Consider the following 57,671-nt stretch of genomic DNA (forward strand, 5'->3'; position numbering starts at 1 on the left):
TTATAAGTTCCGCCTTCTAATATCTGGCGGGACACTTTTTCATATTCCATCATGCCCTCTTCCAACTGTTTATTAATATCTTTACTGCGAATTACAAGCATCAGTTCCGTATCCAGATATGCACTTCTCATGTCCATATTAAAGGAACCGATTACAGACAGATCATCGTCAATCAGAATACTTTTTCCGTGGTATGAATAACCGCCTTCATATTCCCAGATATTAATTCCTGTACTTAAAATTCTATTTCTGTTTTTCGCATAATCGGCAGCCCCAAATGGATTCCCATTATTCGCAACTGAATTTGTCATGATAGAAAAATCTGAAACGTTCTCTGCAATCTCCTCCCATGTATTATACATCATATCATTACAGATAATATATGGCGTGTGGATCTTCACACGATTTTTTGCATTTTTCATCAATTCTCCCAACTGATACCACACTACTGGTTCTTTGGAACCTGTGTGAATAGGATTTGACACTAATGTAATCTTTTCTGTCTCAAAAGTTTCGTCCGTATAATTGGTCTCGCAGATTCTTTCCTTATTCTCTTCAAAATATTTCTGATAGCTGTTCTGCAGCTCTAAAACTGCGTTCTTTACAGATTTTCTATTTGCCAGTTTTTTATTGTTATGAAAATAACCACTGTCTTCCTGATTCCATATGGTTTCAAAATACTCTGACAACTGGTTAACTGAATTTTCTTTCTCAGGTTCATCGCAAACCACTAACACGTCTCTGTCATAGTTCTTATGTCCCGGAAAATCACCCAGAAAATAATTGTATGTATTTCTTCCCCCAAGAATATATCTCTTTCCATCTGCAATCAAATATTTATCATGCATTCTACCCATCATTTTCCACGGTTTCAACGGATTGGCCTTATTATACAGTTTAATTTCAACATTCTCATGGGAAGATAATCCATAGAAATACGGATTTCCTTCCATATCAATCCAGCTCTCCATTCCATCTACTAACAGACGAATATGTACACCTCTGTCTGCCGCATCATGCAGTGCTCCTAAAATCAATTTTCCACTTTCATCGGATTGAAATGCAAAAGTAGAAAGAATAATTTCCTTTTTTGCATTCTTGATCAAACGCACTCTTTGTAAAAGCGCTTCTGGATTCTTTTCTATGATTACTGCCCGTTCTGTATTTTCACTGCATTCGTTCCATGACCCATTTTTTGTTTCTTTTTTGGTTGTATTGGACACTTCCGGCTGCTTTTTATATGCAACGCAGATTCCGAGCAATTCATAAAAAGCCACACATAAAAAAATTGCCAGTATAACAAGAAGGATTTTACATATTTTATGCTTTTTCATTGTACATCACCTGATTCCTTTTTATTTCATACTTATACAATACAAAGTCAATCTCAATTTAACCTCAACAAGGTTTGTTTTTTTCATCCATGCAAAATCTTCTTTGTACAACAGACTGTTAGATATAGCAAAAACGGCCTTTCAAAAACAGTTAACTTCTAAATCAACTGTTTTTTGAAAGGTCGTTTCATCAGATTCTTATAGCAATCCAGCAAATAATCTCATAAATAATTGTCCCAGTCGCAAATATGCACTTCGTCCGGTTTGATATTGGTCTGTCACATCACGACATTCTCCCATCGTTCTTATCAGATCATTTTTTATTTCCACAACTGCCTGACAATCTGCCATAAAACAGCCGTTTTCAAAATGGTGATATAAACTTCGATAATCCAGATTAATTGTTCCACAAGTTGCCATACAGTCATCTGCCACACTCATTTTTGCATGACAGAAACCAGGAGTCCACTCATAAACACGAACACCATGTTTAACTAATCCATGATAAAAAGAACGAGTTATATTATAAATGAATTTTTTATCAGGGATACCAGGTGTGATAATTCTTACGTCTACCCCGCGCTTAGCAGCCAGACATAACGCATGCGTCATTTCATCTGTTATGATTAGATATGGAGTCATAAACCAACAATATTTTTCAGCTTTATTTATCATACTGATATAAACTTCTTCTCCTACTTGCTCATTATCCATAGGGCTGTCTGCATAAGGTTGAATAAACCCAGTTTGCTGTGCCGCATAATCATAGTGGAAAAGGTATTTACTAAGATCAGAATCATTAGCATCCTTATCACTTACTGCATTCCACATTTCCAAAAATGTCACCGTAAGCGACTGAACAGCATCTCCTTCTAAACGAATACCTGTATCTTTCCACTGTCCATACGGGTGTGTGTAATTAAAATATTCGTTTGCTAGATTATATCCACCTGTAAATCCGACTTTTCCATCAATAACTGTTATTTTTCTATGATCACGATTGTTCAAAAACAGATTTAAACCTGGCATAAACGGATTGAATACACGGCAATGAATTCCTATTGCCTCCATCTTTTTCACAAAATCTGTGTTAATAAAGCCTATAGAACCCATATCATCGTAGAATACTCTAACTTCCACACCTGCTTTTACTCGCTCTTCCAGAACATCTTGAATCTTATGCCATGCTTCAGCGTCTTCTATCGCATGATATTCCATAAAGATAAACTTCTGTGCTTTCTCCAAATCCTTAAGCTGTGCCTCTAATCCTTTCACTGCTTCATCAAAATACACAATATCCGTATTCTGATAGATTGGATACTGCGAATTTCTTTGTATGTAACTTGCTATATTTCCTGCTTTCGGAATTGTTTCTTTTATTTTGCTCAAACACTCCTGACTGTCCGGAAGCATTGGTAACAATTTGCTATCAATTTCTGCATATCGCTCACGCATTTTATGTGTGCCACCATTCAAACCAATCAACAAATACAGGCCTACACCCATAATTGGGAAAATTAGAATTAAGATGACCCAAGGCATTTTCATAGAGGATGTCTTATTTGATGCGTACAATCCCAAAACCAAGATCCCACTCAAAATCCTTGTAAATAAATTTATGATTTCTGCATATTCATTCAAGCGTGTTACGATAGTAATAATAAAAATCACTTCCAGAAGAATGCAGATTATGGAAAAACACAGCCGTTTTACCCCATTTTTTGTTTTTGCTTTGCCCTCTAAAGTATCTTGTTTCATATATATTCCACCTTCCTACTTGCTCAGTTTTCTCCCTAAATTTCATGGAACATACCAATTTTGTCTTTTATTCTCTGCATTTCATTATCTGCTTCAATGATAGCTCTTGCAGAATGAAGTAATTCTTCACTTATCTCATCATAGCCAGGCATTTCTTCAATTCCTTTTTTATAGCGAAGTTGATGTTCCAATGTTGCCCAGAAATCCATACCATTGGTTCGAATCTGTAATTCTACACGCATAGGTGTTTTACCCTTAGCAAAAAATACTGGTATTTCGACAATCATATGATAGCTTCGATAACCATTCGATTTTGGATTTTTTATATAATCTTTTATTTCAATAACTTTAATATCATCCTGTTGGGTAATCAAATCTGATATCATATAAATATCGTCAATAAACGCACAAACTATTCGAACGCCTGCTACATCATTGAGATATGTCTGTATATTTTCTGTTGTAAATTCATATCCCATCTTCTGCAGTTTATCGTAAATACTATTGGGCTTCTTAATTCTTGTTTTTATAAAAGAAATAGGATTTCGATTGTTCTCAACTGAAAATTCATCATCCAAAACCTCAAGTTTAGTTTGTATCTCCCGAATAGCACAACGATACATCATCATTAAATTATAAAATTTTGTAGCATTATTTAAAAACTGTAGTGATTCCGGACTGTTCATCCTGAGTTTTTTTACTTCATCTTTTGTCATGGAACTTTCCTTTCTACCTCATCCCTGATTTCAAAACATTATTTATTTTGATAGTTGATTCGTTCTCCTTGAATTACTGGATAACAAATCATTTTATCACTATCCAGATTTTCTACATGCATATCTACTGCACTGATCTGATGGTTTTCATAAGTATTGTAATAATAAATACCTTTTGTAACATTACAACACGACGTATACAATGTGATTTCATATTTTCCATCCGCTACTTCGCAACATCCTCGTTGCTGATCCACAGATCCGAGAATGTGGAAGAATTGGCTAACGCTTTCTTCCTCTGATTCACCTGAAATTGCATTTACCTTTGTAAAAGCTACACGTACAAAGCGTGAGGAAGATGAGAGATCTCCCGGAAGACCTAATCCTCCCATACCTCTACTATATGCATCAAGAGCCAAATTTTCGCAGAAAGTATTTCTGGGCTGTTTAGGAGATAAATACATATAATTATTTAGTTGAAACATCTGCTGTGGAAATGGCGGATTATTCGTAAGCACTCCTACTGGATTGTCATAAATATGCAAACCATCTGACATAGATTCTACCGTAATTGACTCATTCTCATCAGAAATGATCCAGTGCAATTGTGCTAATGGTAATTGTTCGCTGAAAGGAGTATTAACAATATTAATTCGTTCAAGAAGCTCGCGAACTTCAACTAAAGAAGAACACTGACTTAAAATCCACGGAATAAATTCAAACTGTGCAATATTTTCCACATCTGGCTTAATCGCAGCATAAACAGCATTTCCGACAAAATTCAGTCCTGCCATTGCCACTCCTTTTTCATTCATAGCATCATAATACAAAGGATAATCCTCTGCAACATGAGCCATTCCAATAATTGCATAATGATTTTTCATATCGCCAACATGGCGAAAATTAAACGCATAATTACGTGGTGTAATTACTATCTGATCACCATAAGAGAATTCATAATCGAGGGTTCGTCCAAAGTAAAAATCTTTTGTTTTATAAGTTGCTGCTGTACACATGATCGTTTATCCTCCTAAATAGATTGAAATATGTCAATGAGTTTTTTTCTTGAACAATATTATAGCACAATTCTTTTATTTTGTTCCAACTTCATACATGATCATAACATGTAAACTTTAAACTATTTTCCTAGATTATTTCTCCATCAGTTTTTCAAACCAGGTATCCATAGCTAGGATGAATTGACCTACGTCTGGCAATTCTTGCAGCATTTCGTTTAGGGTTTTGTGCTTCACATATTTCTGCACATACACCCAACAGGCAACGCTACTGGCTTCTGATACAATGTCAGCTATGGTTTTGCGCATAAGCTCTTCAAATTCAGCAATTTCTTCTTTCGGAACAACATCATATGTGGTGACAGTATGGAGCCTCTCTATCTGGATGGACAGATCATCTGGATTCATAAACAAGAAACTCTTGAAGAAGGAGAAATCGGTGTCTTCTTCCTTGATGGTGATGCTTATGTAAAGAAATATCATCAATCCGATTCCGGTATTCAGCTTATTTCTCTAAATAAAAAATATGCCCCTATCCAAGTCACTTCCGGCTCCACCTTAAAAACTTTTGGAAAAGTAGTTGGCTAATTTTAAAAGGCTGATGCATTAACAGCTCACTTCTGCTATGCACCAGCCTTCTATTTTATATTTCTTCGTACCAAAAAATTTCTTCCACAGGTTTTTCAAAGAATTCTGCAATATCATATAACAACTGATATGTTGGGTTTTTAAATTTATTTCTCTCCAGTCTACTTATATTGTCCTTACAATTTCCAACCATCTCGGCAAGTTCTGCTTGTGTAAATCCAGCTTCCATGAGAAGTTTCTTTAATCTTGTCCTTAGTTCTTTCATTGGCAAAAATTTCCATCTATTTCTGCGCCATATATCCATTTCATAAACATCCTGCAATGCTTCATCTTTGGAAATAAACTGTTTGTCTAAATTTGATGTATCTCCCGGAAGTGTATAATGAACATTCCAATGATCATTTTCTGCCTGCACTGTATATAATCCCTCTTTTCCAAGAAGCAACAAATAATCTGCCTGCTCTTCCAAAAATACTACACCATTAATCATTTTTCTATTATATTGCATTTTTCTACTTTCCAAACCCTTTCTGCTGAATTTACTCTTTATAATAAACGTATCAAAATGAAAAAAATCACAGCAAATTTCAAATTATTTTATTTTTGTACAATATCACTATAACATGGAATGAAAGGAAAAGGACAGCACAAAAAAGGCGAAACTGCACTGCCTTTCCTGGCCAGATACAGTTCCACCTCTTTGCATTCTTTTTTTGTTATTTAATGTATTCTTTTATTAACATCTGATCTTTTAGACAATGCTTAAATACTTTGTTATAAAGGATTCAGATACCGTCATATTTTTCTCACTAACGATGCGATTTTCCTGATGCTCCGACACTTATCTGTCATTTTGTTTCTGCTTCAGTTCCTTTTCCAAACATGTATCGTCTTTAATGTATTTAGCGATTGTATCAGTTACTTCTTCCATGTTAATCGGCTTGGAAATATGATCATTCATGCCTGAATCCAGGGATTCCTGAATATCATCTATAAAAGCATTTGCAGACAAAGCTATAATTGGAATCGTAACTGCATCGGATCGCTCTATACCTAGGGCTCGAATGGCTTTCGTTGCTTGGTGTCCATCCATGTTTGGCATCATGATATCCATCAAAATAAGATCGTATGTGTCTCGTGGATGATTTTTAAACAAATTCACGACTTCTTTTCCATCTGATGCGCGTGTTACGGTCATACCGGCACCTTCCAGCATTATCGTAGCAAGTTCAGCATTTAGATCATTATCCTCTGCCATAAGAACATGAACACCTGTCAAATCTCTATGTAGAGGTTGTTTTTGTTCTGATTGAATAACCTGTTCTTGCAACTCCAGTGGGATCTCCACTGTGAATGTAGAACCTACACCTTTTTTGCTCTCAACAGCAATCGAACCGCCCATCATATCCACATATTTTTGTGTGATGGCCATGCCAAGACCGGTTCCCTTATATTTGGTTCTGGCATTAGCATTATCTTCTTGTGAAAACGGCTTGAATAATTCTTTCTGGAACTCTTCGCTCATGCCAATACCATTATCTTGAACAACATAACGAATTATGATATGTTTCTCATCCGTTCCGGGGTAAGTGCTGATATCCAAAGTAATCTTTCCACCGTCCTTTGTGAATTTCACAGCATTGCCAAGAAGATTCACCAGAACTTCTCGAATACGCGTAACATCCGCAAGGACATATGGGTTCTTTGGTCTTTCTCGATGTACTTCAAACTTAAGATCTCGGTTATAAAGAAGTCCATTCATAATCGCCTGGACATTATCTGTCAATTGAGTAATGTCCACTGGCTCGGGCGAAATAGTAACTTTTCCACTTTCAATGCGACTAAAATCCAGTACGTCATTCAACAAAGAGAGAAGATGATTCGAACTTTTTTGAACTTTCTCCAAGCTATCATGAATATCTGAAACCGTGTTCTGGTGAAGCGCAATGTTTGTAAATCCAATAATGGCATTCATCGGCGTTCTGATGTCATGGCTAATACTAAGCAAAAACGCAGATTTTGCTTTGTTGGCAGACTCTGCTTCCTCAGCGGCGTTCATTAATAATTGTTTTTGTTTTTGCTCTTCTGCCTTGCTTTTCTGGTAAACATAATAGGTATATAGACAAATTAAAAGCAATACAGCTCCTGCGACTATACCGCAGATGATGGAAATATGATTCGTCTTTTCAACCATTCCATAAGCTGATTGCATATCCATTTCAATGCAAAATGCGCCAATGATTTCTCCTGTCCCATCATGATTTGCGCTTACAGGATAGCAAGCCGTAAAAATCGGCCCCCATGTTGTATCAATGATATCCTGAGAGTACACATTCTCCCCAGAAATAGCCCTATCAATATACGGAACCATTTCTTCCTCAATATAATCTCCAGGGTGCCTTACATCATCCGCATCCGGATCCAAACCGTCTACCACGTAAACGAGTTTTCCTTCTTCATTTTTTTTAGCGGTGTAAATATATCGAGTAGAATTCAGTGTTCTGATTTCATTGAAATATGAAGAAATATCCTTATATATTTGCTTCTTTTCATCAGATTGATCTTTGATTTGATCAAAATCTTCTTTGCTGATTCTTCCATCCACACGACAAACGCATGAGTAAATAAATTGTGAACACACCCCTTTTCTAGTAAAATAAAAGAAAAAGGGGTGTTATTTATGCAGGAATTATTAGAGTGGATGGAATACATTGAAGATACTCGTCAGCAGACAAAGGTTCGTCATACGTTGAAGGATATTCTTGTCATTGTGTTGTTTGCAACTCTTGCGAATGCGGATGACTGGGTTGAGATGGCATTGTTTGCAGAAAGCTATCAGGATTATCTTCGAAAGTATATTGAACTAAAAAACGGAATCCCCTCTCATGATACGATCCGGCGTGTCATGGGGATGATATCGCCCGAAATTCTGCAGCAGCTCTATGGAAAATGGCAGGAGCGGCTGGATAAAAATGATGGAGAACTGTTGAAGAAGATCATCTGCATAGATGGAAAAACGATGTGTTCGAATAAACGTGGAGAAGAAAAAGCAAGTCACATTGTTTCTGCATGGAGTAAGGAAGATGGATTTTGTCTGGGACAGAAAGCAGTCAAAGAAAAAAGCAATGAAATAACAGCGATTCCAGAGCTGTTGGAAAAAATCCAGATAAAGGGTCAGATCATTACGATTGATGCAATGGGAACGCAGACAGCGATCGCAGGAAAAATCAGGCAGAAACGAGCGGATTATGTTCTGGCATTGAAGAAAAATCAATACACAATGTACGAAGATGTAAAAGAATACTTTTCGAATGAGGAGTTTCAAAAAGAAATGCGCGAAAAGGGGGCATATAAGAAGACCCGTGAGAAAGCCCATGGGCAAATTGAGATCCGAGAGTATTATCAGACGGAAGATATCCGGTGGCTGAGCCAAAAGAAGAATTGGAAAGGCCTGAGAAGCATTGTAATGGAGAAGAAACGAATAGAAAAAGCAGGAAAGATAACGTATGAATATCGATATTTTATAAGCAGTTTAAAAACGGATATCAACGAAGTCAGCCGAGCGGTGCGAGGTCATTGGAGTATAGAAAGTATGCATTGGCATTTGGATGTAACATTTCGGGAGGATGCAAATACGACAATCGATAAAATGGCGGCACAAAATTTGAACATTATAAGAAAATGGAGCCTGAGTATTTTGAAACCAGCAGAACTATCAAGACATAAGTTGTCAATGAGAAAGAAAAGGTTCGTAGTAAGTTTGCGTCCAATTAAGTATTTAGAAGAGCTTTTAGAAGCTTAAAAAGTAGAAAAAAATAGAATTTGCAGTTGCTAACCATTCATGCGTTTGTCGTGCTTCCATCCACAAGTTTGTGTACTGCATCTGCACTCGCTGTATCACGCGCAATTTCTGTATCAAGGGCGGTCTTAGTGTAAGAACTTTGCAGGATAAATGTGTACAGTGCTATTACAAAAATTATCAAAAGCCCCATAAGCACAAGGATACTACCTGTATTCTTCAGTCTAAGGAATTTCTTTTTCTTCAAATTAACTCCTTCTTTTGTTTTCTTCATGTCGTTCACTCATATCCTCTCTTCATTCTCTTCCAAATATTCCGAACATTTTATTATATCACAGCAACATATTGTTCCGCCATCATTTTTTTAAGACATGTGTCTATGACAAATACATTACTAAAAAATGGTACAATGCCAATAGCTGTCATCTCTCTTCTCTATTTTTTAGCTGCTTCAGCAATAATCCGCACATCCAAAATAAACATTTCTTTGATTTTTTGTATTTAATACCTGAGAGCTAAGAATAGCAGGGACAGGCGGTGTATATACACTGCCGGGCATTCGCCTCAAAAGCGGGACCCTCCCCACTTTTGGAATCTTCGCTTCGCTCGATTTTATAAAAACATAAAGGAGATTTTTATATGGCAAACAGAAAAAGTTTTCTTGCTTCACCAAGACAACATTCCACATCTTCAAGATATTTTTCTGGAAATTCAAAAAGAAGCTCAAATCCGATCAGTGTAGCCTACAGCTGTTTATATTTTCCTGCTGTCCAGAGGTTATCCAGAAATTTAATCAGTTTCTTTGAATCTTCTTTCGGATTATTGAAAACTGCTCGCAAAAATACTGCCAGCTCTTCTGCTGCTTCACAGGCATCATCATAGATGGCGTCTTCATCAATCTGTCCATCCTCATCAATATAGCCCCTCTGCTGCATATCAACGATCTTTCGCTTCTTAGGGCTGAGACTGTAATACGCCTCATCTTTATAACTGTCAAAATATTCTTTGGTTCTTTCTGACATCAATGGCTCTGCTGTAACATGACCTCCCAGATTAAGATCTTCCAGTATTTCTTCTATAGCCGTTTGGAAATTATTCCTGTCTTCTTTATTCATTTTCGCCATGTATTTAGGTGAAATTCCTGTAAAACATCTTGCATAGCCACACCCTGATGCTCTGCAAAAATTCTCTCCATTGCTTTCTTTCATTTTCTTCATTATGTCTTCCTCCATCTGTTTTTCATTGTCAGTGATATCCTTCACATAGAACTGGCAGAGCTTCCCTGGATAAGGTACTGCCACTTCTACCATTTGATCATGTTCTTCCAGTTCTGCAAGTGCCTGGTCAATCCGATATCTGGATATATTCAGATATTTCTTTATTTCCTGTTTTGGATAAATCACATAAGTGTCTCCATACTCATCTACCCACTCATTTCTGATGGCCATTTCCTTTCTGTCCAACAGCAGTGCATAGATAAGTTTTGCATCCATAGATAAATCCTCGTACTGCTTATCATAGAAAAGCACTTTCGGAACATTCAAACACTCTACCGGCATAAATTCTGAATTATTATTCACGATTTTCCTCCTCTTTCATAAGTTTTTTTAAGTTGATCAGATCATCCATTTCACTCAACCGCCCGATCAGCATTTTCAGATACGCAACAAAATAAGTGCTGTACATTCGCTGTGCTTCTTCCTGCAAAGATGCTGCATAGAATGTTTCCAGTTTCTCATGCGGTCTGCTGTTTCTGTAAAGCTGCTGAACATACAGGTGAATGTGCATATAATGCTGCTTCATGGATAATTCCTTCAGATATAAGGAAATTGTCTGAAGTTCTGACATATCCAGATTTTTCTCCAGCATTGCAGCCAGGAAAAAAACAGCCTCTTTCATGGCTGCCTTTTGGATTTCATATTCATCTGCTTTTTCATTTTCTGTCAGGATTCCTTTTTCCTGCATCAGTTCTTTATCTACCTGATTCATTTTGCCCTCCTTATCGAAACGGTAATTCTTCTCCATATCCATCCGGGATATGCTGAAACCCATCTGCATCTGCTTCTGGAAGAAGTAACTGCGGACAGCGGGTACTGTAGTGAAAAAAATCTGCTTTATTTAAAACGGAATGAAATATCCAGTTATATAAAACTGCAGGATCATGAAAAGCGAAAAACACGCGCTTATTCAGAAGATATCAGTAAATATTACAACATGAGGACAGGGATCTTTGAAGATGAACAGTTCTATATCTGCCATGACGGACGTGAACTGCGGCATCTCAGGACAGAGAGCAAAGAGCAGGATGGATATACACAGATCTTTGAGGTATATGGTTGTGCAGACTGCAGCGGATGTGAACATAAAGCGCGCTGTCTGTATAAGTATGATGCGGAGAAAGATGCCGAAAAGAACAAAGTCATGAAGATCAATGAACAATGGGAGGAACTGAAAGAAAGATCGCATGCCAATATCCAGAGTGAACGCGGGATCCTGAAACGCCAGACACATTCCATTCAGACGGAAGGACATTTTGGAGATATAAAGGAAAATGAGAACTTCCGGCGTTTTAATTACCGTTCGGCAGATAAGGTATATAAAGAATTCATGCTGTATGCTATTGGAAGAAATATAAATAAATATCCTCGTTTTTTATACGAAAAACTGAGAAAATTTGAAGGAAAAACTGCCTAGAAAAAAATGCGGCTGAAAAAATCCAAACAAGGATTTTTTGCGGCCAAAAACAGAAAGTATTTATCAAAATAAAAATATCCTGAACAAGTTGCAGAGCCAGAAAGCTCTGTAACTGTCAGGATATTTTTGTTTGGTGCTGTCAGCTCTAAAAAACGTTATTTACCGACAGCTCCCTGTTTTGTTTTAATGATATTTATGCATCCGTACATAATAGCTGATGCATAAGATCACAGTGGCTCCGCTCCATGCTGCAATCTCTGCAAAGAAAATACCGTCCTGTCCGATAAAATGAGGAAGGATCAGTGCAGCACTGATACGCATGACAAATTCAGCCATACCACTTACCATAGGCATTAAGGTATCTCCCAGCCCCTGAAGTGCAGATCTGTACACGTACAGAAAGTACAAAACCCAGAGCATGGCAGCCATAATAGAAAGGTATTTAAAAGCAATTGCCAGTACCTGCTGTGTCTGCTGCGGTTCACCTGAGATGAAAAGTGAGAGAATATTTTTTCCAAATAAAAACATGGCAGCAGAAATGATCAGTGAGGTAAGCAGGGAAAGCAGCATACTGCTGCGGACGCCTTTTCTGATCCTGTCAATCTTTTCGGCTCCCAGATTCTGACCCACATAGGTAACGATGGCATATCCATAGGAAATAGCAGCCATTTCCAGCAGACCATAAAGCTTGTTTGTAGCTGTAAATCCTGCCACAAAAAGGAAACCGTAGCCATTGATCACATACTGGACTACCAGACCGCCCACACCGATGATGATATTCTGGAATACAACAGGAATACCAAGTTTCATCAGGCGGGCATTCATGCCGGAGGCAGGCATAAAATCTGCTCTGGTCAGATGAACGATATCAATTCTGCGTAAAATCAGGAAACAGTAAACAGCGGAGAAGCTCTGTGCGATCACAGTTGCGATTGCTGCTCCTGCCACACCCCATCCGAAGCCTGCCACAAAAAGGATGTCCAGTGAGACATTCAGCACAGATGCGATGATCATTGCGGTCAGCGGTGTTTTACTGTTTCCCATAGCCCTTAGAGCAGAGGCAAACATATTATAGGCTGCTGTGGCGGGGATTCCACAGAAAATGATGCGCAGATATAACAGAGACATTCCGATAATATTGGAAGGTGTATGCAGCCCTGTTAATACCAGCGAAGCAAATGACTGGCTGAGAATCAATACTCCGGCTGCGATGAATGCGGTCAGCCGGTAACTGTGAGCCAGAGATTTACGCAGATTTTCGAAATCCTTTGCCCCATAATACTGGGAGAGTTGAATAGAAAATCCCTGAGTGAGTCCTGTGGATATTCCTGTGACAACCCACATCAGAAAGTCAACAGCACCCAGTGCGGCAAGAGCCTCCACACCTGCAACCTGGCCAACAACCATGGTATCCACCATTGTATAAAGCTGCTGACAGATATTTCCCAGCATCAGGGGAATTGCAAAAAGAATGATCAACCGTCCCGGTGAACCGGAGGTCATATCCTGAATCTTGGTTTTCATTAGTATAAAAGTTCCTTTCCGGAGCATATTTGAAAAAGTTTAGAAATGATTATTCGAATATGCCCTGATATTTACATTGATAATTTTACATCATTAACGTGAAAAATGAAATATAATATTTCATCAGAATGATATAAATTTATCAATACCTGCTATAAGCAGCATGTTGTTGAAATTATTATGCATAGCGCCTGAGAGGAGTTTTTGATTGCTATTTTTTAAAATACAGATATATAATAGAAGGCAAGTCTTTACGGAAGGAGACAAGAATTATGCTGAAAAGATTCAGTGAACTACTCGGCAACTGAGTTACCAGAGCATCTGAATTAAGGCGGGATACCGCCTTTTCAGGGTGCGTCCATGACACCACTACTGTTTGCTCTTTAGAGCTATACAGCTACTTTTATTATTTCTGGCGTTTTTAGTCCGGTTACGGACAGTTCCTTTCTCTCTCCGGATACGGAGAGATATTTTCTCAGGATGTTATATGCACCTACAGCATCTGCGTTATACTTCCGGTTTCTGTCCCTGTACAGTCCCCTTTGTTTTCGGTTGCATGGCTGTGCATATCTTTTTTCCACCTCTGGTGACAGCGGACTGCACTGGCTGGTATAGCTTTCTTCCTGTCTTACAAAACGGATCCCGTACATCTTAAGCTTATATTCCATCATGCTATAGAGCCTGTTATACGGCAGATTGTGGAACTTCTGGTTTGTTCTGTGTCCCAGGTCTTTTCCTTTCCGGATATTCCGGATATCCCCTGCCACAACACAGGTAATTCCCTGTTCACGGCAGTATTTTGCAAAGTATCTTGTGATCTTGTGTAGATAATCCGTTACCGAGTTCTGCTTTTTCTGATATAATCTGCGAATATGTTTTGATGTGACTGGATGTTTTATTCCCTTCACAGACTGCTGTCCATACCATTGTGCCTGCACCCTTGCAATCTCTTTATGAAAATATCTTTCCAATCTTTTACCTGAAACGGGTGCTCTTTGAACGGACGAAGACGCTCAATCTCAATTTCTATGATTCTTTCTTCGTTTTCTCCTGATTGTCTGTTTGGCTCAGCCATCTTGACTCCTTTCCTCCAGGATTCAGGACACTAAAAAATGCCTGCCTGGAACTTTTATAGATAGTAAAGTTCCAAACAAACATTGCTGTTTGACCATTAGCTGTAGCTAATAGAATTGAATACTGTTTCAGCTAATTTATGTTTGCAGGTTTGGGAGAGATTGTTTCTTTTCCCGCCTTTTCTCTGATTTACATTCCCAAATAAGGGGTGACAACAGAGCGGAACCCAAATGTTAGCTGGACTTCCTAAAACCCATGTTTGCAAACCGGTGATTTTGATTAGCTGTCAGCTAACAAAAATCGGATTGCGTTAGCTGGAAATTGATCATTTTGAATGGAATTTCATCTCACGAACGTGATTAGAAAATAACAAAAGCGTTCGTTGTCAGCTAATCCAGCTAACATTTTCGAACGCTTTGAAGCCCGTCGCCAAGAGGATTTGAACCTCCGACCCCTCGCTTAGGAGGCGAGTGCTCTATCCAGCTGAGCTATGACGACACATGCCGCAAACCCTTGATTTTACTGGGTTTCTAGGATTTCTCCCTTCGGCCATATATAAGATTATCAACTCTTTTTCGAGTTGTCAATCTACAGATTTTTTTGATTTGGTAACATTAGAACGTTCCCCAATTTGGGGAATGCTTTGTTGTCACCATTAGCATTTTTCAGAATAGATTCGAACTGAAAGTTGTTTTTCATTTTTTCCCTTTGGGGAATGCCTCGGCTTTCTCTTAGGAGGCGAGTGCTCTATCCAGCTGAGCTACGAGGACATATATGGTTGTGAAACATTTCGGATGCTTCCGGAAGTTTCACAACCATTATTTTACTATATTTATTTTGAAATTACAAGAATTAATTCCGTGTCTGGCAAACTCCTGTTACTTTGCCGGCAAAGCAGCGAAAGTAAAATATTCATCTCAGACCCCGAGATTTTTTTCAATAATGCAGCTGTCCCTGCAGCCAGATCGTTCCTTTAAAGCGGCGGCCAACTGCCGGCTCACCGAGAAGATCTTTGCTGTTGATGCAGACATCAAACTGCATATCGTTGCTCTCAATAGTCATCTGGCAGATTTCTTCGCCAGTCAGGATATTCTTAAATTTCATGATGTCCAGAATCTCGCCAAGTACATTGTACTGGTCACACTCAATTCCATATGGCATGAAATAGGAATCCACAATGGTTAAAATATCGTCAGTAACGATCCTCTGGGAGATCATGGAATACGTATCCATATCTTCCATTGTAAGGCTTTCCATTGCTTCCTCATCACCATTTCTTGCAGCCTCGATAAGATTCGTTCTGTTTTTGGCAAGCTCTCGCTCCACCTTTACAGCTTCTTTATCTTTCTGCACCGGAAAAAGGATCTTTCCTTCTGAAGCAAGACCGGAAACGGTTACAGGTCTGTTTCCGGGATCTTTCAGGCCTCTGCATTTTTCCTGCATATATTCTGCCGGATTCTGCAGATAAAAGATCATCGTCACACCAATACGAAGATCATCACATGCACCTGCATAAGATTCTTTCTCTGTATGACGTTCAACAGTTACTTTTTCCCTGGATGTGATTCCTGTTCCTCTGAAAAACGGGAAATAATATTCCACGTGAAACTCACCGTTCTCATCGTACTGACCACAAACGCTGATTCCACAGTCGCAGCCGTAATTCTTAGAAAACTGTACAAATACACCTTCCGGATGATTTTCCACGCAAACTTTTTCATCGTAGTTTGCGATCACATCACGGATGATCTCTTTTACTTCACTTCTTCTGGTAACCTGTGAAAAGCCAACGGCCTTTAAATAACTATGCACAAGAACACCTCCCTGAAAAAGCCTGCGTTTCTCTTACGCGCGTGTCTTTTTCTCAATCTTTGTCATACCGCCCATGTATGGCTGCAGAGCTTTTGGAATGCTTACAGAACCGTCTGCATTCAGGTTATTCTCCAGGAAAGCGATGAGCATTCTCGGAGGTGCTACTACTGTGTTATTTAATGTATGTGCAAGATATTTCTTACCATCTTTTCCGTTTACACGGATCTTCAGACGACGTGCCTGTGCATCACCAAGGTTGGAGCAGCTTCCTACCTCAAAGTATTTCTTCTGACGTGGGGACCATGCCTCAACATCAAGAGATTTCACCTTAAGGTCAGCGAGGTCACCGGAGCAGCACTCAAGTGTACGAACCGGAATATCAAGAGAACGGAACAGATCTACTGTATTCTGCCACAGTTTGTCGAACCACATTTTGCTCTCCTCTGGCTTGCAGACAACGATCATCTCCTGTTTCTCGAACTGATGGATACGGTAAACACCTCTCTCCTCAAGTCCGTGAGCACCTTTCTCTTTACGGAAGCATGGAGAATAGCTTGTAAGTGTTTTCGGAAGCTCTTCCTCCGGAATGATCTGGTCAATGAATTTACCGATCATGGAATGCTCACTTGTACCGATCAGGTAAAGATCCTCACCCTCGATTTTGTACATCATAGCGTCCATCTCAGCAAAGCTCATAACACCTGTAACAACGTTGCTTCTGATCATGAAAGGCGGTACACAGTAAGTAAATCCACGATTGATCATGAAATCTCTTGCGTAGGAAATTACTGCGGAATGAAGACGTGCGATGTCTCCCATCAGATAATAGAATCCGTTACCTGCAACACGTCTTGCGCTGTCAAGATCGATTCCGTCAAAGCTCTCCATGATATCTGTATGATATGGAACTTCGAAATCCGGAACAACCGGCTCACCGAATTTCTCGATCTCTACGTTCTGGCTGTCATCTTTACCGATCGGTACCGAAGGATCGATGATGTTCGGGATTACCATCATGTCTTTCAGAAGCTCTTCCTCAACCTCTTTCTCTCTCTGGGAAAGTTCCTCGATACGTGTTCCGGATGCAGCAACCTGTTTTTTAACCTCTTCTGCCTCTTCTCTTTTTCCCTGGCCCATAAGAGCACCGATCTGTTTGGAGATCTTGTTTCTCTCAGCACGGAGAGCCTCAACCTCCTGCTTAATCTCTCTGTTCTCTTTATCAAGTTCGAGAACCTTGTCAACCAGCTCCAGTTTGCTGTCCTGGAACTTGTTGCGGATATTCTGTTTTACAACCTCCGGATTCTCTCTCACAAACTTAATGTCTAACATGATATTCCTCCTGTATTAAAAATATTCTTATTTTTGTTCCTTCTCAATCTCACCAAGTCCGAAGTTTACAGCTTTTCTCAGAGCTTCCACTTCTTCCTGGCTGAGGACAACATAGGACTCACCTTTTACAATCTCCTTTAAATAAAGAAAACAGTTGTCACGGCTGTGAACCGCATTCAGGATCAGACCTGTGTTATTCTTATCAAGAAGCGCCAGCGCAAAACTGAGTTTTCCGCCTACATCATCAAAGGCATCATACTTCTCAACTCCATATTTGCTGAACATTACATTCAGATTTTTTTTGATAAAGCTGATGTCATGATCATGATCTTCCTTTGCCTCATACAGCCGGTCGATCTGTGCAAATTTTCTTACAAAAACTTTTTCCAGTGACTGTGCATCTCCGCCTCTCATAAACAGCTTATATTTCCGTTCCAGGCGGCTCAGACGCATATTGCTGCTCACCACATTAATCAGAAGAATGATGGTAAGGATCAGCAAAATAATGATCACAATCCCGGAATCAATTCCTATGCTTTCAAAAATCCCGCTCATTCTGCCTCCTATCTGATAGATTCGAACAGATCAATGATCCTCTCCAGTTCATCCCTGGAATAATATTCAATTTCAATTTTACCTTTGTTGTTTTTCTTTCGCTGAATGGATACCTTTGTTCCCATGATGCCTTTCATTTTTTCTTCCAGGCTTTCATAAATGGCATCTTCTGCGGTATTTCTCTCTGTTTTCTCTTTCTTTGCCGGGGAAACCAGATTTTTTACAAGTTTTTCCGTCTCACGGACACTGAGTTTCTCGTCAAAAACCTTCATGGCTGTATTTTCCTGAAGGGTTTCATCGGAAATTCCCAGAAGTGCTCTTGCATGGCCTGCAGAAATCATATCTGCAATCACCATTTCCTGCACTTTTGAAGTAAGCTTCAGAAGACGCATGGAATTGGTTACCGCTGTTCTGCTCTTGGCAACTCTGTCTGCGATTTCATCCTGTTTCAGGTGAAACTCTTCCATCAGACGTTTGTAGGCCATTGCTTCCTCTATAGGGTTCAGATCTTCCCGCTGAATATTCTCAATCAGAGAAATCTCCACGATCTCCTGGTCCGTAAACTCTTTTACCACAACCGGAACTTCCTTAAGACCAGCCATCTTGGCTGCTCTCCAGCGACGCTCTCCTGCTATGATCTCAAAATAATCCTTCTTATCTGATACCAGCAGCGGCTGAAGAACGCCATACTGTTTGATAGACTCAGAAAGTTCCATCAGTGCGTCCTCATCAAAATGCCTTCTCGGCTGATTCAGATTCGGTTCCACACTGGAAATTTTTACAAGACGTTCTGCCGCAGGTTTTTCCTGTGCTTCTGTTTTTTCTTTCTTAACTGTGGATCTTGTCCTTTTTGCGGTTTCCTTTGACGGTCCACCGGCTTTATTAGGAATCAGTGCATCCAGACCTCTTCCAAGACCTCCTGTTTTTCTCGCAGCCATTATTCGCCCTCCCTGCTGATAACTTCTTCTGCCAGAAGACGGTAGCTTTCTGCTCCTGTAGATCTTGAATCGTACAGGTTAATTGGTTTTCCATAGCTTGGAGCCTCTGCAAGTCGTACATTTCTCGGAATGATCGTTTTGTATATATTCTGATCCAGGTTTTCTTTTACATTCTCTACAACCTGGAGTGACAGATTTGTTCTGGCATCATACATGGTGAAGACCACGCCTTCGATTTTCAGACGTTTATTCAATCTGTCTCTCACCAGTTCGATGGTATGTATCAGCTGTGACAGACCTTCCAGTGCGTAATATTCACACTGAATCGGCACCAGAACAGAAGTTGCCGCCGTCAGGGCATTGATTGTCAGCATGCTCAGTGACGGCGGACAATCCATGATTATGTAATCATATTTCCGACGCAGTTTGTCAGTAATCTTTTTCAGGATATATTCCTTATCCTCAAGATCTACCAGCTCAATCTCAGCACCGGAAAGATTCATATTCGATGGTATCAGGTCAACATTATCTACTACGTTTTTTATAATGGTATCTTTGGTCTCTGCTTCTCCAAGCAGCAGCTCATAAAGGGTATTTTCTACTGCATTCTTGTCTGCACCAAGTCCACTTGTGGTATTTCCCTGCGGATCTATGTCAATGGCAAGAACCTTTTTCCCTTTTTCAGCAAGGCAGGCCGATAAATTAATCGCCGTTGTTGATTTTCCAACCCCGCCTTTCTGATTGGCAACTGCAATGATTCGTCCCATTTTACCCCTCCTTTTTTGTATTTTTTAAGGGATTTTTACTCATTGGATACCATTATAACACTTTTATTTTTAAACCGCCACATAATGTTTCACGTGAAACAATAGAAAATGGGTTTTGAATTATTTTATTTATTGTATAGTATACCCAAACCACAGTGCTCTTAAACTGCCCTTACAATACTCTGTTTTATTGCAAAACCACAGATGATTCTTCTCAGGGCAATGATTCCACTTCTCTCTTACAGTACTATAGCAGTTCCAGGAATGCCTCAAAAAGATCGGTCCCATACGTAATCTCCGTAATGATTCCACCTCCCTCCCACAGTATTTTTACTGTAATGCCACAGAACTGAACGCCAGCGTTTTTACCGGATTTTGCCTTACAATATGCTTGCTGTTCTTACTGCAAAACTGACCGCGCGTATTTCAGTACCTGCATGGCAGTTTTTTACATTTCTTACAATATGCAGCTCTTACTGCCTGGCACGTTCTGTTATGCATTTATGAATGCAATTATTTCATATTTTATTATCAGCAATTGCTGCTCTTTTTCAGCGTATATGCCCCCAAGTTTGTCACCATTTAACCAAATCAAGTAAGTCCCCTGCGGGGTTGCGAAAAACAATAAGCAGTGGGTGGGGGACTTGCTTGTATCAGGAGGAGTGCAAGCTCCTCCTGATAAACTGCGGAGCAGCTATTTGGTGTAGAGCTACGTAGCGAAGCGGATTGCGAATATCCGCTTGACCTGAATCAAGTAAGGCCCCACCCTCTGCTTATTTCTTTTCGCAATAGAATCAGGAGACTTACTTAATTCGATTGGATAGATAAAATCATTTACATTTGTCATGTAGTTATGTCTTGCTTCTATATATCAAATTACTCAAACGCCTCTCTATTTCCCTTCAGGATAAAAGCAAAAACAACTGATACTACGATGAAGAGCGAAATGTTGTAAAAGATTTTTTGGTATCATTTTAGAAAATATAATGGCATATTTTGATATATAGCAAAATGAAACAGCGATTTTTGGCGTATTTTAGGGATGTCTGATTTTTGCCATTTTTATCATTTTTATATAATATATAGAAACTACAAGTTACTAAAAACGCTTATTTTACAAGCGTTTTATCGCTAGTATAGTTGAATTTATATTGTACAGGAAAAGCGTATTATTTTTTCATTTTAACCAGCAAGTTTCATTTTGTGCTATTCCTTTTTCCTGGTTATACGCCGCGAAGCGGCGTATTTATATTTTTTATTTCCGAAATATCCCATTATGTATTATTTGTCTCCTGTCCTCGTCAAAACCAGCTCAAACATAGCAGAAACACAGCAAAATAACAGCTCTCAGGCGCCCTAAAACGCCTCTTTTTTTCTATATATGGGCCGTCAAGTGGATATTCGTAATCCGTTTCGCTGCCTGCCCATAGCCGAATAACTACTTCGTAGCTTATCAGGAGGCATGTAGGCCATCCAGATCATTGTTAAGCAGGCATTTGCAGCAAAAACAGCATTATTTTTTCTATTTTTTTCGTATCTTTCATCGTATTTTTAACCAAATCAAGTAAGTCCCCTGCTTCAATTGTGAAAAGCAATAAGCAGTGGGTGGGGATTTGCTTGTATCAGGAGGAGTGCAAGTTTCTCCTGATAAACTGCGGAGCAGTTATTTGGTTATGAGCAGGCAGCGAAGCGGATTGCGAATATCTGCTCGACTGCGTGCAGGTGCACATGACGGTGTTTGGGTGTTTTTGTGCATTTTTATATATGTACTATAAATCGTACACATATATTATTGCGGTACTATAAACCGTACTTTTATATCGTTTTTAGCGTTAAACCTTCGTATTTTGACGTATTTCTTTTTTCATTTCCCACCTTCGCAGAAAAGTCCGATATATTGGACATATGTTTTTTCTTTTCTCATTCCATACTACTATCCCTTTTGTCAAATATCATTTTTTCTTTTCAAAATCTTTATGAATTCCCCCCTTGTTCTTCTTCTCTTATTCTCAGCTTATCTCTTTACACTATCGCCATATAATTTATCGATAAAAATCTCCGACCCTACTCCATACCCCCGCAGATGCAGGCACGTTTGCGTTTAACTTAATCTTGCCGCTCTATTTCCTGAAATGCTATAATACAATCACGAACAATCTATCTATATCGAAAGGAATATTTCTATCATGAATCCAACCAACAAAGATCAGGCAAAGGCTCAATTAGATAAAACGCTTCAGGGAAATGACAAAATCGAAACTGCAATCGCTGCTCTCCAGCAGGATGCCACTGAAGAAATGCTGGCGCACGTTCTCACGGTAATTCGTCGCAGAATGAAAGAGTATGCTCAGCTGATCGTAGCTGTAGAACCACCAAAAGGTGATGGAAAGATTAATCTCCAGGCTATAAAAACCGGTGATGGAAAACAATGGTGGGCTGCTTTTACCAGTTTTGACGAAGAATTAAAAGGCAGCAGCCAGATCATGTCTACTTTCACAGCAGACATTGACAAAATTTTTCACGCAGCACTCCAGGAACCATCTATTGAAGGAGTAATCATCAATCCCTGGAACCGCACTATTATGCTGAATAAAACTTTAATCAATATTATTCTGGGAAATCCTGTATAATTTGACTCTCTGTATCCACAACCACAGCTATGGCAAGTGAAAACCGGCAGAGTATTTATTCACTCATAAACTGTGGTGCAATTTATTCGGTGCAGAGCTACGAGCAATGCGAGATGCAAATATCCGCTTGTCCAGTAGATAGCTGCACCTCCGTAAATAACTACAGCATCTATGGCATAATTGCTTTACATTTGTCAAAAAAAATCTCCTGCCTCTCACTAAGTGAAGCGGATATTCGCAATCTGCTTCACTACTTGCTCATAACCGAATAATTAACTACTTCGCAGTTTATCAGAAATTGCTTACACTCTTCCTGATACAATCAATCCCCCTGCTTATTGCTTTTCGCAATTGAAGCAGGGGACTTACTTGATTTGGTTAAAAAAGGAACTATTTGCCTGTATTACATGCAATATATGTTTCACGTGAAACATACACTGTAAAACAGTCAAGTAAATAAATTCATCCGCATTTATTACTTACTCATAACCGAATAACTGCTTCACGGTTGTATCAGGACCTGCTTGTGTTCCTGATACAACCTCATCCCTCCACACACCACATTTTGTTTCTCGTAGCTTCACAAGGAGATGGGAACTTTCCTGATTCGATATAAAAAATATCGCTCATTTTCTATCTTGTTTCACATGTTACCTTCCTTACTCCAATCTACAAAAGCATTGTAAATTTTCCACCAATAGCGTATAATAAAAGCCAGAAAATATTCAGAAAAATACCATCAGATCAGTGAATTTTAGTGCATCGAACAGTATTTTCCCAAATCATTTAATACGAATTTCAGGAGGCTTTCAATGAAGAAAAACGGACATAAACTACTTACTCTTGCTGCTTTATTAGGAACAGCCACAGGAGTTATTCATATTACAAATCGTTTTATAGATGCCACATCTCAGCTTAAAGATATGCTGGAGCAACCACATGGTAAAACATATGACTGGCGTTTTGGAAAAATCCACTATACAAAGCAGGGACATGGTTCTCCACTGCTTCTCGTTCACGATATAATGCCAGGCGCATCTGGCTATGAATGGAATGCCGTTGAAAATCAGCTGGCAACAGAACATACCGTTTACACGATTGATCTTTTGGGCTGTGGACGCTCTGAAAAGGCAGAGATTACCTACACAAATTTTGTATTTGTGCAGCTTCTCTGCGACTTTGTTAAGAATGTAATTCACGAAGAAACAGATATTATTGCCAGTGGTTTTTCCGGTTCTTTTGCAATCATGGCATATCGTAATAATTCCGACTATATTCGCAAGATCATGCTTGTAAATCCACCAAGTCTCAGTTCACTGAAGCAGGCCCCATGTGAAGACAATAAATTATTCAAACACATAATCGAACTTCCTGTCTTCGGAACACTGATCTATCATATCGCATGTGCACGTGAGGCTATCAGCAGCATGTTTATGGAACAGTTATTTTATAATCCGTTTCACGTGACCGATACACTTGTAGATACTTATTATGAATCCGCGCATAAAGGTGGTTCCAACGCCAAATATCTCTATTCCAGCTATATTGGCAAGTATTTGAATATCAGCATCAACAACGCAGTTGAATCTTCTGATGCCTGCATTTATATCATTTCCGGCAAAAAAGAGGCTTCTGGTTCTCTCATTGCCGAAGAGTATCAGAAACTGAATTCTTCTATTGAAACTGCAACAATTCCTGATACCAGACATCTTCCTCACATCGAAGATCCTGAGCATTTTCTGGAGCAGGTATCAATTTTTCTGTAAACAAAAAAGCTCCTGCTTGCAGGATTCTCCTCCTGCGGCAGATTGCTTCAGCGGCATAATTGGCATAATTTCTCTCCGGCGCAGCGTGATCCTGCCCGGAGATTTTTTTGTGTCATTGGAACATTACGGAGTAATCACCTATGGCATAAAAAAATGGGGTTGTCACATTGTGATATGCTACCCTCATATAGGACAATGAAATATAAAAGTCCTATATGGAGGCAACAATTGTCAGTGCGACAACCCCATTTTCGTATTTTATTTATTATTGTTTCACGTGAAACATCAGCTCTTATTTTATCTTAAAGCCTGTTCCAAATACATATGTGTTGTATTATCAATCAGCTTATGGGTAAGCTCTGCCATATGCTGTGTAGATTCCTGGTTTTCAGAAGAGAGCCATGTCTTGATCATTCCTACACATCCATTCAGACAAAAGGCGTACGCATACTCAATATCCCGATTATTCTTAGGCAAACGAATAGACAGACGATGCAGAACTGTATCCGCAATCAGCTTTTCGATTCGGCTGACAAACGCCATATCCCCATTTTTTCCGAGCAGTGCAATACAAATATCCTTATTATTATCCAAAATTGTAAAAATCTGCTCAATAAACGGATAAGAACTCTCCTTATTGTTAAGAGGATCAAGCGGATAATCTTCTACTAAATGAGAAACTTCATCCATCAGTTCCGCCTCAATAGATTCTAACATCTGGTAAATATCTGTATAATGAAGATAAAACGTGGAACGGTTGATATCTACTTCTTCCACCAGTTCTTTCACAGTAATCTCTTTAATACTCTTCTTCTGCATAAGACGTGCTAATCCTGCTCGAAGCTGTGCTTTTGTTTTCCGTACTCTTCTATCAACTTTTTCGGCCATTTTTCTTTTCCCCCTGTTATTCCGTAAAGCTATAATAAGTAAAGCGGACATTCGCATTCTACTCTACTTCATGTTCATAAATTACCATATAGTCAAGCGGATATTCGCAATCCGCTTCGCTACTTGCTCATAACCAAATAACTGCTCCGCAGTTTATCAGGACTTGTTTGTACTCCTCCTGATATAAGCAAGTCCCCACTCATTACTTATTGCTTTTCGCAATCCCGCGGAGAGGGCTTCCTTGATTCGGTCATTTTCTCTCAACTATAGTATTTCTGGAATTACTATAATATCATGTTCGTGTCTGCAGCCATAAAAATCATCTTTCTGTATTAGACATTTTTCGCATTTATGTCCATTAATATACATTCAGTAAATATTTAATGGTTGTATCTATGTTTTGTGTTTAGTATAATACATCACGTAAAGAAAATCAACACTTTGTTTGATAATGGATTTGAGAGCTATTAATAGAATTCAGTATGTTTAATAGATTTTGAAGCCATTACTGGAATAAAGTTTGATTAAGCAACTAAGCTTTATATAAAACTAAATAAAGAAAGGGATAGGTAAAATGATCAAAGACGAATGGAAAAGCCTACTTCGTAACAAGCTCATGCTTATCGTTGTAATCGCTATCATCGTTATCCCGCTCATCTATGCAGGCCTGTTTCTGAAATCCATGTGGGATCCTTACGGAAGCGTGGATAACCTGCCGGTGGCCGTGGTAAACGAAGACAAACCAGTTGAGTATAATGGCAAGACGCTAAGTATAGGTAAGGATATGGCGGATGAGCTGAAAGACAACGACTCAATGGCATTCAACATTGTAGACAGCAAAACAGCAGAGGACGGTCTGGCAAACGGAACCTACTACATGGTTATCACAATTCCGGAAGACTTCTCCGCAAATGCAGCTACTGTAATGGATGATAACCCCAAGCAGATGGAGCTGACATATCAGACCAATCCGGGAACCAACTACATCGCTTCCAAGCTCAGTGAAACAGCAATGCTGAAGCTTCGCGACAACATCGCCTCCCAGGTTACAGAAACCTATACAGAAACCGTTTTTGATTCTATCTCAGAAGCAGGTGACGGAATGCAGGAAGCTGCTGACGGATCCGGAAAACTTGAAGACGGACTGACTACAGCTGCTGATGGTAACAAAACCATTACCAAGAACCTGAAAAAACTTTCCACAAGTACTCTTACATTCGTAAGCGGTGCTGACAGTCTCACAGAGGGACTTAAGACATACACCGATGGTGTAGCTCAGGTTAACGACGGAGCCAAGAGTCTGGATGATGGAGCAAAACAGCTTGACAGTGGTGTTGCTACTCTCACCAACAAGGTACCGGAGCTTACAACCGGTGTTGACACTCTGGATAAAGGTGTGAAACAGTACACCGCAGGTGTTGATCAGTTGAATGAAAACTCCGATGCACTGAAAAGCGGTGCAAGCAGCCTGGAATCCGGTGCCAAAGCTTTAAGCGAAGGTATCAATACTCTTTCCAGTGGTGCTACAAAGTATGTCAGCGGTGCAGATACTCTGGCTGATGGAACAACCGCTTATGTAAAGGGTGCACAGGAACTGGCAGACGGCGCTAAACAGCTCTCCGCTCTGGAAAGCCTTGGAGATGTTTCTGATGGTATCGCTCAGTTAAATACCGGCGTTACAAAAGGAACTAAAGATTCTCAGTCTCTGGTATCCGGAACTGCAGCTCTGGAAGCAGGAACCAAAAAACTTAACGACACTGTTTCTGCTCTGAAGGGAAGCACTACTGAAGAATCCTTCAAACAGCTTTCCAGTGGCCTTACAAAGGCTCAGAAAGGTATGGAATCTGCTTCCGCCGGTATGACTAAGGCTCAAACTGGTATGGAATCCGCTTCCGCAGCCATGACTCAGGGTGCGTCAGCTGTTACCGGTCAGATCGTACCTGGTCTTAACAGTGCAGCAAGTGCTCTTACTGATGCAAGTACAATGCTTTCTTCCAAAGCAGAGGGTCTTGGTACTGCATTTGGTGGAATGAAAGCTCAGATCAGTGCAGTAAGCTCCGCAATGGATACATACGGACAGACAACAACTTCAACACTTAATGACGCAAACGGAAGAATTGATGCCGCACAGCAGGCTATGAACTCTGCTGTTGCAGAACTTCAGGCAATTCAGAGCGCACAGGATGAAGATGGAAAAATTTCCGCTGAAAGCCTCAGCAATGTGATCAATACTCTGTCCGGTGCTGCCGGAAGCGCTTCTCAGGTAGATACTTCCTTTGCAGCCGGATATTCTGATCAGGTTTCCCAGTTGGGCGTTGTAAATGGTGAAATTGATGCAGTTCAGGGAGAACTTGGAGATGCACTTTCACAGCTGAACAGCAAAACTGAGGATATTAAGAGCAGTGTACAGACTCTGACAGGTGCTGCAGCAACTTTGAACCAGCTTGCAGACGGACTGACAAGTGGTGCTACAGAAATGAGCAATGGTGCAGCAGAAATGGGCAGCGGTGCTACAGAAATGGGCACAGCCGCTACTACAATGGGCGCAGTTGCAGGTCAGCTTCCTACAGATATGATCTCTCAGCTTTCCGCTGTTACACAGCAGCTGTACGCGGGTGCAACAGCTGTAAATACCGGAACAAAAACTGTTTCCGCCGGACTTCAGAAACTGGAGACTGGTACCGCAGCTTTCCCGAAAGCAGCCGCCGGAATCAAAGCTCTGAACGATGGATTTGATAAATTAACCGCAAACAACAAGAAACTTACTGATGGCGCAACAAGTCTGAAAAAAGCAGGAAAACAGATCACAAGCGCACTTCCGCAGGTGAAATCCGGTGCAGGTCAGCTTGCCGATGGTTCTGAAACACTGACTACAGGAATTAAGACATACACAGATGGCGTCGCTAAACTGGCCGCTAACAGTTCTGCTCTTACAAGCGGTACCAGTCAGCTTTCCACTGGAGCTAAAACTCTTTCCAGCGGTGCTACTACTCTTGCAAACGGAACTAAGACATTAGCAAACGGTACCTCAACTCTTCTCAGTGGTACCAAGAAACTTGTAAGTAACAACAGCACTCTGAACAATGGTGCGAAACAGCTTGCAGATGGTGCTGCTCAGATCCAGAGTGGTTCCTCTCAGCTGTATGATGGTTCCAAGAAACTTGGAAGTGGTATGAAAGAACTGAAAGATGGTTCCAAGACATTAACCACAAGCCTCAGTGATGGAGCTAAAACAGTTAAAGATAACTCAGCAAGTGATGAAACAATTAAAATGTTCGCAACACCTGTTGTGAGCGATGAAACAAAACTTACCGATGTTCCGAATAACGGACACGCAATGGCACCTTATATGATGTCTGTAGGCCTCTGGGTTGGTGCACTGGCATTCTGCCTGATGTATCCTCTGGCTCAGTATAAAGGCAAACTGAAATCCGGTTTTGCATGGTGGGCAAGCAAAGCTTCCGTACTTTATCCGGTAGCAATGCTTCAGGCAATCTGTCTGATCCTTCTGTTACATGCATTTAACGGATTCACCCCTGCTGAGATGGGCAAGACAGTTCTCTTTGCCTGCCTCGCAGCAATGACCTTTACATCTATGATGTACTTCTTCAACATTACACTTGGTAAAGTAGGAAGTTTCCTGATGCTGGTATTCATGGTCGTTCAGCTTGCAGGATCTGCCGGTACTTATCCGGTCGAGATTTCTCCTGCATTTGTTGCAAAGATTCACGCATACCTGCCATTCACTTACACAGTTGATGCATTCCGTGCAACGATCAGTGGTGGCAGAAGCATTACTACTTCTGTAATTGTACTGGCTGTACTGTTTGTGATCTTCACGGTCCTGACAATCCTTCAGTTCAATCACATGGCCAAGAGAAAGAAAGAAGAAAAAATCGTTCTCTTCGACTGGCTGGAAGAAAGAGGTCTTGCTTAACTAATATGTAACTGACAGAAGCTCCCCCGAACCTTCTGTTGGATATAAAAAAAATAAAACCTGTACGGTGGACTGAAAAACCACTGTACAGGTTTTTTTATTATAGAAAGCCCCGGAACTCCTGATCCATGGAATTCCGGGGCTTAGTTTTATTTTTCACTTTTCCGCCTCAGCCGTTGGTGTTGCTGTGGCTTCTGTTTTTGATTCACCGTTTATCAGTGTCTCATATGCATTAAACATTTCTTTTACCGTCATTTTGTTTACGAGAAATACTTTGTTTCCAACGACAGCTGCGTAATAGTTTGTGTCATATGTGTAGAAGGTAACGGTTGTCTGGTTCTTATCAGAGTCTGTGAATACAGCAGTCATCTCCGGGTCTGTAGCCGGTGTATAAGCGTCCGTCAGTCTCTTCTGGCCTGCCATATTTATCAGCTTGTTATAGAAAGTGGTAAAGGTTGTACTTTCTATCTCCTTACCATCCAGCTGATAAGTCGTTGTCTCTTTGTCATTGCCGTCATCATCTTTGGATGTTTCACGTGAAACATTTACAGTATTTGTTGCGCCGCCGTAAGTAACCTGAAGCTGATCCAGATTTTTTACAGACAGATAATTGACGATCAGTGACCAGAGATCTGATGGTGCTTTGTCAATAACTGCGCTCAGAGTATCCGCGGACATTGTATAAATATGTTTGTTATCCACAGTTACATATCGACTGCCATCACTTGCTTCATCGCCAACGTAGATAACAAGTTGTTTATCTACTGTTGTTGTCTTGGTATCCTCTGAAGAACTGCTGTCATCAGAAGCATCCGTGCTGTCAGAACTATCTGTCGAACTGTTTTCTGCTGAAGCTTTATCATCAGTACTGTCGACACTCTCAGAATCACTCTCAGAGGCTGTAGAATCCTTTTCTGAAGAATCTGTACTGTCTGAGCTGTCATCCTTCACCTCTTCCTGATAATCCACTGTAATCGTCGCATACGGCTTATCAAGGCCATACTGTGAAAGATCCTCTGCATTATAATTTACAAACTGATCATATGCAAAATTTCCAAGTCCGGAGGTTACATTTCCTGCTGCTGTAGTATCCGCAGTTTCTTTATCACTGCTTCCATCGCTGGAAACATCCCAGGTAGCTCCATCAGAATTTTCTTCCAGAACATAGGAATCTTTATCCTCGCTTACCTGGATTTTCTTTACTGTGGAAGAATCAATTGTCGGGAAATCTTCTCCCTGTGCATAATCGTAAAGAGATTTCATAAACGGAGTGACCGTATCTGCCGCTACTACATACACAGTACTGTCATCATCATCTTTGGAAATGTAATACTGATTCGTGGAAGTATTCTCATCTCCGATATTAAACTTGGTTGTGCCATCACTGGTATCAACGGTCACCGTATTGGACGGGGAATCCAGTCCATATTCGGTAAGATCGTCTACTTTTTTCAGAACCCTGTCAGCTTCCACCTTTTCGATGGCGGAAGCTGCAGAATCCAGAGTTGTCTGATTTACAGGGAAAGCAGTCTCATCTTTTTTCACCCAGGAATCATCTTTTTTCTCAAAGGTAGTTTCCTTCTTGTCTACGATAAATTCCAGAGATTTGATGTCATCCGTTTTCACGGAAAACACTTCTGTTTTGCTTTCCTCCTCACTGCTGCTCTCTGTCTTTTCCTCTTTGGATACGTAGGTATTCAGTCCCACATACGTACCACCTAGAACTGCCAGAACAACAACAGCTGAAACAAGTTTGGTTGATTTTTTCATTATGCTTTTCTCCTCTTAAGCCAGATTAAAAATCCTGCAACAAGGAACACTCCCGGGATCAGACCAATAGTACAGATCTTCCAGAAGGCCGCATCATAATCCGTTACGGTCAGGCTTGTAGACTCAAGGCTCTTGGATGGGATGGAAACGGAATTGCCGTCATCTGTGCTGGTCATCCAGTTTAAGGACTCCAGAAGAAGTTTTTCATTTCCGCCGGATACCATCTGGTTTACCTGACTCTCCATCAGATTTGCTGTGGAATAGTAAACGATCTGTGTTTCCTTGTCATCATCCAGTTTCTCAGTAATGGCAACACCAAGATCAAACGGGCCGTCTACATCTCCGTCTTCTTTCTCGATATTGCTGCTCTGCATGTTTGTCTTAGAGTAAGCCTGGTCAGAAGTTGTCAGGATACTGTCAATCGTTACGGTATCTCTTACATCATCTGTTTTCTGAATACCCTGTGCATATGGAGCCAGTACATAAGAGCCTGCGGAAGCGGTCTCAGAGCTTGCATCTGTGCTGTTAACAGTCGGTACCAGATAATACGGCATCTGCATTCCATAATGCTGGCTGTCGCCCTCAAATACGATTCCTGCTGCACGCTTTACGCCATAATTTTCAAGGACAGCATCGAAGTTCGGCAGATCATCCTGTGTATAATCAGAGAAGATCATGGCCTTTCCGCCCGCCTCCAGATAATCCAGGATCTCTGTTTTTTCTTCCTCGGAAATATCGCTCGTCGGAGATACGATCATCAGGCAGTCAGCATCGTCCGGAACTTTTCCTTCTGTGAGAAGGTTCAGATCCTTGATATCAATGTTGGCTTTCTGGATATCCTCTTTAAAGCTGGAATCCAGATCTTTTTCGCCATGTCCGGATAACGTGTACATGATCGGAAGGTTCTCGGATGTCACATATCCGATAGCACTTGTGATCTGTCCCTCACCGTCAAATCCGGTCGTGGTCTGCTTCCAGGTATTGTAGTCTACAGAAGTAGAATACATATCGTTGTAATTGATAACTTTGTTTCTGTCTCCGCAAACTACGATCAGGCTGTTTGATGCAAGATCATCGCTTGTATATTCAGAAGCAAATTTCGGATTTACAACCGGATCTTTTACTTCAACTTTAATATGTTTGGACTCATCTTTATAGCGTGACAGCAGGTTGGAAATCGTATCATCCTCAGAGCCGCTTGGCGCGATCTGGTAAATGGTCACATCTTTATCCAGTGCTTTCAGCACTTTCTCTGTCTCATCACCGATGGTATAAAGCTTGGATGAACTTACATCCAACTGCGAATATTTAGACGGGATTGCACCTACGATCATATTGATCACAACTACGATCACGATAAAGATCGCTGCCATAGCCATGCTGTAAGTACCATTTTTAATATGCTTTTTACTGATAGTGCCTACCAGTTTTTTCGGATCTGGTTTATGTTTCTTTTTCCCGGAATCCTGCGCAGTTTCTGTCTCTACTGCCTCGCTTTTATTTTTCTTGAATTTCTCACTGAATTTCATTTCCATTCACCCCCTAGTTCCAGCGTCTCTTCTGAATGGACTGCATGGTGAGAAACAGACAGATTGCAACGACAGAGATAAAATATACGATTCCTGTCACGTCAAACACACCGTTTGTAAAGTTCTCATAATGTCCGCTCAGATTAAATACATTCAGTACTTTCTGGATACCACCCTGGAAAATACTTGATTTTACAACGTATACGATCACAAGGGCAACTTCTCCTACAACTCCGATCACTGCAGAGATCAGAACATTTTTGATCATGGTATAAATGATAATTGCGATCGCCACGATCAGAAGTCCGAATGCCACTGCCGTTGACATGGAAGTCTGTGAGAAAAATGAGGAAATTCCATTCATCATATAGAAAGCAAACAGAAATACAAAAGTAAGTACTGCTGCAATTACCTGGCTTTCCGTAAGTGCTGACATAAATACACCAATTGCCAGATTCGCACATCCAAGAAGGAAAAATCCCAGGATTCCTGTATATGCGGAAGCATAGGAAATGGTTCCAAATTTACTCATGATCAGTGGATAAAAGCACATGATCACAACCGGAATGGCAAATACGGCTACCAGTGCAAGGTATTTTCCAAATACGATATCCCACACAGATATCGGCGCTGTCAGAAGCAGCTGATCTGTTTTTTGTTTACGTTCTTCTGCAAGTACACGCATGGAAAGGATCGGCACACCGATCAGGAACACGAAGGTCAGTGCGCTTAATGTAGATTCAAATTTTGAATAACCTGCTGAGAGCTGATATGCGGAAAAATAAATTCCAGTCAGCACCAGGACAAAAAATATGAAGAGATATCCAACCATGGAGGTCAGATAGCTTTTCAGTTCTCTTTTAAAAATTGCTGTCATGACTGATCCCCCTCTTTTTTATCTGAAGCTTTCTCCGTTTTCTCAGATTTTTCTGTTTCCGAAGATTTATCTTCTACCGGTTTCCACTGTGATCTTTCCTGTTTCCCGGTGGATTTCTTTTTTTCTCCTTCGGTAAGCTCAAGGAATACATCCTCAAGAGAAACTCTCTTAACCTGCATCTCGTAGATCGGGCAGTTTGCTTTTGCCATAGCATAGAAAACTTTTTCGCGGATATCCACATTTTCCTGAATGGAAACTTTTGTTTTCCACAGTTCTTCGTCGCTGTCGTAGGACATTTCCACACCGGTAACGCCTTCGATCGTTTCCAGATCTTTTCGGATGGTATCTTTCTCGCCTTTTACTTTCATAAGGAGACTGTTGGAACCTGCTGCCAGACGTTCCAGATTGTCCGGCGTATCACTGGCTACCAGTTTTCCGTGTGAAATGATCAGAACGTAATCACATACTGCTCTCACCTCGGAAAGGATATGAGAACTTAAGATAACCGTATGTTTCTGTTTCAGGCTTTTGATCAGGTCACGGATCTCGATGATCTGCTTCGGGTCAAGTCCTACTGTAGGCTCATCCAGGATGATCACTTCCGGATATCCAAGGATCGCCTGTGCAAGGCCAACTCTCTGGCGGTAACCTTTGGAAAGGTTTTTGATCAGACGGTCTTTCATGTCTGTGATCTTTACCATATCCATGACTTCTTTTATCTGTTTGTCTTTCTGGTTTCTTGGGATTTTTTTCAGATCAGCCGCAAATTTCATGTACTCAAGAACAGTCATGTCAAAATAGAGTGGCGGCATTTCCGGCAGATAGCCGATACATTTCTTGGCTGCCTCCGGTTCTTCCAGAATGTCATGACCATCGATCATTACTTTTCCCTCTGTGGAAGCAATGTATCCTGTGATCATGTTCATTGTTGTTGATTTTCCTGCACCGTTGGGGCCCAGGAATCCGTAAATTTTCCCCTTTTCGATCTGAAAGGAAAGATGGTCAACGGCTGTATGATCGCCGTATTTTTTGACCAGATTACTTACTTCGATCACTTTACTCTCCTCCTTTTATTCTCCGGGAAATACTTTTTCAATTCTTGATTTCCCATCTTATAAGATGCCAGAGGCAAAAGGTCGTAAAACAGAGGCCCTTTGACTCTGGCGTCTTTTCAATAGAAAATGCCCCTGGATGAAACAGAGAATGGGGGAATCCAGGGGCATCTCTATCATTTTATAGTGTAAAAGTAATTTGTGATAAAAGTAGGATAAATTTGTGATAATTTTGTGAAACAAATCAGCGAAAAATCTCCTGTCACACAAATTCTTCTTTTGTTCGACAGGAGATTACATTTTCTGAGCAGCAAGATTCTGTTATGCCAGTGGTTCTCTGAGCGGCGTTCCTGCTTTTCTCGGGTATTTTCCAGGTGTGTTTTTTACTTTTTCGATGATGACCAGGGAACGGCTGATCTCGGATCCCGGAAGATCGAAGTACTGAATGTCTCGGATCTTTCCACCGAGGATTTTTACTGCTTTTTCCGCCGCTTCGGCTTCTTCCTTTACTGAGCCGGATTTATAGGAGACAAAAAGTCCTCCGACTTTTACGTATGGGAGACAGTATTCGGACAGGGTTGCAAGACCGGATACTGCTCTGGATACACAGAGGTCATATTTTTCTCTGTAGGCTTTGTTTTTTGCATATTCTTCGGCTCTTCCGTGGATGGCTGAGATGTTCTCAAGTCCAAGGAGTGCAAAGGTTTCTTCCAGGAATTTCACTCTTTTGTTCAGGGAATCCAGAAGGCAGGCTTCCAATTCCGGGAAAGCGATCTTCAGGGGAACCCCCGGAAATCCGGCACCGGTTCCGATGTCCATGACCGTTTTTACCTTGCTCATATCTACGGCTTTGACACAGCAAAGGCTGTCCAGGAAATGTTTCACGAGAACCTCATCGAATTCTGTAATTCCGGTAAGGTTCATAACTTTATTTTTTTCTACAAGGAATTCGTAGAACTGGATAAACTGATTTTTCTGCGTGTCATTAAGAGTAATTCCAAGTTCTTCGCAGCCTTTTTCCAGGATTTCTAAATTGTACATGCAGTTTCCTCTCTTATTCTTTGTTTTTTATGTTTTCATTATTCAGAATGTTATCAATGTTTATGTCCGGCTTTGCTTTCCAGGTATACAAGAAGTACAGAGATATCTGCCGGGGATACGCCGGAGATTCGGGATGCCTGGCCGATGGATACCGGTCTGTAAGCCTCCAGTTTCTGACGTGCTTCAATGCGGAGGCTTCCTACATCTTCATAATCAATGTCTTCCGGAATTTTTTTCTGCTCCAGTTTTTTGAACTGCTCCACCTGTTTCATCTGGCGGCGGATATAGCCATCATATTTGATGTTGATCTCTACCTGCTCACATACATCTTCTGGAAGTTCCGGTCTTTCTTTATCAATCGGTGCAAGCACTTTATAGTTAAGTTCCGGTCTGCGGATCAGCTCTGCAATGGTGGTTCCTGATTTCAGCAATGTACTTCCCTGAGATTCCAGAAGGCTCTGTACTTCTGCAGAACCGCCTACAGTCGTATGTTCTACTCTCTCGATCTCTTCATGGATCATTCGTTCTTTTTCCTGCAGTTTATGGTATGTCTCATCATCGATCAGGCCAACCTCCCAGCCTTTTTTGCGGAGACGGAGGTCTGCATTGTCCTGACGGAGCAGCAGGCGGTATTCGGCGCGGCTTGTCATCATTCGGTACGGCTCATGGTTTTCTTTTGTTACCAGATCATCGATGAGAACGCCGATATATGCCTCGGAGCGATCCAGGATCAGCTGTTCTTTTCCTTTTACTTCCATGGCTGCGTTGATTCCTGCGATCAGACCCTGAGCGGCTGCTTCCTCGTATCCTGAGCTTCCGTTAAACTGTCCGCCGCTGAAAAGGCCCTTGATCTTTTTGAATTCCAGTGTCGGGTAGAGCTGGCGTGGATTGATGCAGTCATACTCAATGGCGTAGGCATTTTTCACGATCTTGGCATGCTCCAGGCCTGGTACGGAATGGTACATTTCGTACTGGACATCTTCCGGAAGGGAGCTGGACATTCCTCCGATGTACATTTCATTTGTGTAAAGGCCTTCTGGCTCAATGAATACCTGATGGCGTTTTTTGTCTGCAAAACGGACGACTTTATCTTCGATGGACGGGCAATAACGCGGACCGGTTCCTTCGATCATTCCGGAATAAAGAGGGGATCTGTCCAGGTTTGCGCGGATGATCTCGTGTGTTTTTTCGTTTGTGTAGGTCAGCCAGCAGGATTTCTGCTCGATCTGTACGGATTCCGGGTCTGTGGAGAAGGAGAACGGTACGACTCTTTTGTCTCCGAACTGCTCTTCCATTTTGGAATAATCGATGGTGTTTCCGGCGATCCTGGCAGGGGTTCCTGTTTTGAAGCGGAACATTTCGATTCCCAGTTTTTTCAGAGAATCCGTGAGATAGTTGGCTGCCTGAAGGCCGTTTGGTCCTGTGTAGTTGCTGACATCGCCGTAGATGCAGCGGGCCTTGAGGTAGGTTCCTGTACAGAGAACTACGGCTTTTGCGTGGTAGGTGGCTCCTGAAAAGGTTTTTACACCGGTGATGTGGTTATCTTCTACCAGAAGTTCTGTTACTTCGCCCTGGCGGATAGTTAAGTTTTCTGTGTTTTCCAGAGTTTTTCGCATCTCGGTGCTGTAAGCCTGTTTGTCGGCCTGGGCACGGAGAGAATGGACTGCAGGGCCTTTGGACTGGTTGAGCATTTTGGACTGGATGAATGTTTTGTCTATATTTTTGCCCATTTCTCCACCGAGGGCGTCCAGTTCGCGGACGAGATGGCCTTTGGAACTGCCGCCTACGTTGGGGTTGCAGGGCATCAGGGCGATGCTGTCTACGCTGACTGTGAACATGACTGTTTGCAGGCCCAGACGGGCACTTGCTAATGCGGCTTCGCAGCCTGCGTGGCCGGCGCCTACTACTATGATGTCGAAAGACTGTTCCAGATTTTTCATGCTTTTTCTCCTTTATTTCTATTTTTTATCTTTGTTTTTATTGTGTGATGTATGTTTTGCTTTCCTTGGCAGGAGGCATGGGGTTCTTGCTTTGGGAAGATAAGGAAAACCGCAAAGGGGCCGTAAAGCCACGGCCCCTCTGCACACCCCTCGGGCTTTTTTTTAGAAGCGCTTGGTTGTGGGGATGTGTGACTTTATCGACTTTTGTCTGTATTCTTCGGTGTTGAATATGGGACGCTGTGCCGATTGTTGCAGTGTAGCTGCAACGAGGCTCTCGACGTGCGGTGCACGTCTGCGGGGGTATACAAAGTTCTGTTTGCCACGTTTCGGCTCAGTGTTGAATTGCCAGTACAGAAGCATACAGGCACAGGTTAGTAACTTTCTGCCTTTCTCAATCGCCGCACTTTGTAAAAAAGGCCCAGGGGTGTGCAGAGGGGCGCGGCCTTGTGCCCCTTTGCGGTTTTCTCACATTCCAATGTGAAGTACCTCTGCGGGCTTCCGCAACCTATACCTATGCATAAGTCCCTGCGTACTCACGCAACCCTCGTGGGAACTACTTGCCCATACAAAATTTAGAGAATATCTCATTAACAAGGTCTTCCCCAAGTGATTCTCCCAGAATCCTTCCCAAACTCTCATACGCATCCGTCAGATCTATAGAATAAAAATCCTCCGGCATTCCGCTCTCTATACTGTTCTCTACCAGAGAAAGACTCTCCTTCGCTTTCAGAAGTTCCTGCCTGTGGCGCTCATTCGTGATATATACTTCATCATTGAAGTTTATCTCCCCACTGAAGAACATTTCCCGGATTTTTTCTTCCAGATCCGTAATTCCTGTTTCTTCTTTTGCAGAGATTGGAATTACCGGCTGGTTTATTCTGGACTTCAAATCTTCTATATCTATAGCAGATTTAAGATCTGTCTTGCTGTAGAGGACAATTGTCTTTTTCTCTTGCAAAATTTTTATGATTTCTTCGTCGTTTTCATCCAGCGGTACGGAGGAATCTACGACATAGAGAATCAGATCCGCATCTGCTGCCATTTCTTTGGCTTTGGATACGCCGATCTTCTCAACGATATCTTCCGTCTGGCGGATTCCGGCTGTGTCGGCGATCTTTAATGTGATCCCGTGCAGGTTGATGTACTCTTCCAGTACATCTCTGGTGGTTCCTGCGATGTCGGTTACGATGGCTCTGTCTTCTCCCAGAAGCAGATTCAGCAGAGATGATTTTCCTGCGTTTGGCTTGCCCAGGATTACTGTCCGGATGCCTTCCTGAATAATCTTTCCGTCTCCGGATGTTTTTAACAGGTTCTGTATTTTTTCTTTTTCTTCTGCTACGATCTGCTCTAATTCTTCTGAGTATCCTGTCAGATCATAGTGCTCCGGGTCGTCTAATGCCGATTCAATGTACGCTATATGGTACAGTAATTTTTCTCTGATCTGCTGTACGGTTTTTCGGACTGAACCCTTTAATTGGCCTACAGAATTCTTTAATGAGTACTCATTTTTGGACTGTATCACGTCCATAACGGCTTCTGCCTGGGAAAGATCGATCCTTCCATTGAGGAATGCACGCTTGGTAAATTCTCCCGGTTCGGCAATAATGGCTCCGTTTTTCAGCACAGTTTCCAGTACTTTTTTCATAGCCAAAACACCGCCGTGGCAGTCGATTTCTATGGTATCTTCCCCTGTATAGGTTCTTGGTGCGCGCATGGCCATGACCAGAACTTCGTCTACCATTTCTTCACTATCATAGATATATCCATAATGGATCGTGTGGCTTGGAACGTCTTTCAGAGATTTTTTTCCTCCTTTAGAACGGTATACTCTGGATGCGATCTCGAAGGCCTCCGGGCCACTGATCCTGACGATTCCGATTCCCGATGCACTCATGGCCGTGGAAATCGCCGCAATCGTTGTCTCTTCCATTTTTCACTCTCCTTTATCAGGCGGATAAAAGCATCCGCATCTGCTATGTAATTCTGCATCAGATAACTGCTGCACAGTTTATCCGGTTAAACGCAAAAATGTTACTCCGGAAAAGCTTTTTACACGCAAAAAACACGTGTTATTCACGCTTTCACCTAGAATAACATCTTCTGTCAGTTTCCATATTTATAAAGCTGATCTCTGCATTCCGGATGTCCGCTGCAGAAATATCTTTTATTATTTGCTCTTCAATGATTATAAAGAATTGTTGTGGAGATTGCAATGATAATTTTTAACCAAATCAAGTAAGTCCCCTGCTTCCATTGCGAATATCCGCTTGACTTTCCGGTTTTATGAAAAAAAGCCGCATCCACGAAGCTTAACGCTCCGGGATACGGCTTATATTCTTACCACTGAATCAGTAATTATTACGTTTCAGTTTTACCACTACATGTCTGTAAGGTTCTTCTCCCTCACTGACTGTCTCTACATAGCGGTTGCCCTGCAGAGATGCATGGATGATTCTTCTCTCGTATGGATTCATCGGCTCCAGAACTACCGGTTTTCTGGTTTTCTTTACCTTGAAGGCGATTCCTCTTGCAAGGTTTTCCAGAGTTTCTTTACGGCGGCGTCTGTAGTCCTCTGTATCAAGCTTTACACGAATGTAAGTAGACTCGCCTTTGTTTACTACAAGGCTTGTCAGATACTGAAGAGAATCCAGTGTCTGACCTCTTTTTCCGATCAGGATACCCATATCCTCACCTTCAAAATCTACATCCAGAGAACCGTCAGCTGTGTTGTATTTCGATGTGATCTCCACTTCTCCAAGATCCATGGATCCGAATACATCACGAAGAAATACTACTGCTCTCTCCTCAACCTCTTTGATCTTCTCCGGATCAGTCAGGATCTCTACCGGTCTGCCCTGCTTCGGTGCTTTTTCACGTGTTTCCTTTGGCTGGCGCTCCTTCGGAGCTCTCGGCTGTTTCTCACGTGCAGGTTTTGCTTTACCCTGGGAATCTCTTGCAGGTCTTTCCTTCGGTGCTGCAGCCTTCAAAGGTGCCTCTTCAGATGTTTTCTCCGCCTGTACAGACTCTGTTTTTACCGGTTTCTTCTCCTTTACAGGAGCTGCCTTCGGTGCAGATTCTTTCTTTACATTTGGAGTAAAAGGCTTGTCTAATTTCTTCTCTTCTTTAATAGCGTCCAGTTTCACGGACTCTACCAGTTCATCGATCTCCTGCATATCAGAAACTGGCTCGATTCTGCGAACTTTGATCACGGCAGGTTTGCTGCCGATTCCGAAGAATCCGGAGCTGCCTTCACTGATAACCTGAATATCAAGCTGGTCACTGGAAGTTCCAAGCTCAAGACACGCTTTTGTGATAGCTTCATTCTTTGTTTTTGCTGAAAACTGAATGTAATCCTCCATTACGAACCCCTCCGTTCCTGATTATTTCTTCTTATTTCTCTCATCAAAGTCTCTTACGAGATTTGCTTTGGCTGTGATGCTGCCTGGTTTTGCATTTCTTGCCTTCTCATAAGCAGTATCAACCTTCTGTGCTCTGTCTGAAGCACCGTTGTTTCCGCTGTTACCCTTATTGATCACAGGTTTATTGATATTCTTGGCGGACTGATGAGCCTGGTTGGTGATCTTCTGCGGCGGAAGTCCTTCCTTCGCACGCTTTGCTTCGATCTTCTTCATATTCTCATTAACCAGATCATCAATGTTCATCTTATCAAGATGACGGTTGATGGCAAACTGCTGGGCACTTCGCACGACAGCACTGGCGATCCAGTAGATACCAAGACCAACCGGGAATGTGAAACAGAAGAATGCAGACATCAGAGGCATGACCATGTTCATGGTTTTCATGGAGTTTGCCATTGCGCTGGCCTGATCATTTCCGTCTGCCGGCTGTGTTGCAGCCTGTGGCATAAGCTTCAGGTTCAGCATTCTGAGTTGCCCATGCAAGAACCGGGATCAGAAGTGCTACGATCGCAAGTAACAGAGAACCATGATTTTTGAAGAACTCCATGATATAGTACAGCGGCTGATCTGCGATATTCAGGCCACAGAAGCCCTGCATCTTGGAAATATTTCCGGATGCTTTTGTGATCGCATCAGAAAATCCTGAAAACTGATCCATCTGTGCCAACTCTTTCCACTGGGAAGGAGAAAGTGCATACAGAAAATCAACAATAGAGTTACTTGTAGCATTTCCGGCACTGTCCATAACGAGACGTACTCGTGTCATGGAATGGTCTGTGATAAACTGCTGCAGGATATCTGTGTATCCGTTTACAGCTAACAGGTTGTCAACTACACCAGTAAAAATGTTCTTTACACTTCCAACGTAAGCAGGAATCCGGTAGATAACCTGATACAGAGCAAACAGAATAGGCATCTGAATGGCTAACTGTACACAGCTACCGGTTGGAGAAACACCATATTTCTGATAAACAGCCTGGGTTTCTTCGTTCATTTTCATCATGGAGTCCTGATCCTTTTTACCCTGATATTTCTTCTGGATCTTCTGGATCTCGGGCTGCATGATCGCACTTAACTTGGAGAATTTCTGCTGCTTGATCTGCAGCGGTGTCATAAAGGCAAAGATAAGAATACTGAAGATAATGATACAAAGACCAATGTTCTGGATTCCGAACAGGCCGTCAAGCATCTTATATATGCCATCCATGATCCATCCCATCACAGACGCGATCTGTCCGATAATAGGAGTTCCGGTTTTTGTTGCTAAAAACAGTTCCAAATTCATTTCCTCCTAGACTTCTTATTCAATTGTAAAAGTCCGGTAACTATTTCGCCCCGGGAAAAAGAGGCCAAACAGTCACAAAATAATTCATGGCACAGGGTCATAGCCTCCATGGGAAAAAGGATTGCATCGCAGGATCCTCCATGCCGCAAGAAGACTGCCCTTGAATGCGCCATATTTTTCGATTGCTTCCAAACCATATTGAGAACATGTGGGAATATAAGGACATTTCGTTCTCTTCATCGGCGATATATATTTTTGATAGAGTCTTATCATCTTAATCAGAAATTTCTTTATCATGTTCATTCCCTGTTATATGATGCTTTTTTGCAAGATGCATAAAAGCACTCTCGATCTCGTGAAAGCCTTTGCCCTTGGCTGAAGCTCTCGCTACTACTACAATATCAAGGTTACTGTCAAAATCTGTTTCGTTGAGACGATAACTTTCTCTGATCAGTCTGGTGAGTCTGTGGCGAACCACACTATTCCCTACTTTTTTGCTTACTGATATTCCCAGACGATTCTTCATGTGCTGATTCTTCAGCACGTACATCACCAGAAGCCGATTCGCGTATGATGTTCCGTTCTGATATACAACTTTAAAATCTTGATTCTTTTTTAAGGACTCTGATCTGATCAAACGGATCCTCCTTAATCATACCGCCTGCGCGGATATTTCTCCGGATAGAAGAAAAGACCACATAAATGCGGTCTTACAGCTTATGCTGATAACTGTTTTCTTCCTTTTAATCTTCTTGCAGCTAATACTTTACGTCCGCCCTTTGTGCTCATGCGAGCTCTGAAGCCGTGAACTTTAGCTCTGGATCTCTTTTTTGGCTGAAATGTCATCTTCATAGGTAAAGCACCTCCTTTATCTATTTTAATAATTGTTATGAAATAACTTATCATTCAGAACATCGTTTCAATTATATAAATAAACCTCCTTTTCGTCAAGGGAAAATTGCAAAAAACCCGATAAAATCAGGGGTTTGAAAAATACCGCCTGCTTCGTGGTTTTTATTTTTTATCATTATGTGGATTACGCTTATGGTTTACGTAACATTATCCACAAAATGTGGATAACTTGTGGATAACTAGTGGATTACCAGTAAAACTATCCACTTTTTCAGGATGATTTTTTATAGCATCTTCAAAAAATCCCTTTATTTGCGGTATTTTGACAGTGGACAATTTTATACACATAAATTCTCCGTATTTTCCACACCTCGTTAACTTATGGAAACCGATTTCCCAGTTATACACTATTTTCCACCCTAATCCACAGTAATTTCCCCAAATTATCCACATTGTTTTCCCCAAAATCTCAACGTTTTCCATTGCTAAAACCCCATTTTCATTGTAATATATAAAAGGATATCTGTCTCCAGTCGCAAACTGGGGTTATTATATTACTCATGGGAGGAAAAAATGAACGCTGTTATTGAAAAATGGGAGGAGATCCTGCAAACTGTCAAATCTGAATATGAGGTGAATGATGTCCCTTTTAATACCTGGCTTAAGCCACTGGAAGTTTATGAGGTTGACGGAAGTCTGATAACAGTGGCAGTTCCTTCAGAACAGGCGGCAATTGGTGTCAATTACATCAGTAAACGCTACAAAATACCTCTTCAGGTTACAATCTGTGTACTGACAGGCATGGAAGAATGTGAAGTGCGATTTGTTCTGAAAAAAGATCTCCTCGAAAAAGAAGAAGAAAAAAAACCTTCCTATGATAAACAGAATCATGATACACGTTACGAAGAAGCTCATTTAAACCCAAAATATACTTTCGATACTTTCGTAGTAGGAAGCAACAACAAATTCGCCCAGGCAGCAGCACTCGCAGTTGCCGAATCACCAGGAGATACCTATAATCCTCTGTTTATTTACGGCGGAGCCGGTCTCGGAAAAACGCATCTTATGCATTCCATCGCTCATTTTATACTGGAACACGACAAAAACAGCCGGGTTCTCTATGTAACCAGTGAGGAATTCACAAATGAACTGATCGAAACCATCCGAAACGGAAATAATACGGCAATGAGCAAATTCCGTGAAAAATACAGGAATATTGACGTTCTTCTCGTCGATGATATTCAGTTTATTATAGGAAAAGAATCCACACAGGAAGAATTTTTCCATACATTTAACAGTCTCCACAGTGCCAAAAAACAGATCATCATATCTTCCGATAAACCTCCGAAAGATATGGAAATCCTGGAAGAACGTTTCCGTTCCCGGTTCGAATGGGGTCTGATCGCAGATATTACGCTGCCAGATTATGAAACTCGAATGGCGATCCTTCATAAAAATGAAGAAATGAACGGTTACAGCATCAGTGAAGATGTTATCAAATACATCGCTACCAATATTAAATCCAACATCCGTGAGCTGGAAGGTGCTTTCAACAAGGTCATGGCCGGAGCCAAGCTTGAGAAAAAAGAAGTTACACTTGAACTTGCAGAACAGGCACTGAAAGATATTATTTCTCCGGATGAAAAAAAGGTGATCACACCAGAATACATCATCTCCGTTGTTGCCGAACATTATGGAGTAACACCTGCGGACCTAAGCGGAAACAAACGAAACTCAAAAATCGTCATGCCACGCCAGGTTTCTATGTATCTCTGCCGCGAAATCATCTCCACACCTTTGAAAAATATCGGAAAAGCTCTTGGAAACCGTGACCATACTACTGTTATGCACGGTATCGAGAAGATTGAAAACGAATTGCAGACCGACGATAACTTAAAAAATACCATTGATATATTGAAAAAGAAGATTAATCCACAAGGTTAGGGAAGTTTTCCACATTACTGGTGTATAACGTGTTGATTGTATGTGGAGAGATGTGTACAACTTTTTTGCGAAAAAACGGCGGTAATTTTATCCCCGGGTTATTCACATCCAAAACTACCACTTTTACACAAAGTTATCCCACCCGAAAAACCCTGAAAACACCGGCCTCGCGGGAGTTTTTCACAAAATCTGGCCCCCTACGGCGGTTACGGCGGATTTTTTCTATAAATATATTTATAAAAACCACAATTTATCCAGAAAGGGAGTTATACACATTATGAAAATTATCTGCTCCAAATCAAGTCTGTTAAAAAGTGTAAGTATCGCACTCAAAGCAGTTCCATCAAAAACCACCATGCCAATACTGGAATGTATCCTCATGGATGCAACAACAAACCAGATCAAATTTACCACCAACGATATGGAACTGGGAATTGAAACAATTGTTGAAGGTACTATTGAAGAAAAAGGAAGGGTTGCTCTTGATGCAAAAATATTCTATGAAATCATCCGACGACTTCCTGATAACGACATTACCATCAAAACAGACGAAAAATATACAGCAACGATTACCTGTGAAAAAGCAAAATTCAATATTCCTGGCAAATCCGGAGAAGATTTTGCATATTTACCAATGATCGAAAAAGATGAACCGCTGACAATTTCTCAGTACACGCTGAAAGAAATGATCAGACAAACCATTTTTTCTATCGCTGTTAATGAGAATAATAAACTGATGACAGGTGAACTTTTTGAGATTAAAAATAACTGTCTGAAGGTAGTTTCTCTGGATGGACATCGAATTGCGATCCGAAAAATGCCCCTTAAGAGAGAATATTCTGACCGTAAGGTGGTAGTTCCGGGAAAAACTTTAAGTGAGGTAAGCAAGATTCTTTCCGGTGAAGTTGACGATCAGGTAAGTATTTACTTCACAAAAAACCATATTTTGTTTGAATTTGACCAGACTATGGTAGTTTCTCGACTGATTGAAGGAGAATATTTCAGAATTGATCAGATGCTTTCCAGTGATTACGAGACGAAACTCAAAATCAACAAAAAAGAATTCCTGGATTGTATCGACCGTGCAACGCTGCTGGTTCGTGAAGTTGACAAGAAACCAATTATCATTAATATCACAGATGATGATATGGAACTTCGGATCGATTCTGCAATGGGTTCCATGAATGAAGAGATCGATATTGAAAAAGAGGGTAAAGATATTATGATCGGTTTTAACCCGAAATTCCTGATCGATGCCCTTCGTGTTATTGATGATGAAACGGTAACAATTTATCTTGTGAACCCGAAAGCTCCCTGCTTTATCCGTGATGATGAAGAAAATTACACGTATCTGATTCTTCCGGTAAATATCAACCAGAATCAGGCAAGATAATAGTTTGTACAATATAATGGACAAAAAGACAGCAGGAGATTTTTCTCCATATGCTGAAAAACCATGTGGCCGGCGGCGTGTGTCCGCTGGTCGCGCACATTACAAAAATAAGATAACTAAAGGATAAACTCTGGAAACTGCCAGAAGGAGGTAATTTAAAATACCACCTTTTGGAAAACGCCGGGAATGGGGGTATTTAATTACCACCACTGAGCAATATATTGGAAAGTGTTAACCAAATCCAGGAAAGAAAATTTAAGAGGGAAAAAAATTGGAGATCAGAATTAAAGACGAATTTATCAAACTTGGCCAAGCTCTGAAGCTGGCAGGAGTTGTGGAGGACGGCGTTGAGGCAAAATATGCGATCAATGACGGACTTGTTCTGGTAAACGGTGAGGTTGAGAACCGCCGTGGCCGTAAGATCCATCCGGGAGATACGATTTCCTACGATGGAAAAGATATTTATGTAATTGGGTGAAGGAATGTACATTGAATCCATCAGATTGAATAATTTCAGGAATTATGAGTTGCTGGAGATGAATTTTGATCAGGGAACCAATATTCTCTACGGTGACAACGCCCAGGGAAAAACCAATATTCTGGAGGCGGTTTATCTGGCCGGAACCAGTAAATCCCACAAAGGAAGCAAGGACCGGGAAATGATCCGCTTCGAGAATGAGGAATCCCATATCCGAATGATGGTAAAAAAGGGCGATCTTTCATACAAAATAGACATGCACCTCCGGAAAAACAAAGCAAAAGGAGTTGCCATTAACGGGCTGCCGATCCGCAAGGCAAGAGAGCTGCTCGGTGTGGTAAATCTTGTGTTTTTTTCTCCGGAGGATCTTAATATTATCAAGAATGGACCGGGCGAGAGAAGACGTTTTCTGGATTCAGAGCTTTGTCAGCTGGATGGAGTTTATATCACGGAGCTGGCAAGCTATAATCACATTGTGAACCAGAGAAACCGTCTTCTCAAAGACTGTTATATGAACCCGGGATTAAAAAGTACGTTGGATATCTGGGATATGCAGATGGCAGATTACGGAAAAAAGATCATTGAAAAAAGAGAAGAGTTTGTGGAAGAACTGAATGAACTTGCAAAAGGCCTCCATAAAGGTCTGACCGGTGGGCTGGAAGAACTGGAGATCCTGTATGAACCAAGTGTAACTGCAGCAGAGTTTGAACAGAAACTGGCGCAGAACCGGGACAGGGATCTTCGGATGAAGCTGACATCTGTGGGACCGCACAGAGATGATTTCTGTGTAAAGGTAAACGGGATCGATATCCGGAAATACGGTTCCCAGGGGCAGCAGAGGACAGCAGCTCTTTCTCTGAAACTTTCTGAGATCTATCTTGTAAAAAAGAAGATCAAGGATACTCCGGTGCTTCTTCTGGATGATGTACTTTCGGAACTGGACAGTAACCGGCAGACTTATCTTCTGGAAAGTATACATGATATTCAGACTTTGATCACCTGTACAGGACTGGATGATTTTGTCAGTCATCAGTTTGAGATAAACAGGGTTTTTCAGGTGATAAAGGGGCATGTTTATATGCCTAAAGGGTTTTGACAAGCCCGTATGCATATGGTAAACTGATTCTGATTATGGAAAGTTGGTGAATATTTTGGATAAAGAGGAGTTTCGCGTCAAATTGGGACAGATCAACAAGCTGGTTGAAGCCCAGGATTACAAAGGCGCCATGCAGATCGTAGACAGCATTGACTGGCGTCGCGTAAAGAATGTCCGTACGCTTTGTGTTGTGGGCGAGATCTACGCAGCTAACAAGCGCTATGAAGAGAGCAAGGAAATTTTTCTTCTTGCTTATCACAGAGCGACGATCGGCAAGAACATACTTTACCGTCTGATCGAAGTTTCCCTGAAAATGGGACAGATCAGTGAAGCCACAGAATTCTTTGACGAGTACAGAGAGGTGGCAGGTAGTGATAACAGCCAGTATATACTGCGATATAAAATTGCCAGAGCGAAGAATGCATCTCTGAATGAACAGATCCGTATCCTTGAGGAATATAAGGAGAAAGAGTTTACAGAGCGCTGGTCCTATGAACTGGCTAAACTCTACTATAAGGCAGGAGACAAGCAGAAGTGCCTGGATCTCTGCAATGAGATGATTCTCTGGTTCAATGACGGAACTTATGTGATGAAAGCCCTTGACCTGAAACAGCGTATGGGAGTTCTCACAGGAGAAGAAAAAGAGAAATACGAACAGCGTTTTATCCCGAAACTGATTCCGCCGGAAAAGGCTCAGGAGATCAGGGAGAGCAAGGAAACAGAAGCTGTTACAGAAACTGAATATGAGGAGTCCAGACCGGTTACAGATACGATCCAGGTAGATGACGAGCGTGATCTGAACAGTGCAGAGACTTTCCAGGAGAAGATTTCCAAGGGAATCCGTGATATCTTCGGTGGTCATAAGAAGGCTGCGGAAGAAACTGAGGACGTGGAAGAAGAACAGCAGGATGACACAGAAGAAACTTCTGAGACAGAAGCTGTTGAAGCTGCCAAGGATTCTGCAGATCAGGAGTCTGGTGAGGAGGAAACTCCGGAAGCTGAGACTGCTGCCACAGAAGAAAAGTCCGAAGAAGACGCTTCTGAAGAAGAGGCGGCAGAAACTGCTGAGGCTGGAGATGGTGAGGAACTTCTGGCATCCGGTATTGATAATCTGTCTGCCGGAACCGTACAGTTAAATGCCCGGACACAGGAACCGCAGGACGAAGAGGAAGAAGCTTATCAGGAAGCGGAAGAGGCGGAAGCAGAGAAGGCGACGGAAAAGGAATTAGTTGAAAGTGTTTCTGAGATCGTTGAGGAAGATTCTGTGGAGGAACCGAAGGAAACTTCAGGAGTTCCCCTTAATGAAGACGGCAAGCCTGATTTTTCAGCAACGATCCGTATGCCGGAGCTTAAGATCCCGAAGTCTATGATCAATGTAGATCCGGAAAATGCAAGCAGCGCTGCCGGTATTCCGGACGCATCCGGAATTTTTGGAAGCATTGATGAGATCGCGGCGGAAGTTGCCAAGGATAAAAAAGCAGACGAGGAACCTGAGAAAGAGCAGGAATTCAATCTGGAAGATACCATTCTTGCAGCTGCAAGCGAGCAGGGAATCAATATTCCGGAGGAAGAGAAATCTCCGGATGTACAGCAGTCAGAAGTAACCGAGGAAACAGAAGACGAAGAAGATCTGGATATCGCGGCAGATGAATTTGTTCCGGAGGAGCCGGATGCAGCGGATATTGAGGATATCATGGCACAGATTTCCGCACAGCAGGCAGAAGATGTAAGTGAGTCGGCGCACAGGAGAATTCCGGATCTGGTTCTGGATGAAGATGAAGAGCCGGTTACAGAAGAAGATATGCAGGCTGCGGAAGCAGAATTCCTGAATGGTCCCACAGGCGTGCAGAAGCCTGATACCAAGGACGAATTCGACGGTTTTGATGATCTGGAAGAAGAGGAACAACTTAAGGAAATGCCGGAGGATCTTTCCCTTGAGGATGAAGACTTTTCTCTTGAGGATGAAAGTGACGATCGCAGAGCGGATAAACTGACAGACGATGTTGTGATACCTGTCGAAGATGAGACACCTCTTGATGAGGAAGAAGAATTCAGTGACGATGATTTCGGATTCAAAGATGAGCCGGAAGACGATGAAGAGGATGATTTTATCTCAAGTCTTACAGAAGATATGGAAGAAGACGATGAGGAAGAAGAACTCAGCGAGGAAGAACAGCTGGAGCGCTTTATCGAGGATATGCAGCCGGAGATCGATCCGAACACTATTATTTCCAGAAAGAGACAGCTTACAGATGAAGAGAAGCAGCTGTTCACATATTTTGTAGCAGTTCCGGGAATGAAAGAGCAGCTGGTGGATGTACTCTGCGATGTACAGAAAGGTGCGGCTGACAAAACTTCCCAGACTGGAAATGTGATCGTTATGGGCGGCAGAGAAACAGGAAAGACAAGACTGATCTCAAGCCTTATCCCGGCAATCTGCAGAGAGCTGAATATTGAGGCATCCAAGGTTGCCTACATATTTGCGGAAGACCTTAACGGAAAAAATATTGCAGAGATTGCATCCAAGCTTGCAGGAGGTTTCCTCGTTATTGAGAACGCAAACCAGCTTTCCCAGGAAACAGCAGATGAGCTTGATGAAGTAATGAATGGAAATACAAAGAGTATGATCGTGATCCTTGAGGATGAAAAGATCGGCATGCGTAAGCTGATCGCAAGATATCCGAAACTTGCGAAGAAATTTACATCCATGATCAATATTCCTGTATTTACAAATGATGAACTTGTTAATTTTGCCAAGGTTTATACCATGGAAAATGGATTCCGCATTGATCAGATGGGCATGCTTGCATTGTATAATCTGATCGGAATCAACCAGAAGGAAGATCAGCCGATGTGCATCGGAACTGTGAAGACCATGCTGGATAATGCCATGGCAAAAGCACAGGGCGGATTATTCAAACGCTCCAAGAAGCGTGTGGACCGTGATGGATTCACCGTACTTCTTGAAAAGGATTTCAGCTGAAAATAAACAGAAAAGCAGAGGTAAAAAATATGGCCAGACCTTATCTTGGTAACCCGAAATATACCATTGAAGTCCTTCAAAAGTATCATTTTGTTTTCCAGAAAAGGTTTGGTCAGAATTTTCTGATCGATGAACATGTTCTGGAAAAGATCATTGATTCTTCCGGAATTACGAAGGATGATTTTATACTGGAGATTGGTCCCGGAATCGGAACCATGACACAGTATCTTGCGGAAGCGGCCAGAGAAGTGGCTGCTGTGGAGATCGACAGTTCCCTGATCCCGATTCTTAAGGATACCTTGAAAGAATGGGATAATGTAACGGTGATCAATAACGATATCCTGAAAACAGATATCAAAAAGATCGCCAATGAAAAAAATGGCGGAAAGCCTGTAAAGGTGGTTGCGAACCTGCCGTATTATATTACGACACCGATCATTATGGGACTTTTTGAGAAGAATGTTCCTGTGGATTCCATTACGGTTATGGTACAGAAAGAGGTTGCAGACCGTATGCAGGTAGGACCTGGAACCAAGGATTACGGCGCGCTTTCCCTGGCTGTCCAGTATTATGCGAAGCCGGAGATTGTTGCAAACGTGCCGCCGAACTGTTTCATGCCACGGCCGAAGGTAGGAAGTGCGGTGATCAAACTGACACGTTATGAGAAACCGCCGGTTGAGGTGCAGGATGAACGCCTCATGTTCAGGCTGATCCGTGCGTCATTTAACCAGAGAAGAAAGACCCTTGTAAACGGCATCAAAAATTCCGGAGATTTTTCCCTTGGAAAAGAAGAGATCGAGAATATATTCGAGAAGTGCGGGCTTCCGCTGAATATCAGAGGAGAGGCGCTGACACTGGAGCAGTTTGCAATGCTTGCCAACTGTATCTCTGAAGAAAAGAATAATAAATAAAACATTACACAAAAAGAACCCGGGCAGCTGTTCCGGGTTCTTTTTGCGTTTCCGGACGGGACAATTGGAGAGGTATCCCACCCGGATCTATATAACTTGTCATAGAAAGGAGGTTATGTCTGAGGTGTCAGACATAAGTAAGTAATGAAAAATTTACAATATTTATTCTATAAAGGAGATGTTAGGAAAGTTTGTTGAAAATATGAAAAGATTGTGAATATATTTTCCGGGATATACATAAAGTCTGACCAGAAATATTGAAAAAAGGGAAAATTCCAGTTTACAGAAGGGTAGGGTGGTGTGTTATACTGAGTGGCGTTAAAAGGGAACTGAAAATTATGGAACTGGAAACAGTTGCAGATTACGTATAATGAGCCAAGGCTCTTTTGGAGGGATTTATTATGAAAAAAATGAACAGGATCACAGCACTGGTCGTTGCGGGAATTATCTCATGTACTTCACCAATGATGGTTATGGCATCAGATTCCAGCTCTGTTATGAGCCAGGCAGAGGAGATTCTTAAAGATAACGAGATTGAGTCTCTTGCGTCTGACCCGGATAAAGTTGGCGATATTATTGTTTATGTAAAAGGGCTTTTTGATTCCAATCAGATTTCTGATGATGAGATTTCACAGGGAATTGATGAGGCAGCAGATCATTATGGTGTGACACTTTCTGAGGATGATAAGAATTCCCTCGTGAATATTATCAGCAAATTCAGAGGAATCGACATCAGTGATGACCAGATTAAAGGTTATGTAAGCGATGCATACAGTACTCTGAAAGATATGGGTGTTACAAAGTCTGATGTAAAGAATATTTTTGAGAAAGCGATCGAGTTTATTAAGGGTATGCTTTCCCGTCAGTAGGAGGAAGGTGTTCAGAATGGCACTTTTATTGGGATTATTATTCTTAAGTTTACTGGAAATGTACAAAATGTACAATATTTAGAACGCTTGTCAATAAAGCAAATGTGGCGTTTTTATAAAAAAAGAGGAAAAACAGAAAAGAAATTGTGCAAATACGCTAAAAGTTCACGAGCTGTTCATAATTTGTTCATATTTATCTGATACTATAATAACAGTTCGAAAGAACACTACGAAAGACGCTGTAATGGTGTGTATCTGTATCATTACACATACAATTTTTTTCATAATAATCGCCCCGGTAAGCCACTACCGGGGCACTCCTCGTTTTATGGGGAAAAATATCAGAAAATGTAGCCTCTGCCAATGTGCGGAGTTTTTTTGTATAAAGAGGCTGTTTTGCATTCAAAAAAATAATAGCGTCGGTGGTTTGCCCATGCTATAATAATTAAGATTAAAATGAAAATCCGGCAGAAAGAATAAGAAAAAGGCCGGAAGTAAATGATGAAAAGATGAAGCGTGAACGGAGGTCAGGAAATGGCGGAGTCTATGAAAGATTTTGAGCAGGAGCTGGAGGCTTCTTTTAAGAAAATTGAGGAAGGTGATATCATCGCCGGGACAGTGGTCAGTGTGGATGAGACAGGAGTTGTTCTTGATCTTAAATATTATGCTGAGGGATTTATTCCGGCAGAGGAATTTTCCAGAGAGCCGGGATTTAATATTAAAGAGGCAGTTCAGCCGGGAGAAGAGATCCAGGCAACCGTTCTTAGGAAAGATGACGGACAGGGAAATATTCTTCTTTCCAGAGCAGAGGCAGCAGATGTACTTGCATGGGATAAACTGAAGGAGCTTCAGGAATCCGGGGAAGCACTGGATGTTGTTGTAAAGGGAATCGTAAACGGCGGAGCCATTGCTTATGTGGAAGGTGTTCGAGGTTTTATCCCGGCATCCAAACTTGCGCTGAATTATGTAGAGGATACAGAAGAGTACCTGAACAAGCCGCTTCAGGTTCAGGTAATTGATGTAGATAAAGAGAAAAAGAGACTGGTACTTTCTGCAAAGGAACTTCTCCGTGAGAAAGCAGAGAAGGAGCGCAGAAACAAGATTTCCAATATTGAGGTTGGTTTCGTGACAGAGGGAACGGTTGAGAGCCTGCAGCCTTATGGTGCGTTTGTTGATCTTGGAAACGGAATTTCCGGTCTGGTTCATATTTCCCAGATCTGCGAAAAAAGAATTAAGAAGCCATCAGAGGCGATAAGTGTGGGAGACAAGGTTAAGGTGAAAGTAATTGCGATCAAGGATGGCAAGCTGAGCCTGAGTATCAAAGAGGCATCGGATCTGATGGCGAAGGAAGTTGAGGAAGAGACTTTTGAACTGCCGGAGTCAGGAGAAGAGGCAACCACATCTCTTGGTTCACTTTTTGCGAACATCAAACTTGATTAATTGTTATATTTTTGGATGAAAAAGGATGGATGTGAATGAAGAAACAGGAGAGAATATTTGTAATCGGACATAAGAATCCGGATACGGATTCCATCTGTTCGGCGATCGCTTATGCGGATATTAAAAACAGGACTACACAGAGTAAGAGATATATTCCGAAGAGAGCTGGTCAGATCAATGAGGAGACCAGATATGTGCTGAATCGTTTTGGTGTACAGCCGCCGGCTTATCTGGGAAATATCGGAACACAGGTCAAGGATATGGATATCCGTCTCAGTCCCCAGGCAGACAAAAACATGTCACTGAAAAATACCTGGGATCTGATGCAGGAGAACGGAATCGTATCCCTTCCGATCCGTGATAAGGAGGGATGCCTGGAAGGTCTTGTGACCATCGGAGATATTGCCAAGACTTATATGGATACCACAGACAGTTATCTGCTTTCCAATGCGCGGACACAGTATCAGAGGATTGCGGAGACGGTTGGCGGAGAAGTGGTGGAAGGAAATGGCCACGGATATTTTGTCAAGGGACGTGTTCTGGTTGGAACAGCCAATCCGAAGATGATGGAGGAATTTATTGAGGAGAATGATATGATCATCATGGGAGACCGTGAGGAGGATCATCTTCAGGCCATCAGCCAGAATGTAAGCTGTATCATCGTAGGGCTGAACATTGTGGTTTCCGAGAAGGTTGTGAAGCTTGCCCACGAAAAAAATATCGTGATCATCCGGTCACCTTATGATACCTTTAACATCGCCCGTCTGATCAATCAGAGTATTCCGGTCAGCTATGTTATGAAACGGGATAACATGGTTACGTTTAATACCGAGGATTTTACAGATGATATCCAGGATGTTATGGTCAAAAACCGCCACAGAGCGTTCCCGGTTATCAATCCTCATGGAAAGTGTATCGGAACGATTTCCAGGCGTAATTTCCTGGACATGCACAAGAAAAAAGTTGTTCTTGTAGATCACAATGAGGTGGATCAGGCTGTTGATAATATTGAGAAGGCGGAGATTCTTGAGATTATTGACCATCATAAGCTTGGAACATTGCAGACCATGACACCGGTAGCGTTCCGTAATGAGCCTGTGGGATGTACGGGTACGATCCTTTATGAGATCTACGGAGAGCAGCGTCTGGAGATTCCGGAAAAAATTGCGGGACTTCTCTGTGCGGCCATTATTTCAGATACGCTGATGTTCCGTTCACCGACCTGTACACAGACGGATAAGATCGCTGCCAGTGCTCTTGCCCTGATCGCGGGAATCAAGATCGAGGATTTTGCCAGAGAGATGTTCTCAGCAGGAAGTAATCTGAAAGATAAATCCCCGGAGGAGATTTTTTACCAGGATTACAAGAAGTTTATTGGCGAGGGCAATGTTTCCTTTGGTGTGGGCCAGATCAGTTCCATGGACAGCGAAGAGCTGAAAGAGATCAAGGAGAAGCTGATGCCGTTTATGGTCAGCGAGTGTGGACGTCACGATATCACGAGAGTTTACTTTATGTTGACGAATATTCTGGAGGAATCTACAGAGCTTCTGTTTTATGGTGAGGGCAGCCAGCAGATGGCTGAGATCGCTTTTGAGAAGAAGCCGGACGGAGATGCGTTCTGTCTGCCAGGTGTGGTTTCCAGAAAGAAACAGCTGATTCCGGCGATGATGGAGGCTGCTCAGCTGATGAACAGCGATTACGCATAAGGAGGCCGGATCAATGGCAAAACAGATTTGGAAACCGGGAAATATGATCTATCCGCTGCCGGCAGTGATGGTCAGTGTCACGGACGGAGAGGGCAACGACAATATTATTACCGTTGCGTGGACAGGAACGGTCTGTACGAATCCGGCGATGGCTTATATTTCAGTCCGACCATCCCGTTATTCTTATGGAATGCTGAAAAAAACGGGAGAGTTTGTTATTAACCTTACAACAGAAAAACTGGCTTTTGCGACGGATTTCTGCGGAGTCCGGTCCGGCCGGGATGTTGACAAATTCGAAAAACTGAATCTTACAAAAGAGAAAGCACAGTATGTTTCTGCTCCGATGATCGGGGAAGCACCGGTTTCCATCGAGTGCAGAGTACGAGAGGTGAAGGAACTGGGATCGCATGATATGTTTCTTGCAGATGTACTTGCGGTTCATGCGGATGAAGCATATATGGACAAAAACAACAAGTTCCATCTCAATGATGCGGGACTTCTGGTTTATTCCCATGGGGAATATCTGGCTGGTGGCCGGAAGGTGGGAACTTTTGGCTACAGCGTGAAGAAGAAAAACGGTAAGAAGAAACGCTGAGAATAACACGGCACAGCACGACAAACGCATGAGTAAATAAATTGTGAACACACCCCTTTTCTAGTAAAATAAAAGAAAAAGGGGTGTTATTTATGCAGGAATTATTAGAGTGGATGGAATACATTGAAGATACTCGTCAGCAGACAAAGGTTCGTCATACGTTGAAGGATATTCTTGTCATTGTGTTGTTTGCAACTCTTGCGAATGCGGATGACTGGGTTGAGATGGCATTGTTTGCAGAAAGCTATCAGGATTATCTTCGAAAGTATATTGAACTAAAAAACGGAATCCCCTCTCATGATACGATCCGGCGTGTCATGGGGATGATATCGCCCGAAATTCTGCAGCAGCTCTATGGAAAATGGCAGGAGCGGCTGGATAAAAATGATGGAGAACTGTTGAAGAAGATCATCTGCATAGATGGAAAAACGATGTGTTCGAATAAACGTGGAGAAGAAAAAGCAAGTCACATTGTTTCTGCATGGAGTAAGGAAGATGGATTTTGTCTGGGACAGAAAGCAGTCAAAGAAAAAAGCAATGAAATAACAGCGATTCCAGAGCTGTTGGAAAAAATCCAGATAAAGGGTCAGATCATTACGATTGATGCAATGGGAACGCAGACAGCGATCGCAGGAAAAATCAGGCAGAAACGAGCGGATTATGTTCTGGCATTGAAGAAAAATCAATACACAATGTACGAAGATGTAAAAGAATACTTTTCGAACGAGGAGTTTCAAAAAGAAATGCGCGAAAAGGGGGCATATAAGAAGACCTGTGAGAAAGCCCATGGGCAAATTGAGATCCGAGAGTATTATCAGACGGAAGATATCCGGTGGCTGAGCCAAAAGAAGAATTGGAAAGGCCTGAGAAGCATTGTAATGGAGAAGAAACGAATAGAAAAAGCAGGAAAGATAACGTATGAATATCGATATTTTATAAGCAGTTTAAAAACGGATATCAACGAAGTCAGCCGAGCGGTGCGAGGTCATTGGAGTATAGAAAGTATGCATTGGCATTTGGATGTAACGTTTCGGGAGGATGCAAATACGACAATCGATAAAATGGCGGCACAAAATTTGAACATTATAAGAAAATGGAGCCTGAGTATTTTGAAACCAGCAGAACTATCAAGACATAAGTTGTCAATGAGAAAGAAAAGGTTCGTAGTAAGTTTGCGTCCAATTAAGTATTTAGAAGAGCTTTTAGAAGCTTAAAAAGTAGAAAAAAATAGAATTTGCAGTTGCTAACCATTCATGCGTTTGTCGTGCACGGCACAGGAACGATTGTTGAGATTTTGTTACAGCTATGTTAAAATGAAAGGACACAGTATGAATAATATTACACTGATAGGGATGCCTGGTGCGGG

The 57,671-nt window shown here is 41.6% G+C and carries 48 protein-coding genes, 1 tRNA gene and 3 pseudogenes (2 of these 52 running past the window's edge); 18 read left to right on the forward strand and 34 right to left on the reverse strand.

Annotated features, from left to right (window positions below):
* The 5 genes and pseudogenes from AC04Q6_RS08075 to AC04Q6_RS08095 all read right to left on the reverse strand — a co-directional run.
* On the reverse strand, positions 1-1,334 hold the 5' portion of the coding sequence (locus AC04Q6_RS08075; RefSeq protein WP_106492192.1) for a phospholipase D family protein. 100 nt of this gene lie to the left of the window's left edge; the window shows 1,334 of its 1,434 coding nt (coding positions 1-1,334); the start codon lies at positions 1,332-1,334; the stop codon falls past the left edge of the window.
* Between the two features lie 198 nt (positions 1,335-1,532).
* The gene (gene cls, locus AC04Q6_RS08080; protein ID WP_118071557.1) at positions 1,533-3,092 is read right to left on the reverse strand and encodes a cardiolipin synthase; all 1,560 of its coding nucleotides are present in this window, start codon (positions 3,090-3,092) and stop codon (positions 1,533-1,535) included.
* A 35-nt stretch (positions 3,093-3,127) separates the two neighbouring features.
* Entirely contained in the window at positions 3,128-3,808 is a 681-nt protein-coding gene (locus AC04Q6_RS08085; protein WP_005347231.1) for a GTP pyrophosphokinase, read from the reverse strand.
* A gap of 38 nt (positions 3,809-3,846) precedes the next feature.
* Complete coding sequence (gene bsh, locus AC04Q6_RS08090; RefSeq protein ID WP_005347230.1) at positions 3,847-4,824, reverse strand: choloylglycine hydrolase; 978 nt, start codon at positions 4,822-4,824, stop codon at positions 3,847-3,849.
* Between the two features lie 135 nt (positions 4,825-4,959).
* Positions 4,960-5,184, reverse strand: a pseudogene (locus tag AC04Q6_RS08095) (hypothetical protein); the annotation flags it as partial.
* A gap of 6 nt (positions 5,185-5,190) precedes the next feature.
* On the opposite strand from AC04Q6_RS08095, the gene AC04Q6_RS08100 reads away from it, so the two are divergent.
* The gene (locus AC04Q6_RS08100) at positions 5,191-5,412 is read left to right on the forward strand and encodes a S24 family peptidase (protein ID WP_081019717.1); all 222 of its coding nucleotides are present in this window, start codon (positions 5,191-5,193) and stop codon (positions 5,410-5,412) included.
* A 55-nt stretch (positions 5,413-5,467) separates the two neighbouring features.
* Here AC04Q6_RS08100 and AC04Q6_RS08105 read toward each other — a convergent pair whose 3' ends face one another.
* Positions 5,468-5,935, reverse strand: coding sequence for a helix-turn-helix transcriptional regulator (locus AC04Q6_RS08105; RefSeq protein ID WP_147343508.1), 468 nt, complete (start codon positions 5,933-5,935; stop codon positions 5,468-5,470).
* A 318-nt stretch (positions 5,936-6,253) separates the two neighbouring features.
* Entirely contained in the window at positions 6,254-8,017 is a 1,764-nt protein-coding gene (locus tag AC04Q6_RS08110; RefSeq protein WP_476389626.1) for an ATP-binding protein, read from the reverse strand.
* A gap of 75 nt (positions 8,018-8,092) precedes the next feature.
* Here AC04Q6_RS08110 and AC04Q6_RS08115 point away from each other — a divergent pair, with 75 nt between their 5' ends.
* A complete protein-coding gene (locus tag AC04Q6_RS08115; protein WP_118064820.1) occupies positions 8,093-9,214 on the forward strand; it encodes an ISAs1 family transposase in 1,122 nt (373 codons plus the stop codon).
* A gap of 37 nt (positions 9,215-9,251) precedes the next feature.
* Here the strand turns inward: AC04Q6_RS08115 and AC04Q6_RS08120 are convergent, their stop codons facing one another.
* The 3 genes from AC04Q6_RS08120 to AC04Q6_RS08130 form a co-directional block, all read right to left on the reverse strand.
* On the reverse strand, positions 9,252-9,485 hold the full coding sequence (locus tag AC04Q6_RS08120) for a hypothetical protein (RefSeq protein WP_476389627.1): 234 nt from the start codon (positions 9,483-9,485) through the stop codon (positions 9,252-9,254).
* Positions 9,486-9,954: 469 nt separating this feature from the next.
* Positions 9,955-10,791, reverse strand: coding sequence for a replication initiator protein A (locus AC04Q6_RS08125; RefSeq protein WP_118071559.1), 837 nt, complete (start codon positions 10,789-10,791; stop codon positions 9,955-9,957).
* Positions 10,784-11,200: a hypothetical protein gene (locus AC04Q6_RS08130; RefSeq protein WP_021976909.1), complete on the reverse strand. Its 417-nt coding sequence runs from the start codon at positions 11,198-11,200 to the stop codon at positions 10,784-10,786. Before AC04Q6_RS08130 ends, AC04Q6_RS08125 begins: the two co-directional genes overlap by 8 nt.
* Positions 11,201-11,275: 75 nt before the next feature.
* Here AC04Q6_RS08130 and AC04Q6_RS08135 point away from each other — a divergent pair.
* Positions 11,276-11,905, forward strand: a pseudogene (locus tag AC04Q6_RS08135) (transposase); the annotation flags it as partial.
* 183 nt (positions 11,906-12,088) lie between these two features.
* Here AC04Q6_RS08135 and AC04Q6_RS08140 read toward each other — a convergent pair.
* The 9 genes and pseudogenes from AC04Q6_RS08140 to AC04Q6_RS08180 all read right to left on the reverse strand — a co-directional run bounded on the left by AC04Q6_RS08140 (position 12,089) and on the right by AC04Q6_RS08180 (position 19,904).
* On the reverse strand, positions 12,089-13,429 hold the full coding sequence (locus AC04Q6_RS08140; protein WP_118062284.1) for an MATE family efflux transporter: 1,341 nt from the start codon (positions 13,427-13,429) through the stop codon (positions 12,089-12,091).
* Between the two features lie 389 nt (positions 13,430-13,818).
* Positions 13,819-14,367 (reverse strand): IS200/IS605 family accessory protein TnpB-related protein, encoded by a 549-nt coding sequence (locus tag AC04Q6_RS08145; RefSeq protein WP_476389628.1) that lies wholly within the window; start codon positions 14,365-14,367, stop codon positions 13,819-13,821.
* Positions 14,368-14,381: 14 nt separating this feature from the next.
* Positions 14,382-14,601 (reverse strand): annotated as a pseudogene (locus AC04Q6_RS08150) (ParB/RepB/Spo0J family partition protein); the annotation flags it as partial.
* Positions 14,602-14,927: 326 nt separating this feature from the next.
* Positions 14,928-15,001 (reverse strand) — tRNA-Arg (locus AC04Q6_RS08155).
* 438 nt (positions 15,002-15,439) lie between these two features.
* Positions 15,440-16,315 carry a DUF3881 family protein gene (locus tag AC04Q6_RS08160; RefSeq protein WP_021976387.1) on the reverse strand — a complete coding sequence of 292 codons (876 nt, stop codon included), beginning with the start codon at positions 16,313-16,315 and terminating at the stop codon, positions 15,440-15,442.
* A 33-nt stretch (positions 16,316-16,348) separates the two neighbouring features.
* Positions 16,349-17,644, reverse strand: coding sequence for a serine--tRNA ligase (gene serS, locus AC04Q6_RS08165; RefSeq protein ID WP_021976386.1), 1,296 nt, complete (start codon positions 17,642-17,644; stop codon positions 16,349-16,351).
* 27 nt (positions 17,645-17,671) lie between these two features.
* Positions 17,672-18,199, reverse strand: a complete 528-nt coding sequence (locus tag AC04Q6_RS08170; RefSeq protein ID WP_021976385.1) for a DUF4446 family protein — start codon at positions 18,197-18,199, stop codon at positions 17,672-17,674.
* An 8-nt stretch (positions 18,200-18,207) separates the two neighbouring features.
* Positions 18,208-19,137: a ParB/RepB/Spo0J family partition protein gene (locus AC04Q6_RS08175; protein ID WP_021976384.1), complete on the reverse strand. Its 930-nt coding sequence runs from the start codon at positions 19,135-19,137 to the stop codon at positions 18,208-18,210.
* Positions 19,137-19,904: a ParA family protein gene (locus tag AC04Q6_RS08180; RefSeq protein WP_118063702.1), complete on the reverse strand. Its 768-nt coding sequence runs from the start codon at positions 19,902-19,904 to the stop codon at positions 19,137-19,139. Before AC04Q6_RS08180 ends, AC04Q6_RS08175 begins: the two co-directional genes overlap by 1 nt.
* A 2,186-nt stretch (positions 19,905-22,090) precedes the next feature.
* Here AC04Q6_RS08180 and AC04Q6_RS08185 point away from each other — a divergent pair.
* A complete protein-coding gene (locus tag AC04Q6_RS08185) occupies positions 22,091-22,534 on the forward strand; it encodes an SseB family protein (protein WP_021977461.1) in 444 nt (147 codons plus the stop codon).
* Between the two features lie 812 nt (positions 22,535-23,346).
* The gene (locus AC04Q6_RS08190; RefSeq protein ID WP_118063700.1) at positions 23,347-24,300 is read left to right on the forward strand and encodes an alpha/beta fold hydrolase; all 954 of its coding nucleotides are present in this window, start codon (positions 23,347-23,349) and stop codon (positions 24,298-24,300) included.
* A gap of 297 nt (positions 24,301-24,597) precedes the next feature.
* On the opposite strand, the gene AC04Q6_RS08195 is transcribed toward AC04Q6_RS08190, so the two are convergent.
* Entirely contained in the window at positions 24,598-25,188 is a 591-nt protein-coding gene (locus AC04Q6_RS08195; RefSeq protein WP_118071876.1) for a TetR-like C-terminal domain-containing protein, read from the reverse strand.
* 574 nt (positions 25,189-25,762) lie between these two features.
* Here AC04Q6_RS08195 and AC04Q6_RS08200 point away from each other — a divergent pair.
* Complete coding sequence (locus AC04Q6_RS08200) at positions 25,763-29,125, forward strand: YhgE/Pip family protein (RefSeq protein WP_476389629.1); 3,363 nt, start codon at positions 25,763-25,765, stop codon at positions 29,123-29,125.
* Positions 29,126-29,281: 156 nt separating this feature from the next.
* Here AC04Q6_RS08200 and AC04Q6_RS08205 read toward each other — a convergent pair whose 3' ends face one another.
* The 14 genes from AC04Q6_RS08205 to AC04Q6_RS08270 form a co-directional block, all read right to left on the reverse strand.
* Positions 29,282-30,895, reverse strand: a complete 1,614-nt coding sequence (locus tag AC04Q6_RS08205) for a DUF4340 domain-containing protein (RefSeq protein ID WP_118071874.1) — start codon at positions 30,893-30,895, stop codon at positions 29,282-29,284.
* Positions 30,895-32,424 carry a GldG family protein gene (locus AC04Q6_RS08210; protein WP_118071873.1) on the reverse strand — a complete coding sequence of 510 codons (1,530 nt, stop codon included), beginning with the start codon at positions 32,422-32,424 and terminating at the stop codon, positions 30,895-30,897. Before AC04Q6_RS08210 ends, AC04Q6_RS08205 begins: the two co-directional genes overlap by 1 nt.
* A 13-nt stretch (positions 32,425-32,437) precedes the next feature.
* Positions 32,438-33,301, reverse strand: a complete 864-nt coding sequence (locus AC04Q6_RS08215; protein WP_021976020.1) for an ABC transporter permease subunit — start codon at positions 33,299-33,301, stop codon at positions 32,438-32,440.
* On the reverse strand, positions 33,298-34,356 hold the full coding sequence (locus tag AC04Q6_RS08220; protein ID WP_118063689.1) for an ABC transporter ATP-binding protein: 1,059 nt from the start codon (positions 34,354-34,356) through the stop codon (positions 33,298-33,300). The genes AC04Q6_RS08215 and AC04Q6_RS08220 overlap by 4 nt, the downstream gene beginning before the upstream one ends.
* A 318-nt stretch (positions 34,357-34,674) precedes the next feature.
* On the reverse strand, positions 34,675-35,394 hold the full coding sequence (gene rsmG / locus AC04Q6_RS08225) for a 16S rRNA (guanine(527)-N(7))-methyltransferase RsmG (RefSeq protein ID WP_021976018.1): 720 nt from the start codon (positions 35,392-35,394) through the stop codon (positions 34,675-34,677).
* 53 nt (positions 35,395-35,447) lie between these two features.
* Positions 35,448-37,334, reverse strand: coding sequence for a tRNA uridine-5-carboxymethylaminomethyl(34) synthesis enzyme MnmG (mnmG, locus tag AC04Q6_RS08230; protein WP_118063685.1), 1,887 nt, complete (start codon positions 37,332-37,334; stop codon positions 35,448-35,450).
* A gap of 553 nt (positions 37,335-37,887) precedes the next feature.
* Entirely contained in the window at positions 37,888-39,264 is a 1,377-nt protein-coding gene (gene mnmE / locus AC04Q6_RS08235; protein WP_021975972.1) for a tRNA uridine-5-carboxymethylaminomethyl(34) synthesis GTPase MnmE, read from the reverse strand.
* Positions 39,265-39,682: 418 nt separating this feature from the next.
* Entirely contained in the window at positions 39,683-40,693 is a 1,011-nt protein-coding gene (gene jag, locus AC04Q6_RS08240; RefSeq protein ID WP_021975973.1) for an RNA-binding cell elongation regulator Jag/EloR, read from the reverse strand.
* 21 nt (positions 40,694-40,714) lie between these two features.
* Positions 40,715-41,218: a YidC/Oxa1 family membrane protein insertase gene (locus AC04Q6_RS08245; RefSeq protein ID WP_476389631.1), complete on the reverse strand. Its 504-nt coding sequence runs from the start codon at positions 41,216-41,218 to the stop codon at positions 40,715-40,717.
* Complete coding sequence (locus AC04Q6_RS08250; RefSeq protein WP_476389632.1) at positions 41,163-42,032, reverse strand: membrane protein insertase YidC; 870 nt, start codon at positions 42,030-42,032, stop codon at positions 41,163-41,165. The genes AC04Q6_RS08245 and AC04Q6_RS08250 overlap by 56 nt, the downstream gene beginning before the upstream one ends.
* Positions 42,033-42,122: 90 nt before the next feature.
* Positions 42,123-42,335, reverse strand: coding sequence for a membrane protein insertion efficiency factor YidD (gene yidD, locus AC04Q6_RS08255; RefSeq protein ID WP_015526553.1), 213 nt, complete (start codon positions 42,333-42,335; stop codon positions 42,123-42,125).
* On the reverse strand, positions 42,313-42,675 hold the full coding sequence (gene rnpA / locus AC04Q6_RS08260) for a ribonuclease P protein component (RefSeq protein WP_021975975.1): 363 nt from the start codon (positions 42,673-42,675) through the stop codon (positions 42,313-42,315). Before rnpA ends, yidD begins: the two co-directional genes overlap by 23 nt.
* Before the next feature lie 80 nt (positions 42,676-42,755).
* Positions 42,756-42,890, reverse strand: a complete 135-nt coding sequence (gene rpmH / locus AC04Q6_RS08265) for a 50S ribosomal protein L34 (protein WP_005423866.1) — start codon at positions 42,888-42,890, stop codon at positions 42,756-42,758.
* 207 nt (positions 42,891-43,097) lie between these two features.
* Positions 43,098-43,373: a hypothetical protein gene (locus AC04Q6_RS08270; RefSeq protein ID WP_118071870.1), complete on the reverse strand. Its 276-nt coding sequence runs from the start codon at positions 43,371-43,373 to the stop codon at positions 43,098-43,100.
* Positions 43,374-43,463: 90 nt separating this feature from the next.
* Here AC04Q6_RS08270 and dnaA point away from each other — a divergent pair, with 90 nt between their 5' ends.
* From dnaA to AC04Q6_RS08330, 12 genes are all read left to right on the forward strand, one after another.
* Positions 43,464-44,834: a chromosomal replication initiator protein DnaA gene (dnaA, locus tag AC04Q6_RS08275; RefSeq protein WP_118071869.1), complete on the forward strand. Its 1,371-nt coding sequence runs from the start codon at positions 43,464-43,466 to the stop codon at positions 44,832-44,834.
* 277 nt (positions 44,835-45,111) lie between these two features.
* Entirely contained in the window at positions 45,112-46,227 is a 1,116-nt protein-coding gene (gene dnaN, locus AC04Q6_RS08280; RefSeq protein WP_118071868.1) for a DNA polymerase III subunit beta, read from the forward strand.
* A 271-nt stretch (positions 46,228-46,498) separates the two neighbouring features.
* Positions 46,499-46,705 carry an RNA-binding S4 domain-containing protein gene (locus AC04Q6_RS08285; protein ID WP_021650164.1) on the forward strand — a complete coding sequence of 69 codons (207 nt, stop codon included), beginning with the start codon at positions 46,499-46,501 and terminating at the stop codon, positions 46,703-46,705.
* Between the two features lie 4 nt (positions 46,706-46,709).
* A complete protein-coding gene (recF, locus tag AC04Q6_RS08290) occupies positions 46,710-47,801 on the forward strand; it encodes a DNA replication/repair protein RecF (protein WP_118071878.1) in 1,092 nt (363 codons plus the stop codon).
* A gap of 82 nt (positions 47,802-47,883) precedes the next feature.
* On the forward strand, positions 47,884-50,784 hold the full coding sequence (locus AC04Q6_RS08295) for a tetratricopeptide repeat protein (RefSeq protein ID WP_119248043.1): 2,901 nt from the start codon (positions 47,884-47,886) through the stop codon (positions 50,782-50,784).
* Between the two features lie 29 nt (positions 50,785-50,813).
* Complete coding sequence (gene rsmA / locus AC04Q6_RS08300; RefSeq protein WP_021975980.1) at positions 50,814-51,695, forward strand: 16S rRNA (adenine(1518)-N(6)/adenine(1519)-N(6))-dimethyltransferase RsmA; 882 nt, start codon at positions 50,814-50,816, stop codon at positions 51,693-51,695.
* Positions 51,696-52,096: 401 nt separating this feature from the next.
* The gene (locus AC04Q6_RS08305; RefSeq protein ID WP_021975981.1) at positions 52,097-52,564 is read left to right on the forward strand and encodes a DUF1002 domain-containing protein; all 468 of its coding nucleotides are present in this window, start codon (positions 52,097-52,099) and stop codon (positions 52,562-52,564) included.
* Positions 52,565-53,098: 534 nt separating this feature from the next.
* Entirely contained in the window at positions 53,099-54,004 is a 906-nt protein-coding gene (locus tag AC04Q6_RS08310) for a 30S ribosomal protein S1 (RefSeq protein WP_021975982.1), read from the forward strand.
* A gap of 35 nt (positions 54,005-54,039) precedes the next feature.
* Positions 54,040-55,710 carry a putative manganese-dependent inorganic diphosphatase gene (locus AC04Q6_RS08315; RefSeq protein WP_118063668.1) on the forward strand — a complete coding sequence of 557 codons (1,671 nt, stop codon included), beginning with the start codon at positions 54,040-54,042 and terminating at the stop codon, positions 55,708-55,710.
* A gap of 13 nt (positions 55,711-55,723) precedes the next feature.
* Entirely contained in the window at positions 55,724-56,305 is a 582-nt protein-coding gene (locus AC04Q6_RS08320; protein WP_021975984.1) for a flavin reductase family protein, read from the forward strand.
* Positions 56,306-56,397: 92 nt separating this feature from the next.
* A complete protein-coding gene (locus tag AC04Q6_RS08325) occupies positions 56,398-57,519 on the forward strand; it encodes an ISAs1 family transposase (RefSeq protein WP_476389634.1) in 1,122 nt (373 codons plus the stop codon).
* A 114-nt stretch (positions 57,520-57,633) separates the two neighbouring features.
* Positions 57,634-57,671, forward strand: the 5' end (the start) of a protein-coding gene (locus tag AC04Q6_RS08330) for a shikimate kinase (protein ID WP_021975985.1). It continues 469 nt past the right edge of the window; the window shows 38 of its 507 coding nt (coding positions 1-38); it begins with the start codon at positions 57,634-57,636; its stop codon lies off the right edge, out of view.

The sequence above is a fragment of the Blautia sp. HA9023 genome, from assembly GCF_056504095.1.

What these genes read in the sequence shown, in the direction of transcription:
- serS (WP_021976386.1), bottom strand. Translation starts at nt 17,644, where the DNA reads ATGTTAGACATTAAGTTTGTGAGAGAGAATCCGGAGGTTGTAAAACAG.
- AC04Q6_RS08185 (WP_021977461.1), top strand. Translation starts at nt 22,091, where the DNA reads ATGAATCCAACCAACAAAGATCAGGCAAAGGCTCAATTAGATAAAACG.
- AC04Q6_RS08200 (WP_476389629.1), top strand. Translation starts at nt 25,763, where the DNA reads ATGATCAAAGACGAATGGAAAAGCCTACTTCGTAACAAGCTCATGCTT.
- AC04Q6_RS08245 (WP_476389631.1), bottom strand. Translation starts at nt 41,218, where the DNA reads ATGCTGAACCTGAAGCTTATGCCACAGGCTGCAACACAGCCGGCAGAC.
- AC04Q6_RS08120 (WP_476389627.1), bottom strand. Translation starts at nt 9,485, where the DNA reads ATGAAGAAAACAAAAGAAGGAGTTAATTTGAAGAAAAAGAAATTCCTT.
- mnmE (WP_021975972.1), bottom strand. Translation starts at nt 39,264, where the DNA reads ATGGAAGAGACAACGATTGCGGCGATTTCCACGGCCATGAGTGCATCG.
- AC04Q6_RS08305 (WP_021975981.1), top strand. Translation starts at nt 52,097, where the DNA reads ATGAAAAAAATGAACAGGATCACAGCACTGGTCGTTGCGGGAATTATC.
- AC04Q6_RS08100 (WP_081019717.1), top strand. Translation starts at nt 5,191, where the DNA reads ATGGAGCCTCTCTATCTGGATGGACAGATCATCTGGATTCATAAACAA.
- AC04Q6_RS08310 (WP_021975982.1), top strand. Translation starts at nt 53,099, where the DNA reads ATGGCGGAGTCTATGAAAGATTTTGAGCAGGAGCTGGAGGCTTCTTTT.
- AC04Q6_RS08210 (WP_118071873.1), bottom strand. Translation starts at nt 32,424, where the DNA reads ATGAAATTCAGTGAGAAATTCAAGAAAAATAAAAGCGAGGCAGTAGAG.
- AC04Q6_RS08115 (WP_118064820.1), top strand. Translation starts at nt 8,093, where the DNA reads ATGCAGGAATTATTAGAGTGGATGGAATACATTGAAGATACTCGTCAG.
- AC04Q6_RS08270 (WP_118071870.1), bottom strand. Translation starts at nt 43,373, where the DNA reads ATGGAAAACGTTGAGATTTTGGGGAAAACAATGTGGATAATTTGGGGA.
- rsmG (WP_021976018.1), bottom strand. Translation starts at nt 35,394, where the DNA reads ATGTACAATTTAGAAATCCTGGAAAAAGGCTGCGAAGAACTTGGAATT.
- AC04Q6_RS08315 (WP_118063668.1), top strand. Translation starts at nt 54,040, where the DNA reads ATGAAGAAACAGGAGAGAATATTTGTAATCGGACATAAGAATCCGGAT.
- jag (WP_021975973.1), bottom strand. Translation starts at nt 40,693, where the DNA reads ATGGAGGATTACATTCAGTTTTCAGCAAAAACAAAGAATGAAGCTATC.
- AC04Q6_RS08085 (WP_005347231.1), bottom strand. Translation starts at nt 3,808, where the DNA reads ATGACAAAAGATGAAGTAAAAAAACTCAGGATGAACAGTCCGGAATCA.
- AC04Q6_RS08190 (WP_118063700.1), top strand. Translation starts at nt 23,347, where the DNA reads ATGAAGAAAAACGGACATAAACTACTTACTCTTGCTGCTTTATTAGGA.
- cls (WP_118071557.1), bottom strand. Translation starts at nt 3,092, where the DNA reads ATGAAACAAGATACTTTAGAGGGCAAAGCAAAAACAAAAAATGGGGTA.
- recF (WP_118071878.1), top strand. Translation starts at nt 46,710, where the DNA reads ATGTACATTGAATCCATCAGATTGAATAATTTCAGGAATTATGAGTTG.
- rsmA (WP_021975980.1), top strand. Translation starts at nt 50,814, where the DNA reads ATGGCCAGACCTTATCTTGGTAACCCGAAATATACCATTGAAGTCCTT.
- AC04Q6_RS08195 (WP_118071876.1), bottom strand. Translation starts at nt 25,188, where the DNA reads ATGGCCGAAAAAGTTGATAGAAGAGTACGGAAAACAAAAGCACAGCTT.
- AC04Q6_RS08170 (WP_021976385.1), bottom strand. Translation starts at nt 18,199, where the DNA reads ATGAGCGGGATTTTTGAAAGCATAGGAATTGATTCCGGGATTGTGATC.
- yidD (WP_015526553.1), bottom strand. Translation starts at nt 42,335, where the DNA reads ATGATAAAGAAATTTCTGATTAAGATGATAAGACTCTATCAAAAATAT.
- mnmG (WP_118063685.1), bottom strand. Translation starts at nt 37,334, where the DNA reads ATGAAAAATCTGGAACAGTCTTTCGACATCATAGTAGTAGGCGCCGGC.
- AC04Q6_RS08320 (WP_021975984.1), top strand. Translation starts at nt 55,724, where the DNA reads ATGGCAAAACAGATTTGGAAACCGGGAAATATGATCTATCCGCTGCCG.
- AC04Q6_RS08205 (WP_118071874.1), bottom strand. Translation starts at nt 30,895, where the DNA reads ATGAAAAAATCAACCAAACTTGTTTCAGCTGTTGTTGTTCTGGCAGTT.
- AC04Q6_RS08130 (WP_021976909.1), bottom strand. Translation starts at nt 11,200, where the DNA reads ATGAATCAGGTAGATAAAGAACTGATGCAGGAAAAAGGAATCCTGACA.
- AC04Q6_RS08215 (WP_021976020.1), bottom strand. Translation starts at nt 33,301, where the DNA reads ATGACAGCAATTTTTAAAAGAGAACTGAAAAGCTATCTGACCTCCATG.
- AC04Q6_RS08140 (WP_118062284.1), bottom strand. Translation starts at nt 13,429, where the DNA reads ATGAAAACCAAGATTCAGGATATGACCTCCGGTTCACCGGGACGGTTG.
- dnaA (WP_118071869.1), top strand. Translation starts at nt 43,464, where the DNA reads ATGAACGCTGTTATTGAAAAATGGGAGGAGATCCTGCAAACTGTCAAA.
- AC04Q6_RS08325 (WP_476389634.1), top strand. Translation starts at nt 56,398, where the DNA reads ATGCAGGAATTATTAGAGTGGATGGAATACATTGAAGATACTCGTCAG.
- dnaN (WP_118071868.1), top strand. Translation starts at nt 45,112, where the DNA reads ATGAAAATTATCTGCTCCAAATCAAGTCTGTTAAAAAGTGTAAGTATC.
- AC04Q6_RS08180 (WP_118063702.1), bottom strand. Translation starts at nt 19,904, where the DNA reads ATGGGACGAATCATTGCAGTTGCCAATCAGAAAGGCGGGGTTGGAAAA.
- rpmH (WP_005423866.1), bottom strand. Translation starts at nt 42,890, where the DNA reads ATGAAGATGACATTTCAGCCAAAAAAGAGATCCAGAGCTAAAGTTCAC.
- bsh (WP_005347230.1), bottom strand. Translation starts at nt 4,824, where the DNA reads ATGTGTACAGCAGCAACTTATAAAACAAAAGATTTTTACTTTGGACGA.
- AC04Q6_RS08175 (WP_021976384.1), bottom strand. Translation starts at nt 19,137, where the DNA reads ATGGCTGCGAGAAAAACAGGAGGTCTTGGAAGAGGTCTGGATGCACTG.